46 protein-coding genes, 1 other RNA gene and 1 pseudogene (1 of these 48 running past the window's edge) are annotated in these 57,158 nt (G+C 73.3%); 12 read left to right on the forward strand and 36 right to left on the reverse strand.

The genetic code is table 11. The features are described from left to right. Nucleotides 1–893: the 5' portion of an FAD-binding oxidoreductase gene (locus tag AB0O53_RS27065; RefSeq protein WP_350999229.1), read on the reverse strand. 487 nt of this gene lie to the left of the window's left edge; the window shows 893 of its 1,380 coding nt (coding positions 1–893); the start codon lies at nucleotides 891–893; its stop codon lies off the left edge, out of view. A 117-nt stretch (nucleotides 894–1,010) separates the two neighbouring features. Here AB0O53_RS27065 and AB0O53_RS27070 point away from each other — a divergent pair, with 117 nt between their 5' ends. Further along, nucleotides 1,011–2,534 carry a tetratricopeptide repeat protein gene (locus AB0O53_RS27070; protein ID WP_350999040.1) on the forward strand — a complete coding sequence of 508 codons (1,524 nt, stop codon included), beginning with the start codon at nucleotides 1,011–1,013 and terminating at the stop codon, nucleotides 2,532–2,534. Nucleotides 2,535–2,717: 183 nt separating this feature from the next. On the opposite strand, the gene hppD is transcribed toward AB0O53_RS27070, so the two are convergent. After that, nucleotides 2,718–3,872 (reverse strand): 4-hydroxyphenylpyruvate dioxygenase, encoded by a 1,155-nt coding sequence (gene hppD, locus AB0O53_RS27075; RefSeq protein WP_350999043.1) that lies wholly within the window; start codon nucleotides 3,870–3,872, stop codon nucleotides 2,718–2,720. Nucleotides 3,873–4,013: 141 nt separating this feature from the next. Here hppD and AB0O53_RS27080 point away from each other — a divergent pair, with 141 nt between their 5' ends. The 3 genes from AB0O53_RS27080 (at nucleotide 4,014) to AB0O53_RS27090 (ending at nucleotide 6,637) form a co-directional block, all read left to right on the forward strand. Further along, on the forward strand, nucleotides 4,014–4,496 hold the full coding sequence (locus AB0O53_RS27080; RefSeq protein WP_350999046.1) for an Lrp/AsnC family transcriptional regulator: 483 nt from the start codon (nucleotides 4,014–4,016) through the stop codon (nucleotides 4,494–4,496). Nucleotides 4,497–4,588: 92 nt separating this feature from the next. Beyond that, nucleotides 4,589–5,233 carry an ArsR/SmtB family transcription factor gene (locus AB0O53_RS27085; protein WP_350999049.1) on the forward strand — a complete coding sequence of 215 codons (645 nt, stop codon included), beginning with the start codon at nucleotides 4,589–4,591 and terminating at the stop codon, nucleotides 5,231–5,233. Between the two features lie 66 nt (nucleotides 5,234–5,299). Then, nucleotides 5,300–6,637, forward strand: a complete 1,338-nt coding sequence (locus AB0O53_RS27090; protein ID WP_350999052.1) for an MFS transporter — start codon at nucleotides 5,300–5,302, stop codon at nucleotides 6,635–6,637. On the opposite strand, the gene AB0O53_RS27095 is transcribed toward AB0O53_RS27090, so the two are convergent. From AB0O53_RS27095 to AB0O53_RS27180, 18 genes and pseudogenes are all read right to left on the reverse strand, one after another. Continuing rightward, nucleotides 6,567–7,364, reverse strand: coding sequence for a S16 family serine protease (locus tag AB0O53_RS27095; protein ID WP_350999054.1), 798 nt, complete (start codon nucleotides 7,362–7,364; stop codon nucleotides 6,567–6,569). The genes AB0O53_RS27090 and AB0O53_RS27095 overlap by 71 nt on opposite strands. A 136-nt stretch (nucleotides 7,365–7,500) precedes the next feature. Next, nucleotides 7,501–8,142: an IclR family transcriptional regulator gene (locus tag AB0O53_RS27100; RefSeq protein WP_030662724.1), complete on the reverse strand. Its 642-nt coding sequence runs from the start codon at nucleotides 8,140–8,142 to the stop codon at nucleotides 7,501–7,503. A gap of 385 nt (nucleotides 8,143–8,527) precedes the next feature. After that, nucleotides 8,528–10,312: a DEAD/DEAH box helicase gene (locus AB0O53_RS27105; protein ID WP_350999057.1), complete on the reverse strand. Its 1,785-nt coding sequence runs from the start codon at nucleotides 10,310–10,312 to the stop codon at nucleotides 8,528–8,530. Between the two features lie 117 nt (nucleotides 10,313–10,429). Further along, a pseudogene (locus AB0O53_RS27110) lies at nucleotides 10,430–10,875 on the reverse strand (type II toxin-antitoxin system death-on-curing family toxin). Between the two features lie 32 nt (nucleotides 10,876–10,907). Then, entirely contained in the window at nucleotides 10,908–11,108 is a 201-nt protein-coding gene (locus tag AB0O53_RS27115) for a hypothetical protein (RefSeq protein ID WP_350999063.1), read from the reverse strand. Nucleotides 11,109–11,161: 53 nt separating this feature from the next. Continuing rightward, nucleotides 11,162–12,610 carry an MFS transporter gene (locus AB0O53_RS27120; protein ID WP_350999066.1) on the reverse strand — a complete coding sequence of 483 codons (1,449 nt, stop codon included), beginning with the start codon at nucleotides 12,608–12,610 and terminating at the stop codon, nucleotides 11,162–11,164. A 311-nt stretch (nucleotides 12,611–12,921) separates the two neighbouring features. Then, nucleotides 12,922–13,479, reverse strand: a complete 558-nt coding sequence (locus AB0O53_RS27125) for a hypothetical protein (RefSeq protein WP_350999069.1) — start codon at nucleotides 13,477–13,479, stop codon at nucleotides 12,922–12,924. Continuing rightward, nucleotides 13,479–15,764 carry a hypothetical protein gene (locus tag AB0O53_RS27130; RefSeq protein WP_365198915.1) on the reverse strand — a complete coding sequence of 762 codons (2,286 nt, stop codon included), beginning with the start codon at nucleotides 15,762–15,764 and terminating at the stop codon, nucleotides 13,479–13,481. Before AB0O53_RS27130 ends, AB0O53_RS27125 begins: the two co-directional genes overlap by 1 nt. A 14-nt stretch (nucleotides 15,765–15,778) precedes the next feature. After that, entirely contained in the window at nucleotides 15,779–16,216 is a 438-nt protein-coding gene (locus AB0O53_RS27135) for a hypothetical protein (RefSeq protein ID WP_365198917.1), read from the reverse strand. Between the two features lie 36 nt (nucleotides 16,217–16,252). After that, nucleotides 16,253–17,428: a type VII secretion-associated serine protease mycosin gene (gene mycP / locus AB0O53_RS27140; RefSeq protein ID WP_365198920.1), complete on the reverse strand. Its 1,176-nt coding sequence runs from the start codon at nucleotides 17,426–17,428 to the stop codon at nucleotides 16,253–16,255. 21 nt (nucleotides 17,429–17,449) lie between these two features. Beyond that, the gene (locus AB0O53_RS27145) at nucleotides 17,450–18,889 is read right to left on the reverse strand and encodes a WXG100 family type VII secretion target (protein ID WP_365198922.1); all 1,440 of its coding nucleotides are present in this window, start codon (nucleotides 18,887–18,889) and stop codon (nucleotides 17,450–17,452) included. Then, on the reverse strand, nucleotides 18,886–19,392 hold the full coding sequence (locus AB0O53_RS27150) for a DUF2563 family protein (RefSeq protein WP_365198924.1): 507 nt from the start codon (nucleotides 19,390–19,392) through the stop codon (nucleotides 18,886–18,888). Before AB0O53_RS27150 ends, AB0O53_RS27145 begins: the two co-directional genes overlap by 4 nt. A 128-nt stretch (nucleotides 19,393–19,520) precedes the next feature. Further along, nucleotides 19,521–21,809 carry a xanthine dehydrogenase family protein molybdopterin-binding subunit gene (locus AB0O53_RS27155; RefSeq protein WP_365198995.1) on the reverse strand — a complete coding sequence of 763 codons (2,289 nt, stop codon included), beginning with the start codon at nucleotides 21,807–21,809 and terminating at the stop codon, nucleotides 19,521–19,523. A gap of 59 nt (nucleotides 21,810–21,868) precedes the next feature. Continuing rightward, entirely contained in the window at nucleotides 21,869–24,133 is a 2,265-nt protein-coding gene (locus AB0O53_RS27160; protein ID WP_365198927.1) for a 2Fe-2S iron-sulfur cluster-binding protein, read from the reverse strand. Next, nucleotides 24,130–25,047: an FAD binding domain-containing protein gene (locus tag AB0O53_RS27165; RefSeq protein WP_403139007.1), complete on the reverse strand. Its 918-nt coding sequence runs from the start codon at nucleotides 25,045–25,047 to the stop codon at nucleotides 24,130–24,132. Before AB0O53_RS27165 ends, AB0O53_RS27160 begins: the two co-directional genes overlap by 4 nt. Nucleotides 25,048–25,339: 292 nt before the next feature. After that, nucleotides 25,340–27,031: a beta-N-acetylhexosaminidase gene (locus AB0O53_RS27170; RefSeq protein ID WP_350999091.1), complete on the reverse strand. Its 1,692-nt coding sequence runs from the start codon at nucleotides 27,029–27,031 to the stop codon at nucleotides 25,340–25,342. A 168-nt stretch (nucleotides 27,032–27,199) separates the two neighbouring features. Continuing rightward, a complete protein-coding gene (locus AB0O53_RS27175; RefSeq protein ID WP_030010729.1) occupies nucleotides 27,200–27,484 on the reverse strand; it encodes a DUF3039 domain-containing protein in 285 nt (94 codons plus the stop codon). Nucleotides 27,485–27,513: 29 nt separating this feature from the next. Then, nucleotides 27,514–28,074, reverse strand: a complete 561-nt coding sequence (locus tag AB0O53_RS27180; protein WP_031152413.1) for a YqgE/AlgH family protein — start codon at nucleotides 28,072–28,074, stop codon at nucleotides 27,514–27,516. Between the two features lie 262 nt (nucleotides 28,075–28,336). Here AB0O53_RS27180 and murA point away from each other — a divergent pair, with 262 nt between their 5' ends. Further along, complete coding sequence (gene murA, locus AB0O53_RS27185; RefSeq protein ID WP_030771691.1) at nucleotides 28,337–29,680, forward strand: UDP-N-acetylglucosamine 1-carboxyvinyltransferase; 1,344 nt, start codon at nucleotides 28,337–28,339, stop codon at nucleotides 29,678–29,680. 378 nt (nucleotides 29,681–30,058) lie between these two features. On the opposite strand, the gene AB0O53_RS27190 is transcribed toward murA, so the two are convergent. From AB0O53_RS27190 to AB0O53_RS27225, 8 genes are all read right to left on the reverse strand, one after another. Further along, on the reverse strand, nucleotides 30,059–30,340 hold the full coding sequence (locus AB0O53_RS27190) for an HU family DNA-binding protein (RefSeq protein ID WP_007264399.1): 282 nt from the start codon (nucleotides 30,338–30,340) through the stop codon (nucleotides 30,059–30,061). Nucleotides 30,341–30,639: 299 nt separating this feature from the next. Then, nucleotides 30,640–32,076, reverse strand: a complete 1,437-nt coding sequence (locus AB0O53_RS27195; RefSeq protein WP_350999099.1) for an NAD-dependent malic enzyme — start codon at nucleotides 32,074–32,076, stop codon at nucleotides 30,640–30,642. A gap of 484 nt (nucleotides 32,077–32,560) precedes the next feature. Beyond that, nucleotides 32,561–34,879: a HelD family protein gene (locus tag AB0O53_RS27200; protein WP_350999102.1), complete on the reverse strand. Its 2,319-nt coding sequence runs from the start codon at nucleotides 34,877–34,879 to the stop codon at nucleotides 32,561–32,563. Nucleotides 34,880–34,982: 103 nt separating this feature from the next. Continuing rightward, on the reverse strand, nucleotides 34,983–35,543 hold the full coding sequence (locus AB0O53_RS27205; RefSeq protein WP_350999105.1) for a CGNR zinc finger domain-containing protein: 561 nt from the start codon (nucleotides 35,541–35,543) through the stop codon (nucleotides 34,983–34,985). Between the two features lie 124 nt (nucleotides 35,544–35,667). Next, nucleotides 35,668–36,216, reverse strand: a complete 549-nt coding sequence (locus AB0O53_RS27210; protein ID WP_365198932.1) for a GNAT family N-acetyltransferase — start codon at nucleotides 36,214–36,216, stop codon at nucleotides 35,668–35,670. 9 nt (nucleotides 36,217–36,225) lie between these two features. Beyond that, nucleotides 36,226–37,404 (reverse strand): uroporphyrinogen-III synthase, encoded by a 1,179-nt coding sequence (locus AB0O53_RS27215; protein WP_365198934.1) that lies wholly within the window; start codon nucleotides 37,402–37,404, stop codon nucleotides 36,226–36,228. A gap of 96 nt (nucleotides 37,405–37,500) precedes the next feature. After that, entirely contained in the window at nucleotides 37,501–38,868 is a 1,368-nt protein-coding gene (locus AB0O53_RS27220; protein ID WP_365198935.1) for a nitrate/nitrite transporter, read from the reverse strand. Between the two features lie 97 nt (nucleotides 38,869–38,965). After that, on the reverse strand, nucleotides 38,966–39,952 hold the full coding sequence (locus tag AB0O53_RS27225) for a LysR family transcriptional regulator (RefSeq protein WP_365198937.1): 987 nt from the start codon (nucleotides 39,950–39,952) through the stop codon (nucleotides 38,966–38,968). A 93-nt stretch (nucleotides 39,953–40,045) separates the two neighbouring features. On the opposite strand from AB0O53_RS27225, the gene AB0O53_RS27230 reads away from it, so the two are divergent. The 4 genes from AB0O53_RS27230 to AB0O53_RS27245 all read left to right on the forward strand — a co-directional run bounded on the left by AB0O53_RS27230 (nucleotide 40,046) and on the right by AB0O53_RS27245 (nucleotide 43,263). Beyond that, on the forward strand, nucleotides 40,046–41,362 hold the full coding sequence (locus tag AB0O53_RS27230) for an MFS transporter (RefSeq protein WP_435886678.1): 1,317 nt from the start codon (nucleotides 40,046–40,048) through the stop codon (nucleotides 41,360–41,362). A 47-nt stretch (nucleotides 41,363–41,409) separates the two neighbouring features. Beyond that, nucleotides 41,410–42,585: an SH3 domain-containing protein gene (locus tag AB0O53_RS27235; RefSeq protein WP_365198942.1), complete on the forward strand. Its 1,176-nt coding sequence runs from the start codon at nucleotides 41,410–41,412 to the stop codon at nucleotides 42,583–42,585. A 145-nt stretch (nucleotides 42,586–42,730) separates the two neighbouring features. Beyond that, the gene (locus AB0O53_RS27240; RefSeq protein WP_350999122.1) at nucleotides 42,731–43,003 is read left to right on the forward strand and encodes a type II toxin-antitoxin system Phd/YefM family antitoxin; all 273 of its coding nucleotides are present in this window, start codon (nucleotides 42,731–42,733) and stop codon (nucleotides 43,001–43,003) included. Then, complete coding sequence (locus tag AB0O53_RS27245) at nucleotides 43,000–43,263, forward strand: Txe/YoeB family addiction module toxin (RefSeq protein ID WP_350999125.1); 264 nt, start codon at nucleotides 43,000–43,002, stop codon at nucleotides 43,261–43,263. The genes AB0O53_RS27240 and AB0O53_RS27245 overlap by 4 nt, the downstream gene beginning before the upstream one ends. Before the next feature lie 95 nt (nucleotides 43,264–43,358). Here AB0O53_RS27245 and ssrA read toward each other — a convergent pair. The 5 genes from ssrA to ftsE form a co-directional block, all read right to left on the reverse strand. Next, nucleotides 43,359–43,747, reverse strand: a transfer-messenger RNA (tmRNA) gene (gene ssrA / locus AB0O53_RS27250). A gap of 100 nt (nucleotides 43,748–43,847) precedes the next feature. After that, complete coding sequence (gene smpB / locus AB0O53_RS27255; RefSeq protein WP_350999128.1) at nucleotides 43,848–44,333, reverse strand: SsrA-binding protein SmpB; 486 nt, start codon at nucleotides 44,331–44,333, stop codon at nucleotides 43,848–43,850. An 18-nt stretch (nucleotides 44,334–44,351) separates the two neighbouring features. Then, entirely contained in the window at nucleotides 44,352–45,539 is a 1,188-nt protein-coding gene (locus tag AB0O53_RS27260) for a S41 family peptidase (RefSeq protein ID WP_350999131.1), read from the reverse strand. 67 nt (nucleotides 45,540–45,606) lie between these two features. After that, complete coding sequence (ftsX, locus tag AB0O53_RS27265; RefSeq protein ID WP_350999134.1) at nucleotides 45,607–46,569, reverse strand: permease-like cell division protein FtsX; 963 nt, start codon at nucleotides 46,567–46,569, stop codon at nucleotides 45,607–45,609. 16 nt (nucleotides 46,570–46,585) lie between these two features. Continuing rightward, nucleotides 46,586–47,275 (reverse strand): cell division ATP-binding protein FtsE, encoded by a 690-nt coding sequence (ftsE, locus tag AB0O53_RS27270; protein WP_030011324.1) that lies wholly within the window; start codon nucleotides 47,273–47,275, stop codon nucleotides 46,586–46,588. 236 nt (nucleotides 47,276–47,511) lie between these two features. On the opposite strand from ftsE, the gene AB0O53_RS27275 reads away from it, so the two are divergent. Beyond that, nucleotides 47,512–47,703, forward strand: coding sequence for a hypothetical protein (locus AB0O53_RS27275; protein ID WP_365198949.1), 192 nt, complete (start codon nucleotides 47,512–47,514; stop codon nucleotides 47,701–47,703). Between the two features lie 157 nt (nucleotides 47,704–47,860). Here the strand turns inward: AB0O53_RS27275 and prfB are convergent, their stop codons facing one another. After that, a complete protein-coding gene (gene prfB / locus AB0O53_RS27280; RefSeq protein ID WP_350999137.1) occupies nucleotides 47,861–48,970 on the reverse strand; it encodes a peptide chain release factor 2 in 1,110 nt (369 codons plus the stop codon). Between the two features lie 315 nt (nucleotides 48,971–49,285). Here prfB and AB0O53_RS27285 point away from each other — a divergent pair, with 315 nt between their 5' ends. Next, nucleotides 49,286–50,287 (forward strand): isopenicillin N synthase family dioxygenase, encoded by a 1,002-nt coding sequence (locus AB0O53_RS27285; RefSeq protein ID WP_350999139.1) that lies wholly within the window; start codon nucleotides 49,286–49,288, stop codon nucleotides 50,285–50,287. Between the two features lie 85 nt (nucleotides 50,288–50,372). Here AB0O53_RS27285 and AB0O53_RS27290 read toward each other — a convergent pair whose 3' ends face one another. Further along, nucleotides 50,373–51,626 carry a serine/threonine-protein kinase gene (locus AB0O53_RS27290; RefSeq protein WP_350999142.1) on the reverse strand — a complete coding sequence of 418 codons (1,254 nt, stop codon included), beginning with the start codon at nucleotides 51,624–51,626 and terminating at the stop codon, nucleotides 50,373–50,375. Between the two features lie 159 nt (nucleotides 51,627–51,785). Then, nucleotides 51,786–53,567, reverse strand: a complete 1,782-nt coding sequence (locus AB0O53_RS27295) for a serine/threonine-protein kinase (RefSeq protein WP_365198953.1) — start codon at nucleotides 53,565–53,567, stop codon at nucleotides 51,786–51,788. A gap of 434 nt (nucleotides 53,568–54,001) precedes the next feature. Between AB0O53_RS27295 and AB0O53_RS27300 the strand changes: the two genes are divergently transcribed. Further along, nucleotides 54,002–57,100, forward strand: coding sequence for an FHA domain-containing protein (locus AB0O53_RS27300; RefSeq protein ID WP_365198956.1), 3,099 nt, complete (start codon nucleotides 54,002–54,004; stop codon nucleotides 57,098–57,100). Nucleotides 57,101–57,158: the final 58 nt, after the last annotated feature.

A 57,158-nucleotide genomic window follows, 5' to 3' on the forward strand; every position in this document is an offset into this window, starting at 1 on the left:
TCCCCGACGGCGGCGAGGTCCTCGGGGGCGTGCGGGGTGTCGAAGGCGGCGAGCAGCAGCGCCTCGGTGGATTCGGGCAGTCCCATCTTCCCGAGGGCGTTGACGGCGCGGACGGTCGTACGGTCCATCAGTTCCAGCAGGGAGGGGGTCAGTCCGGCTTCCATGACGGCGCAGACGGCCTCGCAGGCGGCGGCCACGGAGGGGAACTCGGCGGCCAGGGCGAGTTGCCGGGGCGGCGCCGGCTTGAGGGCGAGGACGGCCCGGACGACGATCCCGAGGCTGCCTTCGGAGCCGACGAAGAGCCGGGTGAGGTCGTATCCGGCGACGCCCTTGGCGGTGCGCCGGCCGGTACGCAGCAGCCGCCCGTCGGCGAGGACGACGTCGAGGCCGAGCACGTACTCGGCGGTGACCCCGTACTTGACGCAGCACAGGCCGCCCGAGGCGGTACCGATGTTGCCGCCGATGGTGCACTGCTCCCAGCTGGAGGGATCGGGCGGGTAGGAGAGCCCCTGTTCGGCGACGGCCCGTGAGAGGACGGCGTTGACGACGCCCGGCTCGACGACGGCGATCCGGTCGACGGCGCTGATCTCCAGGATCCGGTCCATCTTCACCAGGGACAGCACGATGCAGCCGTCGGAGGCGTTGGCTCCGCCCGACAGGCCCGTCCGGGCGCCCTGCGGGACCACGGGGATCCGCAGGGCGGTGGCGGTGCGCATGACGTGCTGCACCTGTTCGACGGTCCGGGGCAGGACGACGGCCGCCGGGGTGCCGGCGGCGCAGAAGCTTGCCATGTCGGTGGCGTAGGAGGCGGTCACCTGGGGGTCGGTGAGCAGGGCCTCGGCGGGGAGCCCTTCGAGGAGCCCCGCTCGCAGACGTGCGGAGAGGTCGGCCAGGTCGGAGAGGTCATCGTCCATGGGGCCAGCGTGGCAGCCGGGGCCATCGGTGTGAACACGCCCGCGCACGTCTTCGGACACCTCGGCGCGCTCTTCATATTGACGCACAGTGACCCCATGGACCGTTTCGACGAGGATTCGCAGACGCCGGCGCCGCCCGTGACCTTCACCGGCCGCAAGACGCTCGTGGCCGCCGGAGTGGCGGTGGTCCTGATCGCCGGGGCCCTGTTGATCCGGCCCGCCCGGACCGGTGACGACGCGCGCCCGCCGGGGCCGAGCGAACGCGCCGCCACGGCGGTGGGCATGGGTGCGCCCGCCTCGGCGGCGGACGTGGTGGCGCTGGTGGCCGACCGGGAGAAGTGGGTGGCCTCGCACGCCGACGACGACGCCTCGTGGGCGGTCCTCGGCTCCGCCTACCTCGAACAGGCGCGGCGGACCGCGGACTCGGCCTGGTACCCGAAGGCGGAGAAGGCGCTGAAGCGGTCGCTGGAGGTGCGCCCCGCGGAGAAGGGAAACTTCGACGCGATGACGGCGATGGGCTCGCTGGCCAATGCCCGGCGCGATTTCGCGACCGGCAGGAAGTGGGGCGAGCTGGTACGGGCGCAGGCGCCGCGGCGGTGGACGGCGTACCCGGTGCTGGTGGACGCGTACACGGGGCTCGGCGACTACAAGGGCGCCCAGAAGGCGATGGAGCTGCTGCTGGAGCTGCGGCCGGGGCTGGCCGCGCACGTCAGGGCCGCGCAGGTGTACCGGGACCGCGGCTGGCGCGAGGACGCGGTGGTGTCGATGGAGTCGGCGGCGGCCGCGGCGAAGGCCCCGGCGGAGAAGGCGTACGCGCTGTTCCGGCTCGGGGAGCTGTCCTGGGAGCGGGGCGATCCGGCGGAGGCGCTGCGCCAGTACGAGGGGGCGCTGCGGACGGATCCGGCGCAGGCGGAGGCCCTGGCGGGCCGGGCGCGGGCGCTGGCGGCGCTGGGGCGCGGCGGGGAGGCGGTGCGGGACTACCGGATGGCGCTGGGGCGGACCCCGGTGCCGCAGCTGGCCCGGGAACTGGGCGAGCTGCTGGAGTCGCTGGGCCGGCAGCAGGAGGCGCGCGAGCAGTACGGGGCGCTGACGACGATGGCGGTCCGGGACGGCGCGAACGGGGTCGACGACGACGTGGTCCTGGGCCTGTACGAGGCGGACCACGGCGATCCGGCGGCCGCGGTGCGGCGCCTGTCGCAGGAGTGGGAGCGGCACAAGAGCATGCAGGCCGCGGACGCGCTGGGGTGGGCGCTGCACCGGGCGGGTGATCACACGGCGGCGCTGGAGTACGCGAAGAAGGCGACGGAACCGGGGCTGCGCAGCGCCGACTTCGCCTACCACCGGGCGATGATCGAGCGGGCGCTGGGCGACGAGGCGGGGGCGCGGCGGCACCTGCAGGAGGCGCTGCGGACGAACCCGTACTTCTCACCGGTGCGCGGCCCGCTCGCGAAGGAGGCCCTGGCGGCGATCGGCCAGCCGCCGCCGGGCGGCCCGGAGCACCTGCAGCCGGTCACGCCGTGGGTCGAGCCGGAGCTGCCGAAGCCCAACCCGCCGAAGCCGAAGCCCGCGGCGGCGAAGCCGCGGCCGAAGCCGTCCCCGTCCCCGTCCGCCGGCCGCTGACGGGACCCCGGCCGCGGGGAGTGGCGACCGTACGGCCCGGTGCGCGGGGTGGCGGTGCGCCGCGTTCCGGCCCACTCCCCTCCGGAGGGCACCACGCGGCGGCCCGCCCGGCCCCGCGCACCGGGGCCGACGGCAGCCCGAGGCCCCCGGCGGCTGCCGGGGGCCTGAAGGCACGGGCGCGACTCAGAGGTTGCCGCGCTTGTCCTGCTCGCGCTCGATGGCCTCGAACAGCGCCTTGAAGTTGCCCTTGCCGAAGCCCATGGAGCCGTGGCGCTCGATGATCTCGAAGAAGACCGTCGGCTTGTCCTGGACCGGCTTGGTGAAGATCTGCAGCAGGTAGCCGTCCTCGTCGCGGTCGGCGAGGATCTTCAGCTCGCGCAGCTCGTCGATCGGCACCCGGGTGTCGCCGACCCACTCGCCGAGGGTGTCGTAGTAGGTGTCCGGGACGGAGAGGAACTGGACGCCCGCGGCGCGCATCGAGCGGACCGTGGAGACGATGTCGTTCGAGGCCAGGGCGATGTGCTGGACGCCGGGGCCGTTGTAGAACTCCAGGTACTCGTCGATCTGCGACTTCTTCTTCGCGATCGCCGGCTCGTTGATCGGGAACTTGACCTTCTTGGTGCCGTCCGCGACCACCTTGGACATCAGCGCCGAGTACTCGGTCGCGATGTCGTCGCCCACGAACTCCTTCATGTTCGTGAAGCCCATGACCTTGTTGTAGAAGGCGACCCACTCGTTCATGCGGCCGAGTTCCACGTTGCCGACGCAGTGGTCGATGGCCTGGAAGGTGCGCTTGGCCGGGCCCTCGACCATCGGCTCGACGGCGACGTAGCCCGGCAGGTAGGGGCCGGTGTAGTCGCCGCGCTCCACCAGGGTGTGGCGGGTCTGGCCGTAGGTCGCGATCGCGGCCAGCACGACCGTGCCGTGCTCGTCCTTGACCTCGTACGGCTCGTCCAGGCCGCGGGCGCCCTGCTCGACGGCGTAGGCGTAGGCGGCGCGGACGTCGGGGACCTCGATGGCGAGGTCGATGACGCCGTCGCCGTGCTCGGCGACGTGCTCGGCGAGGAAGCGGCCGTGGTCGGTCGTCGCCTTGATGACCGAGGTCAGCACGAAGCGGGCGGAGCCGTTGGTCAGGACGTAGCTGGCCGTCTCGCGGCTGCCGTTCTCCGGGCCGGAGTAGGCGACGAGCTTCATGCCGAAGGCCGTCGAGTAGTAGTGCGCGGCCTGCTTGGCGTTGCCGACGGCGAAGACGACCGCGTCCATCCCCTTCACCGGGAAGGGGTCCGCCTCACGCGCGGTGTGCGGGGTGGTTTCGAGGTTCGCCAGAGACTCAGTCATGAGCGCAGAGTCCCGCCGATCCACAAGCTGCGCAATAGTTTCCTCATTGACTGTACAAACTGCACAGCACGGCCGGAGGATGACTGAAACATCTGTGCACTATGACCACCCACGAGCACGCGTGGGCACCCGGAGGCATCCATGGGCATCGACGAACTCGACGGCCGGCTCATCGTCCTACTGGCCCGCGAGCCCCGGATCGGGGTGCTGGAGGCCTCGCGCCGGCTGGGCGTGGCCCGCGGGACGGTGCAGGCGCGCCTGGACCGGCTGCAGTCCAGCGGGGTCATCCGCGGGTTCGGGCCGCAGGTCGACCCGACGGCCCTCGGGTATCCGGTGACCGCCTTCGCGACGCTGGAGATCAAGCAGGGGCAGGGGGCCGACGTACGGGCGCACCTGGACGGGGTCCCGGAGGTGCTGGAGCTGCACACCACCACCGGGCACGGGGACATGCTGTGCCGGCTGGTGGCCCGCTCCAACGCCGATCTCCAGCGGGTGATCGACCGCGTCGTCGGCTTCGAGGGGATCGTCAGGGCCTCGACGGCGATCGTGATGGAGAACCCGGTGCCGTTCCGGATCATCCCGCTGGTGGAGCAGGCCGCGGAGGACGACACCCGCACCCCGTGAACCCGTGAGCCCGTGAACCCGGCAGGGACTTGCAAAGAGTTCTATGCAAAGAAACCCTTGCATAGAACTCTTTGCATCCCTAGAGTCGGGGCATGCCCGAGAGCCGCCCCGAGAGCCACCCCACGAGCCGTCCCACGAAGACGCCCACGCCCGCCGGAGAGCGGGAGCCCGTGGAGCCCACCCTCCGCATGCTCGACGCCCGCGCCCTGCGCGGCCTCGCCCACCCCCTGCGGATGCAGCTGCTGGCCGACCTGCGCCGCAAGGGCCCGGCCACCGCCTCCCAACTCGCCGAACGCTTCGGGGAGTCCAGCGGATCCACCAGCTACCACCTGCGCCAGCTCGCCGCGCACGGCTTCGTCGAGGACGCGGTCGGGCACGGCAAGGGCCGGGAGCGCTGGTGGCAGGCCGCGCACGAGGGCACCGGCTTCGACGGCTCGCTGATCCACGACGCCGACCCGGCGACGAGCAGCGCGGCCGCGGTCTTCCTGCAGGCGGTCGCCTCGAACCACACCCAGGAGGTCTCCGCCTGGATCTCCGAGGCACAGACCCGGCTCGGCCGCTGGGAACCCGGCGCCGACCTCAGCGACTTCACCCTGCGGCTGACGCCCGCGCAGAGCGAGGAAATGGTCGGCCGGCTGCACGACGTGATCAACACCTACCGGGACCTGCCCGAGGCGCAGGACACCCGGACCGTACGCATCCACACGCACGTCCTCCCGCGCTCCGCGCCCGAGTAGCAGCCGCGCGCGGCCTCCCGCCGCGCCGCGCGACCACCACCGCCACCGCACCCGAAGGAGTTCGCCGTGCCCTCCGTCGACCATGCCCGCAGCCAGGCCTTAGGCCGCACGAGCCGGCGTCCGCTGGTCGCCGTACTGGCCGCCAACACCGTTTCCATAGCCGGCAGTTCCCTCACCCTCATCGGCGTCCCGTGGTTCGTGCTGCAGACCACGGGCAGCGCCGGCCGGGCCGGTGTCGTCGCCTTCTGCGCCACCCTGCCCGTCATCGTGGCCGCGCTGGTCGGCGGACCGGTCATCGACCGGCTCGGCCGCCGCCGGGTCTCCGCCGCCTCCGACCTGATCTGCGGCCTGTCGGTCGGCGCGATCCCGCTGCTGCACCACCTGGGCGTGCTGGAGTTCTGGATGCTGTGCGCGCTGATGGCCGTCGGCGGCCTCGTGCACACCCCCGGGCTGACCGCCCGGGGCGTGCTCCTGCCGAACCTCGCCGAACACGCCGGCACCACCCTGGCCCGGGCCGCCAGCCTCTACGACGCGGTCTCGCGCGGGGCGCGGATGATCGGGGCCGCCGTGGCCGGCGTACTGATCGCGGCGTTCGGCGCCGAGACCGTACTGCTGCTGGACGCGGCCACCTTCGGGGTGTCGGCGCTGCTCGTCTCCGCCTTCCTGCGCGGGGTCCCGGCCGCCGAGCCGCAACGGACCGCGGGCAAGGTCTCGTTCGCCGCCTACCGAGCCGAACTCGCCGAGGGCTGGGCCTTCCTGACCCGCTCCCGGCTGCTCATGGGCATCACGGTGATGGTCATGATGACCAACGGCCTGGACCAGGGCTGGTCCTCGGTCCTGCTGCCCGTGCACGGCCGGGACGTCCTCGGCGGAGCGACGACCATCGGCCTGATGATCTCCCTCTTCGGCGGCTTCGCCCTGCTGGGCGCCCTGCTCTACGGGATGTGGGGCGAGCGCTTCCCGCGCCGGGCGGTGTTCGCGGCGGCCTTCCTGGTGTCCGGTGCGACCCGCTACGTGGTCGCCGCGCTCACCGACACGACGCTGCCGCTCGCGGTGACGATGGCCCTGGCCGGCCTGGGCGTGGGCATGCTGAACCCGATCCTGTCCACGGTCATCTACGAGCGGGTCCCGGAGGAGCTGCGCAGCCGGGTCGCGGGGGTGACCACGGCGGGCTGCGAGCTGACCATGCCGATGGGCGGACTCGCGGCGGGCCTGCTCGTCGACGGCTTCGGGGTGGGCACCGCGCTCCTGCTCTTCGGCGGCACGTACCTGCTCACGACGCTCGCCCCGCTGGTCTTCCCGGCCTGGCGGGCGATGGAGCGCGAGCCGGAGGTCAGCAGGACGGGGCCGGCTCTCCCCGGTTCAGTGCGCGAAGAGCGTTCACCGCATCCGTCAGCGAAGTGACGGGCACCAGCTGCAGCCCCTCGGGGAGCTCCGACTGCGCGTCCGCGCACTCGTCCTTCGGTACGAGGAACACGCTGGCCCCGTCGCGCCGGGCGGCCTGGGTCTTCAGGGCCACGCCGCCGACGGCGCCGACCGTGCCGTCGGCGGTGATGGTGCCCGTGCCGGCGATGTTGCGGCCGCCGGTGAGGTCGCCGCCGCTGCCGTCGCCGTCGAGCTTGTCGATGATGCCGAGGGAGAACAGGAGCCCGGCGCTCGGGCCGCCGACGTCGGCGAGGTTGAGCTCGACCTTCACGTCCTTGGGGTCCTTGTGGAGGAAGCCGAGGGCGGCGTCGGCGGCGGCCGACTGCGACTTGGCCATTTCCTCCAGGTTGTGCTTCTCGATCTCCTCGTCGCTTCCGCCGGTGGAGTAGACGGCCTCCCGGGGCAGGACCGCCTCGTCGGTCTTGAACCAGTGGCCGACGAGCTCGGGCAGCGTCATCGTCGAGGACGGCCCGGTGGCCCGGATGGTGGTCATCCGCAGCTGGCCCTTGGTGTCCCGGACGGGCGCCCCGGAGACGGTGATGACGGGCTTGCCCTGGTCGGACCCCAGCACGTCGGCCGTCAGCCCGGGCACGGCGACCACGAAGGGCAGCGGCGCGAACGCCGCTGCGGCGAACAGCCCGAGCACGGGCACGGCGCAGACGGCCAGGGCGGCGGGACGCGGCAGACGTGTGAGGCGAGAGAGCACCCGCCCAATCTATCCGCCCCACCGCTCTTTCAGCCTCGTCGGCGGTTGAGGCGCGGGGGCCCGGGGGCAGCGCCCCCGCAACGGCGCCGCACCCGGCACCGCACCGGAACCCGAGGGGGTCCGCCGGGCCCGCGGCCTAGCGAAGGGCGTCGGCGACCTCGCGCGCCGCGTCGACCACCCGCGGCCCGACCCGCTCCGGCACCGCGTCGGCCAGCATGACGACGCCGACGCTGCCCTCCAGCCCGCTGATGCCCACGAGCGGCGCCGCGGCCCCGCTGGCGCCCGCTTCGAGCTCGCCGTGGGTCAGCGTGTACCCCGGCTCGATGAGGGAGCCCTGACGGGCGGCCAGGATGGCCCGCCCGGCGGCGCCCCGGTCCAGCGGGTGGCGGAACCCGGCCCGGTAGGCCACGTGGTAGTCCGTCCAGGTCGGCTCCACGACGGCGACGGCGAGCGCCTCGGTGCCGTCGACGAGCGTCAGGTGCGCGGTGGCGCCTATGTCCTCGGCGAGGGACCGCAGCGCGGGCAGGGCCGCCTCGCGTACGAGGGGGTGCACCTGCCGGCCCAGTCGCAGGACGCCGAGCCCGACCCTGGCCCGGCCGCCGAGGTCACGGCGGACCAGGGCGTGCTGTTCGAGGGTGGCCAGGAGCCGGTAGACGACCGTGCGGTTGACGCCGAGGCGGTTGGACAGCTCGGTGACGGTCAGACCGTGGTCGGTGTCGGCGAGCAGCTTGAGGACTCTGAGCCCTCTGTCGAGAGTCTGGGAGGTTTCCGCGGTCACGACGCCTCGCCCTCTTTCGGTGAGCGGCGGTGACTCTCGGGGCGGCACGCCGCCGGTCCCGCGGCGGCGCACAGGAGAGGCCGCCGGTAGCGGCCATTGCACCGGCTGCGCTCCCGCGGCGGCGCTGCCACGGTGCGTTCGATGCGGGGAATGTAGCGAGCAGGTCCGCTCAGCGGAAGGGCTCGTCCAGAATCCGGGCGCGAGCTACCCGTTTGTGCCGTTTCCTGATCGCCTCAAGTGTCGTTTTGTGACAACGATTCGCACGGACGCGGAGATGACGGAACGGGCACGGGGTCCGTGCGAACCTCCGCACGGACCCCGTCACACGTTCTGGGCGAACCCACCGCAGTCGCCGCACTCACGGCACTCGCGGCACACACGGCACTCACCGCATACGGGTCGCCCACTCCTGGACCTTCTTGATGCGCTCGCGGATCTGCCCCGCCGTCGCCTCCGCGCTCGGCGGCCCGCCGCAGACGCGCCGCAGTTCGGTGTGGACCACCCCGTGCGGCTTGCCGCTCTGGTGGACGTACGCGCCCACCATCGTGTTGAGCGACTTCCTCAGCTCCAGCAGTTCCTTGTGGGAAACCACGGGCCGCCGCTCCGCCGGCAGCTCCAGCAGGTCCGCCTCGGTGTCGGGCTTGCGCCGGCTGTGCGCGATCTGCCGGGACTGCCGCTTCTGCAGCAGCATCTGGACCTGGTCCGGCTCCAGCAGCCCCGGGATGCCGAGGTAGTCCTGCTCCTCCTCGCTGCCCGGGTGCGCCTGCATGCCGAACTCGGCCCCGTCGTAGAGGACCCGGTCGAAGACGGCGTCGGACTCCAGGGCCTCGAAGGACATCTGCTCGTCCTCGCCGGTGTCCTCGTCCTCCTGCCGGTTCGCCTCGTCCATCTCCTTCTCGGACTCGGCGTACGGGTCCTCCTCGCCCTGCTTCTTCGGCTTGTCGAGCACGTGGTCGCGCTCGACCTCCATCTCGTTGGCGAAGCCGAGGAGGTAGGGGATGGTCGGAAGGAACACGGACGCCGTCTCGCCGCGCCTGCGCGAGCGCACGAAGCGTCCGACGGCCTGGGCGAAGAACAGCGGGGTGGAGATCGTGGTCGCGTACACGCCGACCGCGAGGCGCGGTACGTCGACGCCCTCGGACACCATGCGGACCGCGACCATCCAGCGGTCGTCGTTCCCGCTGAAGGTGTCGATGTTCTTCGACGCCCCGGTGTCGTCGGAGAGCACCAGGGTCGCCTTCGTCCCGGTGATCTCCCGGATGAGCTTGGCGTACGCGCGCGCCGAGTCCTGGTCGGAGGCGATGACGAGGCCGCCCGCGTCCGGGATGCCCTTGCGGACCTCGGTGAGCCGCTGGTCGGCGGCGCGCAGCACGTTGGGCATCCAGTCGCCGCGCGGGTCCAGGGCCGTGCGCCAGGCCTGCGAGATGGCGTCCTTGGTCATCGGCTCGCCGAGCCGGGCGGCGATCTCGTCGCCGGCCTTGGTCCGCCAGCGCATGTTGCCGCTGTAGGAGAGGAAGATGACCGGCCGGACGACGCCGTCGCCGAGCGCGTTGCCGTAGCCGTAGGTGTAGTCGGCGGAGGACCGCCGGATCCCGTCGTTGCCCTCTTCGTAGGTCACGAACGGGATGGGGTTGGTGTCGGAGCGGAAGGGCGTGCCGGTCAGCGCGAGCCGACGGGTCGCCGGGTCGAAGGCCTCCAGGCAGGCCTCGCCCCAGGACTTCGAGTCGCCGGCGTGGTGGATCTCGTCGAGGATCACCAGGGTCTTGCGCTGCTCGCAGCGGTTGCGGTGGAGCATGGGCCGCACGCCGACACCGGCGTAGGTGACGGCGACGCCGTGGTAGTCCTTGCTGAGCGGCCCCGCCGAGTACTCGGGGTCCAGGCGGATGCCTATCCGGGCGGCGGCCTCCGCCCACTGCTTCTTCAGGTGCTCGGTGGGCGCGACGACGGTCACCTGCTGCACCACGTGGTGGTGCAGCAGCCAGGAGGCGAGGGTCAGGGCGAAGGTGGTCTTGCCTGCACCGGGGGTCGCGACGGCGAGGAAGTCCCGGGGCTGGTTCTGGATGTAGCGGTCCAGCGCTCCCTGCTGCCAGGCACGCAGCTTGCTGGCGGTGCCCCACGGGGCACGGCCGGGGAAGGCGGGTGAGAGATGGTGGGAGGCGGTAGTAGTCACGGTCTCCGGTTCGTGCTCTCGGCGGCGGTCGTACGTAGGACAACCGGGCCACCTTACCGGGGCGGGCCCGCCCCTCGCGGAGGGACAGGCCCGTGACCTCGGGCGGTGCGGCGAGCGTCACACGGAACGCAGCCGGTCGGCGATCCGGGCGATCTCCGTCTCGTGCCCGGCCGCCACGTCGATGACCAGGTCGTAGGCGCGTTCCTGGTCCGCGCCCGCGAGATCGATCCCGTTGACCGCCAGGAAGGTCGCGGCCGCCAGCCATGCGGTGCGCTTGTTCCCGTCGACGAGCGGGTGGTTGGTGGCGATGCCGTGGAGCAGCGCGGCGGCCTGCTCGTAGGGGTCCTCGTAGGCCGGGGTCCCGAACTCCCCCAGCTACCGCTGGGAGGGGCCCCCTGGGCCCGCGGCCGGTGCACGGCGGACTCCAGCAGGCCGGGGGCGCGCAGCTCGACGGGCTGGTCCTGGGCCAGGCAGGCGTGCCGGGCGAGGTCCAGGACCTCGGCGAGCGTGAGGTGCCGGCGGGGCTCGGTGGTGTCCGCGGGGGTGTCCGCAGGGGTGTCCACGCGGGTGTTCACTCGGGTGTTCACTCGGGTGTTCACTCGCCGAGCCTCCTCAGGAGGGGGGCGTGCCGCTCGGCGAGCCGTCCGGCCGCCACCGCGACCTTCTCCCGCTCGGCCCGCAGGTGGGCCCGTACGGCCTGGAGCACGACGTCCTCGGGCGTGCGCCCGGTGGCATCGGCCAGATCGCCCAGCTCCGCCCACTCGGCTCCGGGGAACCCGATGGTGATCTCGTTCATGGCCAGAACGTAGCCGCCCGCCCGGGGCCTCGGCACCGGGGTTTCCGGCGGGCTCAGGCCTTCGCGGGCTCCAGCCGGGTCGCGACCCACGCCCCCACCAGGGCCACGCACGCCATCGGCAGGAACACCACCGCGAAGGCGGCGGGGTGCGAGGCGCCCGCCCCGCCGTCGGTCACCGCGTGCGCGGCCCCGACCGCTCCGCCGCCGAGCGCGGCGAAGGCGGCGCCCCCGGCGGCGAGCAGGACGACGTTCGCGAGTGCGTCGGAGATCTGCAGGGCGGCGGAGTTGGCGCCGACCTCCTGCGGTGCGGACAGCTTCAGCAGGAGCACGCTCGTGGAGCCGATCACCAGGCCCATCCCGAGGCAGCCCACGGCCCAGGCCAGCGCCAGCGTCCAGACCGGGACGGACTCGATGAGCACGGCGGGCGCGGCGGCGATGGCCAGCGCCACCAGCACCATGCCGATCACCATCAGCCGCTGCCGGTAGGGGGCCGTCCGTCCCTGCGACTGCACCCAGGAGCCGCCCGCCCAGGTCACCCCGCCCAGCGCGAGGGAGAAGCCGGCCATCGTCGGGCTGAGTCCCCGCTGGGTGACCAGCATCAGCGGCACGAAGCTCTCGGCGGCGATGAACGCCCCCGCGGCGACCCCGCGCAGCAGCACCACGGACGGCAGCCCGCGCCGGGCCAGGTACGTCCCGCGCGGCAGCAGCCCGAGCACGGCCGGGACCAGCAGGGCCGCACCGGCGATGCCGGGTACGAGCGAGAGCCACCGCAGGTCCTGGGCGGCGTACTGGAGCAGGCCCGCGCCGACGGAGATCCCGAGCGCCAGCCGGATCCGCCGCCGGTCGAAGGCCGGGGGCTCGCCGCCCACGGGGCCGGAGGCGGTGCGGCGTATCGCGGGCAGCGCGACGACGAGGGGCACGACCACGAGGGCCGGGATGCCGAGGAACACCCACCGCCAGCCGAGGTGCTCGGTGACCGTGCCGGAGGCGAGCGGCCCGACGATGGAGGGGACGACCCAGCTGGCGGCGAAGGCGGCCATGATCGCGGGCCGCAGCCGCTCCTCGTAGGCCCGGCTGACGACGACGTACAGCGCGACGATCACCAGCCCGCCACCGAGGCCCTGCACGGCCCGGCCGAGGACGAAGAGCCACATGGCGCCGGCGGTCCCCGAGACCACGAGGCCCGAGGCGAAGGCGGCGATCCCGACGGTCAGCGGCTTGAGCGGCCCCTGCCGGTCGGCCCACTGCCCGGACAGGACCATGCCGAAGAGGCTGGTGGTGAAGTAGGCGGAGAAGGCGAAGGCGTACAGCCCGATCCCGTCGAGCTCGCGGGCGGCGACGGGCATGGCCGTGCCGACGGCGGTCGCCTCGAAGGCGATGAGGAAGACGACGGAGATGATCCCGATGCTGAGCGTCCGGTACGCGGGCCCCATGACGCCGCCCTGCGGCGGGGTCGGGAGGGGTTCGGTTCGCTGGGGCACGCGGGGTTCGAGGGCGCTCATCGCCCCAGCGTAAGGTGCGCAGCCCCGTTTCGACCCTGTCCGTTCGACCGATCCCGGCCTCGGCCCCGGGTCCTAGGACCCGGCCACCCGGCCCCGGTCCCAGGCCCCGTCGACCCGGCCCGGTCGTGAACGCGGCATGGCAGCCCTGTTGCATCCCGGGCCGGCTCCTTCCCCGCCAGGCGACGGCCCGCGTACGGTCGGGGACATCACCACAGCCGCGTGCCGGGCCTCCCCGGCCACGGCACCGGGGCGGAGGCCGCCCGGGGGCAGGCGCACCCCCGGGCGGCCTCGGTCTCCCCCGCGAGGCCGGGCTAGGCGCCGCAGCGGGTCTGCTGCTTGGCGGATTCCAGGTAGGTGGTCATGAGCGAGGTGAACAGGGCGCGGGACGTACCCGGCTTCATGTGCTCCACGGATCCGCTGACGGCCAGTTCCAGCTCGAAGGAGTCCGCGGCCCCCTTGCAGGTGAGGGCGACGCGGGCGCCCGTGTCCCACAGGATCCCCTTGTCGCCGAGGGCGAGCGGCTCGGGCGCGGGCCGGCTCTGGTCCGTCGGGGGCCAGAAGAAGCTCTGCCCCAGAGGCTGGCGGGTGGCTGCGACGAGAACCCGCCCCCTGCCGTCCACGTCGACGTTGCACGTGGCCGCCCGGCGCTGCGCGGTCAGCCGGGCGTCGGCCGGACCGGACACCGTCACCGTCTCCCCGTCGCCCATCAGGGGCTCCAGGTCGGAGCGGGTGAAGACGCCGAAGCAGGTGCGCTCCGGCAGCTGCGGGGCTGCCGCCTTCTTCTCCTCGGCGCATCCCGTCAGCACGGCGGCCGCGACGAGCGTGCCGGCGAGCAGGGCTGCGGTACGGGCTCCGGGGGCGCGGCCCATCAGGAGCCGCCGTTCGACGTGACGACCTGGCCGCGACCGACGGCGTGCGCGTTGGCCGTCTGCGCCGAGGCCGTGCCGGCGAGGGCGTCGATGCTCCGCTGGTTCATGCCCGTCCCCTCCGCGGCCTTGCGGACCGACTGTGCCGCGGACTCGCCGGCCTCCACCTGGGCCTGCGTGTAGTCGAGCACGGCCTTGTGGTCGGCCTCACCCGTCTTGTCCGCCTGGTCCTTCTTCGCCCGTTCCACCACGCTCTCCGCGATGTCCTCCTGGAGCCATTCCACGACGTCACCGGCGAGCGGCACCATCTCCAGGTACTTGCCGCCCGCCGCGCTGATGACGCGGTTGACCCACTTGGCGTTGTCCTCGACGCCCTTGACGTACTCCTCGGCCTTGTGGCCGTTCTCGGCGAACGTCCCCTCGGCCCTGGCCTCGGAGAGGATGCCCGCGATCTGGCCGCCGGGGTGGACGGCGACCGTGATCGCCGCGTCGATCTCCTCGTATTCGCCGCGGTGCGCGACGACGTCGTTGATGAGGGTCGTGGTGAAGGCCCGCTGGGCGTTGGTGATGGCTCCGTACGCGTCCGGGTCCTGCGCCACCGCGCCGACGAACGTCGCCATGTCGGCCTTGTTGAACTCGGCCATCACACCGTTGGCCTTGATCATTCGGCCGGTGTTGTCCGCCGCCGCCTGGATGTCCGGCATGTACTCCGCCGCCATCTGCCCGAAGTGCCCGGACAGCCCGTTCAGCGGACCCTCCGGGTCCCCCGGCTTCGCGTCGACCAGTTCCGGCTTGTCGCCGATCTTCTCGACGATCCGCTCCATGACCGCCGCCATCTCCCTGCTGTGCGCGACCGGCGGCGCGTCCTCGTCGCCGGGGCCGCGGTGGGAGACGGCCGCCACCAGGGCGTCGCCGAGGGCCTGGTGGGCCGGGCGGAGGTCGCCGCGCGGGGTGATGTCGAAGCCGTCCATGTACGGCTTCTTGTCGAGCATGTAGTCGACCATGCCCCGGTCCTTGCCGTGCTGGCCGCCGACGACCTTGTCGTCCTTGGTGACGATGCCGTCCTTGTTGCTGTCCTCGCGGACCGGCTCGTTGAAGAAGGCCGTCGCCGCGTCCGGGTTGTTGCCGAGCGCCTCCATGAGCCCGGTCAGCGGGTAGAAGCCGCGGCCGCCCTCCGGGCTCTGGTTCAGTACGGTCTCCAGGCCGATCGGCGTGTGGAACTCCCAGGCGTCCGGGTCCTTGCGGTCCATGGCGATCATGTCCCGGCCGACCGAGGTCAGGAACTCCGTGTCGTACTTCCCCTCGCGCAGCAGCGCACCGAGGGCCTGGTAGCCGTAGATCTGCCGGACGCCGCCGAAGACGTCGATCTCCTTGCGCCCGGCCTTCATCAGCTGGGTGGTCCAGGCCGCGTCGAGGTGGCCGGGCACGTCCTTGTGGGTGGCGAGGCCGAGCATCGCACCCATGTCGCTCTGGATGTTCGCGACCATCAGCGCCCGGTCCTTGCCGGCGGCGCCCAGGCTCGTCGCGTCCAGGGACATCGCGGAGTACATCTGCAGGGTGCCTTCGGCGCCGATGGTCCGGAACAGCCCCGTCGAGAACTCGGGGTCCTCGCGGTTGTCGTCGAGCAGTTCCTCCAGCTCGCGCAGCGCCTCGACGTTGCGGGCCGTGCCGCCCGGGCCGGTGACCTTCTTCATCAGGTCGGCGGCACGGGCGGCCTGTTCGGCGTCGAGGGTGGTGAACTTCGGTCCGCTGAAGTCGTGTTCGTCGGCCGTGTTCGCCCCGAGCACGCGCACCAGGGAGTCGTCGGCGTCCTGGGCGTTCTCGACGGCCCGGTTGACCTGCGCCTGCCAGGCGTTGCGGTTGGCGTTGAGGGCCTGCTGGTAGTCGGGGTCGTGGCGGGCGGCGTTCCGCTCGGCCTCGGTGGGCAGCGGGACGGCACTGACCCGCCCGGTCGCGTCGATCCGGAAGCCGGCGGCCGGGGCCTCCGCGGCCAGCCGCTTCAGCTCGTCCTGGGCGGCCTTGAAGGTGGCGTGCGCGTCGGCGAGGACCTGGTGCATGCCCTTGGCCGCCGAGGCCGCGTCCGCGAACTCCTTCGCCGTCTTGTCGACGAACCCGCGCGCCACCCCGGCGGTGACCCCGCTCCACTCTGCCTTGTCGGACTTCGCCTTCATGCCGTTGCGGGCGTCCTCGGCCATCTCGTCGAGCTTGCCGGCCATGGCCGTCCAGTCGGTGACCGCGGTCTGGAGCTTGTCCAGGGGTGCGTTCATCACGTTCTCGTACGTCAGCATGCGGAACGCCTCGTCTACTTCAGGTAGGTGTCGATGGCGGACGCCGTGAAGTCCGCGTGGAGCTGCTGCTCGTCCTTGGCGTGGGAGGAGAGCGAGTAGTTCAGGCCGTTGGAGATGTTGGCGCAGGCGGCCACGAGGGTCTTCACCTGGGTCTCCCAGAGGTTGCCGGCCTTGAGCAGGGCGGCCCCGCTCGCGAACCCCTCCCTGGTGAGGGCCGCGGCCGCCTCGGCGGTCGCGGTGGCGGCGTGCTTGCCGTCGGTCTGGAGGCGGGTGTGCAGCTTGTACGCCTCGGAGCCGACGGCTCCGATCTGGTCCTGATCGAGCGCCAGATCGGCACCGCCGGGACCGCCGGAACCGCCGGGGGCGGGGTCGGTGGGCGCCTGGTTGAGCCGCATGGCGACACCGGCGGCGGCCGAGGCGCGAGCCGCCGACCATTCTTCGTCGAACGACATCGCGTGAACCTCCGGGTCGGAACGGATCAGGTCGGATCAGCGGTTACGGCGCACCACGACGGCGGTCACGGCCCCACCGATGAGCACACAGGCCCCGAGCCCCAGCCCGACCCAGAGGACCGAGCTGCCGCTCTTCTTCTCGGCGGCGGCCTGCGGGGCGTCGGACTGGGACGGCGCCGCGACGCCGGGCGAGGCGGGCTTGTCCCCCGTCTGGGATGCGGCGGCCAGGTCGGGCAACGGATAGACGTCGGCCGGACCGGGATCCCCGGGCGTCTGCAACGCGACCCGGGGCCGGACGATGCCGTACCCGACGTAGTCGTTGCGGTTCGACCCGTCGACGGGCTTGCCCGCGGTGTTCAGCAGGACCCGCAGCACCTGGTTGTTGGTCCAGTCGGGGTGGGCGGACCAGAGGAGTGCGGCGGAGGCAGAGGCCAGGGCGGAGGCGTCACTGGTTCCGTGGGTCTTGCAGACCCCAGTCTTGCCTTTGCAGGCAGTGACAACGTCCATGCCGGGTGCAGCAAGGTCCACTTGGGGGCCGTGCTGCGATTCAGCTGTCGGCTCGCCCTTGGAGTCCACTGCTCCGACGCCCACCACGCCGGGGGTCCCTGCGGGGTACTGAACCTCATTCGTCGAGTTCCCGTAGTTACCGACAGCAGCGAAGATGAGCTTGCCCTTCGAGATGGCGTACTTCACAGCAGCAGCGCGCTGCTGATCATCCTCAGCCTTGCCGGCGAGACCCATGGAGATGTTGATCACTCTGGCATCCGAGTCCGCCGCATGTCGGATGGCTTCGACCATGGACGGCGTCGATGCCGCTTCAAGCATGTCGGGAATACGAATGGGGAGGATCTTGACGCCTGGCGCCAGACCGTACGCACCGTCACCAGTCGGGTGCTTGCCCGTAGCGGCGATCATCGCGGCAATGCCGGTGCCATGGCCGAAGTAGTCGTTATCCCGACCCATTTCGGCATCACCTACCGGGAAGGCTTTCCCAGGGAGGACCTGACCCTCGAGTTCTGGGATCTGGTTAACACCGGTGTCAATCACAGCAACGGTGACGCCTTTACCCGTGCTGATCTTCCAGATCTCGTCGGCCTTCATCGCATCGAGATGCCACTGCTGCGATCGAATCGTGTCCGCGTGGGCCGGGGTCGCGGCGACCCCGGCCAGCAGGAGACCCACCAGGGCCGCGGTCGCCTTGCGCATGTGCATCCCGTACAACGTCCGTTCTGCTCAGTCGATCACCGGCGGGACAACACGACGGTTGCCCTGCCAGGTCTCTTCGTCCTCGGCCAGGTAGTCGGGGCGCTCGCCCCCCTGGTTGTCCCGACGCCTGCCCGGAGTCTGCGTGCCCCCGTGGCCCATGGCACCCGCACCGTTGCGCACGAGGCCCGAACCGCCCTGGGTGAACGGCTGGCCCGCCGCGATCGGGCGACCGACCGCACCGGTCTGACGCCCTCCGACCACGCCTCCGGGCTCCGACGCCAGTCGGCGGCCGACCGGGGAGCCTACCTGGCTGCCTCCGTAGGCACCTCCGGCACCGTGGCCCATGCCGCCGCCCATGGGGCGCCCCGCCTGAGAACCCTCACCGATGACCGTGCCACGCGGGATGCCCGAGGTCGGGCCGGTGGAAGTCACCGGGCGTCCACCGGTGATGCCGGCGTCACGCGGGGGCAGGCCGGGTGTGCCGATGACCTTGCCACCCGGAAGGCCGGGACCGCCCATACCTGGGTACGGGCCGATTCCCGGGCCCGTGGCGAACGGCCCAGGTCCGCCCTTGATCCCGCCCACCGGCGGAACGGTCACAGGCGGGACGAACGGGCCAGGGGTGGGTCCCACCGGACTCGTCGTCGGCGGTAGACCGGGTGCGGTCGTCACCGGCGGCGTGGTCGGGGGCGGAAGCGTGGCGACGGTGTCGAGGTCCACGTCCACGTCGCGGTCCGGAGTCGACGGCACGGAGACCGACGGGACAGTGTTGTCCGGCCTCGGCCGGCTCCCAGGCACCGATCCGGGCTCCCCGGACGGCCCGTAGGCGGAACCCCCCGAACCGCCGCCACCGTAGCCCGGGCTGCCTCCACCGTCACGCGCCAGGTCTTGGCTTCCATCGCGGACGGTCGGCACAAGCACCTGCGGCGGCGGCGGGAACGTCGGGATTTCCGCCTTGCCCATCTGCAAGGCGGACTGGTCGTAGGCGCCGGCCAGCTTGTTCATCGCGTCCACGGCGCGGGCGTGGTCCCCGCTCAGCTTGGACCAGGCCTCCTGGCCGAGCTGCACCGCGTCGGGGTCGTTGTGGTACTCGCGGGACGTCGCCAGGTTTTCTCGCAGCTTCGCGTCCGCGGCAGCGTCGTAGGGAGGGAAGTTGCCCGTACCCTCCTTGGACGGCTTGACCTCGCGCATGACCTGCGCGGCTTCGGCCATGTACTTGCCGCCCGCAGTGCTGTACTTGGCGAGTTGGAGCGTGGCACTGCCCGACTGGCTCACCCAGTTCTGGAACGCCGTCGCGCCTTCGCCCTCCCAGCCCTTGACCTTGTGGTCCTTGAGCTTGGTGCCGATCGTCTCGATCGTCTTGGCGGCCTCGGTGAGCTTCGCACCGAGCGCCTCGACCTTCGCCGGATCGAGCGATTCGATCATCGCGTGCAGCTGCGCGTGCGTGTATCCCTCGAAGTCCGTCATCCCAGGACACCGCCCTTCCCGGTCGGCTGCGGAGTGTCGCTCTTCTTCGCGTACGGGTCACGATCCTCGACGTAGTGGTCGTGCGCCTGCTTGGCGATGACGACCATGCGCCGCTTCTGTTCCTCGTCCACTTCCGCGTAACCGCCATTCGCGGACTGGACCGCGATGCCCAGACCCTCGATCTGCTCCGCCAGCCCCTTCGACAGTTTCTGCAGCTCCGAGTGGACGGTCTTGTACGCCTCGTACAGCTTGTCCGCCTCGGGGAAGCCCGTGCCCAGGACCCCCGCCGGGAGGGTGCCGTCAGCCAGCTTGCCGTGGTGCGCCGGTGACTCCTGAAGAGACGTCAGAAGGCCGTCCACCAGGTTCTTGTAGCCCTTCAGGTCGTCGTACTCGACCCGCAGGGCCGCAGCGCGCGCCTGCGCGTCCGCCTGGGCTCTGATCGACGCCGCGATGCTGTCACCGGACAGGCCTACCGCCAGAACCCCGCCGCTGTCCTCTGCCACGCCGACTCCCCGTCCCCGTCCCCGTTCGCACCCGTTCACGCGTGCGTGAGCGCACTCTCGTCGATCACTCTAGCGACCGCCACCGACAGCCCCAAGTCCGGGTTGCACGTGCAATGTGGGTCACACGGTCACGAGTTGGGCGCCGCCACTGCCGCGGAAGGCCTGATCGGGAGCCTGTTGACCGGGCGGCCCGTGGCCGCGCGGACTGCCGAGGCGATCGCCGCCGGGGTCGTCACCACCGGGACCGCGCTCGCCGCCTTCGCGCCGAACGGGGCCACCACGTCGCGCTCCTCCACCAGCTTCACGATCCGGACCGTCGGGGCGTCCAGCGCGGTCGGCAGGGCGTAGCCCGTCAGGTCGGGGTGGCGGACCAGGCCGGCGACCGTGCGGAGGTTCTCCGTCAGGGCCGCGCCGACGCCCTGGGTGACGCCCGCCTCGATACGGGCCTCCAGCTGGCGGGGGTTGAGGATGCGGCCCACGTCCTGGGCCACCGCGAGCTCGACCACCCGTACCGAGCCCAGCTCGATGTCCACGTCCACCACCGCGCGGATCGCGCAGAAGGCGAGGCCCACGAAGGCGTCGCCCTGGCCGTCCGCGTCCAGCGGTTCCGTCGGGTGGGGGCGGCACTGGGCGGTCGCCCAGAGTTCCTTGCCCGCCATGGCCTCCATGACCGACATCGAGAACGCACCGTCGTACGAGGTGATCCGGCCGTCCTGGATCTGCAGGAGCTCCGTCGACATGCCCAGCTTGTGGGCCATCGGCTGCAGGAGCTGGGTGCGGACCATCTTCGCGGCCCGCTCCACCGCGCCGCCCGACACCCACGTGTGGCGGCCGTGCGCCGACGGGCCGGTCGGCGGCTGGTCGGTGTCCACCGGGGCCACCGCGACCTCGTCGACGCCCAGGACCTCCTGGACGATCTGGCGGGCCAGCGTGCCGAAGCCCTGGCCGGTGTCGACCGCGGCGCAGATGACGGTGGCCGCGCCGTCCACCACCTTCACCGTGGCGGTGGAGACCTCGTCGGTGCCCTCCGCGCCGAGCATGTGGACCATGCCGACGCCGTAGCCGACGCCGCGCCGTACCGCGCCCGGCTCGCCCGCGCCCTCCGGGCCGCCGGGCAGCAGCCACTCGTCCTCGGGGGCGTCCTTGGGGAGCGCGGGCAGCTCGTGGTCGCGGACCGAGCGCAGGAGTTCGGCCACCGGGGCCGGGCAGGTGACCGTCTGACCCGTCGGGAGGAGGTCTCCCGTCGCCAGGACGTTGCGCATGCGGAGTTCCGCGCCGTCGATGCCGAGGGCGGCCGCGAGCTTGTCCATCTGGCCCTCGTACGCGGCGCACACCTGCATGGCGCCCTCGCCGCGGACGTGGCCCGACGGGGGGTTGTTGGTGCGCACGACCCAGCCCTCGACGAAGGCGTGCGGGACGACGTACGGGCCGCAGGCGAAGGCCACCGCCGCCGCCAGGGACTCCGCGGAGGCGTCGGCGTACGCGCCCGCGTCCATCAGGATCTGCGCCTCGACCTTGACCAGGCGGCCCTCCGCGTCCGCGTGGTGGCGGTAGCGCAGCAGGGTCGGGTGGCGGTGGGTGTGGCCGAGGAAGGACTCCTCGCGGGTGGCGGCCAGCTTCACCGGGCAGCCCGTGCGCAGGGCGAGCAGGCCGAGCGGGAGCTGGAAGGCGGCGTCCTCGCGGTCGGCCGTCGCGCCCGGCACGCCGGTGACGACGACGCGCACGCGGTCCGGTTCCAGGCCGAAGCAGGCGGCGGCCAGGTCGCGGTCGGTGTGCGGGTCGGTGGAGGCGGTGTAGAGCTCGACGCCGCCGTCGGGGCGGGGTACGGCCAGTCCGGCCTCGGCGCCGATGGGAGCGGGGTCCTGGCGGCCGATCCGGTACAGGCCCTCGACCACGACCTCGCCGATGGCCTCCGGGTCGCCGTAGCGGAGCGGGATGTGCCGGATCAGGTTGCCGTCGGGGTGCAGGGCGGGGGCGCCGAAGGCCTGCTCGGGGTCGGTGACCGGGTCGAGGAGTTCGTACTCGACGGCGATCGCGGCGGCGGCGAGGCGGGCGGTGTCGGGGTGGTCGGCGGCGACGGCGGCGATGGGCTCGCCGTGGTGGCGCACGACGTCGTGGGCGAACACCGGCCGGTCGGCGATCCGGCGGCCGTGGGTGGTGGCGCCGGGCACGTCGGCGTGGGTGACGACGGCGCGCACGCCGGGCATCTCCGCGGCCGCCTTGGTGTCGATGGAGAGGATCCGGGCGTGGGCGTGCGGGGAGCGCAGCACGGCGGCCCACAGCAGGCCCTCGGCCCACAGGTCGGCGGCGTAGGGGAAGGTGCCCTCGGTCTTGGCGCGGGTGTCGTTGGCCTCCACGGAGGCTCCGATGCCGCGCGGCACCTGCGGTTCGGCGGCCTCGGCCCCCGGGGCCGTCATGGCCGTCACCGTGGCGTTCACGGCCGATGTCGCCGTCGCCGTCGCCGCGTCCTGACCGCTCACGCCGTGCCTCCGTGGTGGATGCCGCCCTCGCCGGGCGCTGCCTGGTGCGGGATGCGCGGCTCATGCGCCCCCTCGCCCTGCGCCTGGACGTGCCCCTGCGCCTGCCCCGCCTGCCCCGTCTGCCCCGGTGCATGGGGCTGCCCCTGCGCCGCGTCCGCGGAGGCGGCCGACGCGGCCTCCCGTCCGGCCACGACCTCGCGCACGGCCTCGACGACCCCCGCGTAGCCGGAGCAGCGGCAGAGGTTGCCGCAGAGCGCCTGGCGGGTCTCCAGCTCGCTGGGGGCGTGGTTGCCCTCCAGCAGGTCGTGGATGGTCATGGCCATGCCGGGCACGCAGAATCCGCACTGCACCGCGCCCGACTTGCACAACGCCTGCTGGACGTCGGAGAGTTCCCCGCCCGTCGCGAGGCCCTCGACCGTGCGGACCTCGCTGCCGGCGGCGGTGGCCGCCGGGACCAGGCAGGAGGCCACGAGCCGGCCGTCGACCTGCACGGCGCAGGCGCCGCACTCGCCCTGCGAGCAGCCGTCCTTGGCCCCGGCGAGGCCGAGGCGCTCGCGCAGCACGTAGAGCAGGGACTCGCCGATCCAGGCTCCGGTGACGGGGCGGTCGGCGCCGTTGACGCGCAGCACGTAGGAGGCGTGCGGGTGCTCGTGCTGGACGACGGCGGCGGGCCCGGACTCCTCCTCGTACGCCGGCACCTCGGCCGGGATCCCTTCGCCGGTGTCCTCGGCCGGGAGCTTCGCCGCGCTGTCGGCGGTGTCCGCGTCCGGTGTGGACCCGGCCGGGACCTCCGCGCGGCCCGGGTCGGCTTCGGCGGGCGCGGACTCCTCGGCGTCGGCACGGTCCGGTGCGGGTGTGCGGCCCGGTTCCGCGAAGCCATGGCCGTGGCCGTCCGCCGGGGCGGCCTCCGCCGCGGGTTCCGGCGCGTGTTCCGGTGCCTGGCCGAAGGCCGCGAAGCCGTGCCCGTCGGTGTCCTCAGGAGGCACGGAGTGCTCGGAGTGACCGGAGTGCCCTGAGTGCCCGGACTCGGCGGAATGCCCGCCGTGTTCGACATGTGCGGTGTGACCGATGTGACCGGTGTGACCGGTGTGACCGGTGTGACCGAACAGGTCGGACGGCTCGCCGTGTTCGGCGTATCCGGGCCGGGAGGATTGGTCAGCCTCAGCGGTCTCGGCGGGCCGCGCGGCGTCCTCGGCCGGCGCCTCGGTCCGCGTTCCGCCGAAGAGGTCCACGCCGCCGACCGCGGCAGCGGCCGGCTCCTGCGCCGTGGCTCCCGGGTGCGGCCGCTCCCCCGCGTGCGCCGTCGCCGCCGGGCCGTGCGCGGCCTCGATGTCGTGGGGCACCTCGTGCGGCGCCCCGTGCGCGGGTTCGGCCTCCTGCAGCGCGGTACCCACGCCGGGGCCGCCCAGCACCCGCGGCCCGCGGCCCGCGGCGCCCACGCCGGGCCCGCCGAGCAGGCGTCCGGCGGCGTGCGCCGTGGCGGCGGCAGCGGCCGAGGCGGCGGCCGCCTCGTCCGTGCCCGGCAGGACTCCGGCGTCCTGGCCGTACGCCCGGCCGGGGCCGGGGTCCGGTTCGGCCGCCGGCTCCTGCGTCAGGTACGCCCACGGGGCCGGGGCGCCGCCCGGCAGGGTCGCCGGGGCCTGGCTCCAGTCCGCGTCCAGGCCACCGCCCGTGCGGTAGTCGCCCTGCGGCTGCGCGAAGTCCTGGTGCTGCGTGAAGTCCTGCTGCTGCGCGAAGTCCGGTACGGCCCACTGGCCGGTCGTCGAGGGCGCTTCCTCCGCCTCATGCACCCCTTCGGGGAACCGCCACTCCGCCGTCGCACCGGGATCGTGCTCCGGCTCGGCCTCCGGGCCGGACTCGGCGAACGCGGCCGCCACCGACGCCGGGAGGGGGATCGAAGCGGGGATCGGGCCGCCCACGGACCCGGAGGCCGCGCCCGGGGACGCACCGGAGCCGGCACCCGTGCCGGACGCCGACGCGTCGCCGCCCGCCTCCGGCCACTGCGCGGGGAGGGTCCACGTGCCCGTGGCCGCCGGGTCCGTACTGGCCGAGCCCAGCGGCACGATCATCGGCGGCGGCACGTAGCCGTGCCCGGGCGCCGCGAGCGGCTCACCAGTGCCGAGCGCGTCCAGCATGTCCTGCGGCAGTTTCACGAAGGCCGTGGCGTCCGAGTCGTACTCGCCGCCCTGCGGGACCGGTTCCCAGCCCCAGCCCGCCGTGCCGTTCCCCTGGGTCACGTTCTCGTTCTCGTTCTCGCTCATGAGGTCAGCGCCCTTCCGAGGGCCCTCCGTGCCAGTACGGCCACCGTCCGCCGCAGGTGCAGTACGCCGGGAGCCACCGGTTCCCCCTGGTCGGGGACGCAGGCGGCCGCGACGTACTCGCCGAAGGCCTCCAGCGCCTCGGGGGCCAGGGTCCGCCCGCCGTCCCAGTCGATCAGCGAGGCCACCCACTGCTCGGCCTCCAGCGGCCGCAGCGGCATCGGGGCCACCGCACCGATCGCGCAGCGCACGCCGCGTCGCGCCGGGTCCAGGACGAGGCCCACGGACGCCACCGCGCGCCCGGGCCCGGTGCGCCCGGTGGCCTTGAGGAAGACCTGCGGGGCGTGCAGCAGCGGCACCCGCACGAAGCCGATGAGCTCACCGGGCCGCAGCATCTCCCGCCCGGCCAGCAGGTGCGAGACGGGGATCTCGCGCCGCCCGTCCGGGCCGACGATGACCAGTACGGCCTCCAGCGCGGCCAGCACGGGCAGCGCGTCACCGGTCGGCGCGGCGGTGGCGATGTTCCCGCCGAGGGTGCCGGCGTTGCGGATCTGCGGGGGGCCGGCGGCGCGCGCGGCGGCCGCGAGCGCGGGGATCAGGGCGGCGAAGTCCGGCCGCCCCATCCGGGCGTGGGTGAGGCCCGCGCCGAGCAGCGCGTGGCCGTCCTGGTACTGCCAGCCGCGGATCTCGTTGATCCGGCCCAGGCCGACCAGCGCGGCGGGCCGCAGCAGCCCGGCGTTGACCGCGGCCATGAGGTCGGTGCCGCCCGCGACGGGAACGGCGGCGGGCATGGCGGTGAGCGCCGCGACGGCCTCGTCGAGCGAGGCCGGCAGCGTCACGGACTGCGCCGCCTGCTGCCCCTGAGCCCCCTGAGGTGAATCAGGTGCGTGCGGTGCGTGCGGTGCGTGCGTGGTCAACCCAGCTGCCCCTTCCCGATGTCCCGGTCCTGGCGCTCACGCCTGTCCGCCGTACGGTACGTGCTCACCGCCGGGACGTGGCAACTCTGGCACATCTTCCGGGCCGCCCGGCGCGAGGGTCCTCCCGGTGCCCCGCGGCCGCGCACGGTGTCCCGTACGGGGCGGAGGGCCCCGTCGCACGGCCTTCGACGGCACCCCTCCCCTATTGCCCGATTTTCCCCGTATAGCGGGAATTCCAGCGAGAGTTCCGGAGGCGTTCCCTTTTCGTTCAGGCCGGCCCTCCGCGGCCGTGTCACACGTTCGGGGGCGCGCCCTCGATCGGGCGCCCGAGCACTCCCGGCCGCCGCTGCCAGGGCAACGGGCCGCCCGGCGGCCGGTAGCCGACGCCCAGGGCGTCCAACCGCGGGTAGTGCGCGGCCATCCGCTCCTCGAACCACCCGAAGTCGCGCTCCCCGGGCGCGGGCTGCCACGACCACACCACCTCGGCGAAGGCCGCCAGCCGCGGGAACACCTGGTAGTCGACCCGGCCCTGGTCCTGCGTCACCTCGGTCCACATGTTGGCCTGGGCGCCCAGCACATGGGCGGCGGCCTCCGGCGACAGCCCGGGCGGCACCGGCTCGAACCGGTAGACGTCCTCCAGTGAGCGCACGTACCCGATGGGCATCGGCTCGTCGGCGCCGGCCGCCTGACGGTGGTCCAGGTACACCTGCTGCTCGGGGCACATCACCACGTCGTGACCGGCCCCGGCGGCGGCGATCCCGCCCGCGTAGCCGCGCCACGAGGAGACGGCCGCGCCGGGCGCGAGCCCGCCCTCCAGGATCTCGTCCCAGCCGATGAGGCGCCGCCCGCGCTCGGCGAGCCAGCGGTCGAAGTGCCGGACGAACCAGGACTGCAGTCCGTCCTCCCCGTCCACGCCCAGCTCGCGGATCCGTTCCTGCGCGGCCGCGGAGGCCTTCCACTGCGCCTTGGGGCACTCGTCGCCGCCGATGTGCACGAAGGGCGAGACGTCCGCCGGGAACAGCTCCAGCAGCTCCTCGAAGACCCCCTCGTAGAAGCGCAGCACGGCCTCGGTCGGCGCGAGGACGTTCTCGCAGACCCCCCAGTCGTCCCAGACGCCGAGGGCCGCGGTGTCGACCACGTCGGTGTTGCCCAGCTCCGGGTACGCGGCGATCGCGGCCTGCGAGTGCCCCGGCAGGTCGATCTCCGGGACCACCCGGACGTGCCGCTCGGCGGCGTACGCGACGATCTCGCGGATGTCGTCCTGGGTGTAGAAGCCGCCGTGCGGGGTGTCGTCCCACAGCGGCGAGGCGCGGTGGCCCCGGCGGCTGCGGGGCCGCCAGGCCCCGACCCCGGTCAGCCGCGGGTACCGCCCGATCTCGATCCGCCAGCCCTGGTCGTCCGTCAGGTGCAGGTGGAGCACGTTGAGCTTGTGGGCGGCGAGCAGGTCGATGTGGCGCAGCACGCCGTCCTTGGGCGTGAAGTGCCGGGCGACGTCGAGCATCATGCCGCGCCAGCCGAAGCGGGGGCCGTCGGCGATGTCCGCGTACGGCAGGCTCCACGTGCGGCCGGGCAGCGGCGCCTTGCGGTAGGCGTCGGGGCCGAGCAGCTGGCGCAGGGTCTGGGCGGCCCAGAACAGGCCGGCGGCCGTGGCGCCCGCCAGCTCCGCCCCGCCCTCCGTGACGGCGATGCGGTACGACTCCGGCCCGCGGTTCCCGGCGAGGTCCGGCTCGATGCGCAGGCGCAGCTCCGCGACCGCACCCCCTTCGGCGCCGGCCGCCGTCCCTGTCCCGGCGGCGGGGAGGGCCCAGCCGGTGGCCGCCCCCAGCTCCCGTCGCATCCAGCGGGCGACGGATCCGGTGCCGGGCCCGGCGTCGAGGAGCGGCTCCGGGCCGAACGCGAAGCGGCGCCCGTCCTCGTCGAGGAGTACGACCTGGGGTGCGGGGATCAGGCCCGTGCGGATCAGGCCCGTGCGGATCGGGTCCATGCGTCAGCCCTTCGCGGCAGGTTGTTGCGCCCTGCGCAACGCACGTTCCGCCGGGTGCTCGTCGCGCCGACCCTAACGCCCCCCGCGGGCACGGCAAAGGCCCCCGGACGCACCGTGGTGCGCCGAGGGCCCCGGTCCCGCGAAAGGGCAGGGAGAGCGGTGTCGGACCTACTTGTCCTTGCCGCCCTTGTCCTTGTCCCCGCCGGGACCCATGGACTCGTAGATCTCCTTGCACATGGGGCAGACCGGGTACTTCTTCGGGTCCCGGCCCGGTACCCAGACCTTGCCGCAGAGCGCGACGACGGGGGTCCCGTCGAGCGCGCTCGCCATGATCTTGTCCTTCTGGACGTAGTGGGCGAAGCGCTCGTGGTCGCCGTCACCGTGCGACACCTGCGGCGTCGGCTCTACGAGGGTCCCCGTGCCAGTCCCGCGCTCGGGCTCAAGAGTGCTCATGGAACCCAGGGTACTTAACCCCGCGCCAGTCAGTTGAGCGACGGGTCGTCCGGATAGGTGGCGACCATCGCGAGTTCGCCGCGCTGGCGGCGCAGCACCGACCGCCACAGCCGCTCCGGGTCGGGTGAGGACACGTCTCCGGGCTCCGACTCGACCACGTACCAGGCGCCCTCGCCGAGCTCCTCCTCCAGCTGGCCGGGCCCCCAGCCGGAGTAACCGGCGAAGATGCGCAGGCCCCCGAGGGCCGGGGCCAGCAGCTCCGGCGGCGCCTCCAGGTCGACCAGCCCGATCGCCCCGTGCACCCGGCGCCAGCCGAGCGGCCCCTCCTCGCCCGGGATGACGGCGAGCCCCAGGGCCGAGTCCAGCGCCACCGGCCCGCCCTGGAAGACCACGCCCGGCGCTCCGGCCAACGGCGCCCAGGGCAGCAGGACGTCGCCGACGCCCACCGGGGTCGGCCGGTTGAGGACCACGCCGAGCGAGCCCTGCTCGTCGTGGTCGAGCAGCAGCACCACCGCGCGGTCGAAGTTCGGGTCCGCGAGGGCGGGGGTGGCCACGAGCAGCCGCCCTGTGAGGGAGGACACCTCGGTCATGCCGCCATGATCCCGCACATCGGCCCTTCGCGGGGAGCGGGCGGGCAGATCGGACCGCTCGCAGCTCAGGGCGCACGGCAGCAGCGAGGAGCGCGCACGGACGGAGCAGCCGGAACGCGACGCTCCGCCATGTGGTGGATACGGAGGGTGTTGTACCGAATTCATGACAGTCCTACGGCCACGTCACCCTTACGAACAAGGGGGTGATGGCCCTTACCCTTTTCCCTGGTCCCCTGCCCACCCTCTCCGGAACGCGAGATTCATGACCGGCATCAGTGACGATGTACTGCTTGTCCACGGCGGTACCCCGCTCGAGGGCGAGATCCGTGTCCGCGGTGCGAAGAACCTCGTGCCCAAGGCCATGGTCGCCGCTCTGCTCGGCAGCGAACCCAGTCGGCTGCGCAACGTTCCCGACATCCGTGACGTGCGTGTTGTGCGCGGTCTGCTCCAGCTGCACGGGGTGACGGTCCGTCCCGGCGAGGAGCCGGGCGAGCTCGTGCTCGACCCCACCCACGTCGAGAGCGCGAACGTCGCGGACATCGACGCCCACGCGGGCTCTTCGCGCATCCCGATCCTCTTCTGCGGGCCCCTGCTGCACCGTCTCGGCCACGCCTTCATCCCGGGCCTCGGCGGCTGCGACATCGGCGGCCGGCCGATCGACTTCCACTTCGACGTGCTGCGCCAGTTCGGCGCGACCATCGAGAAGCGCGAGGGCGGCCAGTACCTGGAGGCACCGCAGCGGCTGCGCGGCTGCAAGATCCGCCTGCCCTACCCCTCGGTCGGCTCGACCGAGCAGGTGCTGCTGACGGCCGTCCTGGCCGAGGGCGTCACCGAGCTCAGCAACGCCGCCGTGGAGCCGGAGATCGAGGACCTCATCTGCGTGCTGCAGAAGATGGGCGCCATCATCTCCATGGACACCGACCGCACCATCCGGATCACCGGTGTGGAGCGGCTCGGCGGCTACAACCACAAGGCGCTCCCGGACCGTCTGGAGGCCGCTTCCTGGGCTTCCGCGGCCCTCGCCACCGGCGGCAACATCTACGTGCGCGGCGCCCAGCAGCGTTCGATGATGACCTTCCTGAACACGTACCGGAAGGTCGGCGGCGCCTTCGAGATCGACGACGACGGCATCCGCTTCTGGCACCCGGGCGGCCCGCTCAACGCCATCGCGCTGGAGACGGACGTGCACCCCGGCTTCCAGACCGACTGGCAGCAGCCGCTCGTCGTGGCCCTGACGCAGGCCTCCGGCCTCTCGATCGTCCACGAGACGGTCTACGAGTCCCGGCTCGGCTTCACTTCGGCGCTCAACCAGATGGGTGCTCACATCCAGCTGTACCGCGAGTGCCTGGGCGGCAGCGCCTGCCGCTTCGGCCAGCGCAACTTCCTGCACTCGGCGGTCGTCTCCGGCCCGACCAAGCTGCAGGGCGCCGACCTGGTCATCCCCGACCTGCGCGGCGGGTTCTCGTACCTGATCGCGGCGCTGGCCGCCGAGGGCACCTCGCGGGTCCACGGCATCGACCTGATCAACCGCGGCTACGAGAACTTCATGGAGAAGCTCGTGGAGCTCGGTGCGAAGGTCGAGCTGCCGGGCGGCGACCTCGTCTAGCCCGCTGCGCCGTACACCCGTACGGACGCCGGAAGCCCCCCGGGCCCGCAAGGGCCCGGGGGGCTTCCGCATGCCGGGCCGCGCCGGCCCCGTCCACGCCCCGCCCAGGCCCGCCCCGGCCCGCCGCACGCCGTCGGCGGCGCCGGGCGCCCCGGAGGGCTCTGACGGGCACTGACGGCCTCTGACGGGGCCTCACGGGGCCGCCGAGGCCCCGTACGGCCTTCGGGGCGGGCGCGGCGGGGCCCGCGGGGCCGCGGGCAGGCAGAAGGGCGGCCGCCCCGCCCGGGGTGGCCGCCCTTCACCGTTCTACGTACTGCTGCGTCTCTGCTGTGCTCGACGTTCCAGAGGCCTGTGCGGCCCCCGGCGCCGGGGCAGGACTTACTTGCCCTTGGCGGCTTCCTTGAGCTTGGAGCCCGCGGAGACCTTCACGCTGTAGCCGGCCGGGATCTGGATGGGGTCGCCGGTCTGCGGGTTGCGCGCGGTGCGAGCGGCACGGTGGGTGCGCTCGAAGGTCAGGAAGCCGGGGATGGTGACCTTCTCGTCGCCCTTGGCGACAATCTCGCCGACGGTCTCGGCGAGCGCGGCCAGAACGGCGTCGGCGTCCTTGCGGGTCACCTCGGCGCGCTCGGACAGAGCGGCCACCAGCTCACTGCGGTTCATGTTGTACTCCCGTGTTCAACTTGCCTTAGAGGCGTGAGATCGAAGCCGATGCTGCCAGGGCCCTAGGACAGTCCCCGGACCCGGGTCTGAACGTCAGACCCTCTCGCCCGGTTACGCATCCTGCCCCCACCAGCGGCGGGAAAGCCAATCCGGCACCCGCCGGGGTCACACGAAAAGCGCCACAGTCACGCCCCGGTGACGCTCCGTCCGCACCCGGGGATGCGGACGGCGGAGTTCATTGGCATCCCCGCAACCCTAGAGGCGGCCCGGCGGGCCCGCATCTCGCGACGCGCCGGGGATCAGGGAGCCGTGAGGCCCGTCACAGACGCGTCCTGGGCGGCCGAGGCGGCCTTGCGGACGGCTCCGGCCACCGCGCCGGCGACCTTGTCGTTGAACACCGACGGGATGATGTAGTTCGCGTTCAGCTCGTCCTCGCCGACGACGTCCGCCAGCGCGGTCGCGGCGGCGAGCATCATGCTGGTGTTCACGGTGCGGGACTGGGCGTCCAGCAGACCGCGGAAGACACCCGGGAAGACGAGCACGTTGTTGATCTGGTTCGGGAAGTCGGAGCGGCCGGTGGCGACCACGGCGGCCGTCTGGCGGGCCACGGCCGGGTCCACCTCGGGGTCCGGGTTCGCGAGCGCGAACACGATGGCGCCTTCCGCCATGGCGGCGACGTCCTCGCCGGACAGCACGTTCGGGGCCGAGACGCCGATGAAGACGTCGGCGCCGACCACGGCCTCCTTCAGAGTGCCGGTGTAGCCCTCGGGGTTGGTGTTGTCGGCGATCCAGCGCAGCGGGGAGTCCGCCGCCGCGTCGACGAGGTCGGGGCGGCCCGCGTGCACGACACCGTGGATGTCGGCGCTGACGGCGTTCTTCACGCCCGCCGCGAGGAGCAGCTTGAGGATGGCGGTACCGGCCGCGCCGGCGCCCGACATGACGACCTTGACGTCCTCAACTGCCTTGCCCACCACGCGCAGTGCGTTGGTGAGGGCCGCGAGCACGACGATCGCGGTGCCGTGCTGGTCGTCGTGGAAGACGGGGATGTCGAGGGCCTCGCGCAGCCGGGCCTCGATCTCGAAGCAGCGCGGCGCGGAGATGTCCTCCAGGTTGATGCCGGCGAAGCCCGGGGCGATGGCCTTGACGATGGCGACGATCTCGTCGGAATCCTGGGTGTCGAGGCAGATCGGCCAGGCGTCGATGCCGGCGAAGCGCTTGAAGAGGGCCGCCTTGCCCTCCATGACGGGCAGCGCGGCCATCGGGCCGATGTTGCCCAGGCCCAGCACGGCGGAGCCGTCCGTCACGACTGCGACGGAGTTGCGCTTGATGGTGAGGCGGCGCGCGTCCTCGGGGTTCTCGGCGATGGCGGTGCACACGCGGGCGACGCCCGGGGTGTAGATCATCGAGAGGTCGTCACGGTTGCGGATGGGGTGCTTCGACGACATCTCGATCTTGCCGCCGAGGTGCATCAGGAACGTACGGTCGGAGACCTTGCCGAGGCTGACGCCCTCGATGCCGCGCAGCTTCTCCACGATCTCGTCCGCGTGCGCGGTGGAGGTCGCGGCGATCGTGACGTCGATCCGCAGCTTCTCGTGGCCCGACGCGGTCACGTCGAGGCCGGTGACCGAGCCGCCGGAGGACTCCACGGCGGTGGTGAGCTGGGAGACCGCGGTTCCGCTCGCGGGCACTTCCAGGCGGACCGTCATCGAATACGAGACGCTGGGCGCCGTTGCCATGGCCGTGTTTCCTCTTCTGTCCCTGGTTCGCTTAACACACAGGGCCCCCACTCCGCAGCAGGTGCGGCAGGACCTGTTGTCCGATCGTCCCACCTACCAGCCGGTACAAGGTAACCAGCTACAAATTTCGGAAAGACTCTTCCACCATACGAGATTCCAGGGGGCTCCGGAATGGTGGGGTCATACGAAACAGGTCCGCGCCCCCCACAGGTGGGGAGCGCGGACCTGGTTTTTTCTACGTTGATGACACCGACCCGCCATGCTCGCCTCGCGGCAAGTGGTCGCTCTGAGCGACGAAGGTTGGGCCCGGGGGCTTGGATCGAGTCGGTGCCGTACCCAGGCTAACAAAGGATCGCCGAATGTGATCCCCCTGCTCGGGGACGGGTTGCGGGGACCACGCGCCTGGCCGCGGCCCATACGGCCGTACGCGGCCCCGAGCGGCCCGCGGGGCCCGTACGGGACCGCGGGGCCACCCGGGCGCCGGCTACGGCAGCAGCAGCTCGGGGACGCCGTCCGCGTCCGGCTTGTCCGCTTCGGCGCAGACCACCGTCAGCTGCTGCGTGGCGCGCGTCAGCGCCACGTACAGCACCCGCAGGCCCGCCGGGGACTCCTCCGCGATCTCCGCCGGGGAGACGACCACCGTGGCGTCGTACTCCAGGCCCTTGGCCTCCAGGCTGCCCAGCGCCACGGCCCGTTCGCCCAGGTCGGCGAGCCAGCCCGCGGCCTCCGCACGCCGGTCCATGGCCACGACCACGCCCACGGTGCCGTCCACCTGCTCCAGCAGCCGCCGGGTCTCCTCCCGCACGGTGGCGCCCAGGTCGCCCTCGGCGGCCGTGAACCGCGGCCGGAGCCCCGTGGAACGCACCGCCGTCGGCGGCTCCATGCCGGGCATCGCCAGGCGCAGCACCCGCGAGGCGACCTCGGCGACCTCGGCCGGGTTGCGGTAGTTGACCGTGAGGGTGAAGCGCCGGCGCGGCCGGGACCCCAGGGCCTCGTCGCGGGCGGCGGCCGCCTCCTCCGGATCCGTCCACGAGGACTGCGCCGGGTCGCCGACGACCGTCCAGGTGCCGTGCCGGCCCCGGCGGCCCACCATCCGCCACTGCATCGGCGTCAGGTCCTGGGCCTCGTCCACGATGACGTGCGCGTACTCGGTGCGCTCCGCCGCGAGCCGCTCGGCCCGCTCCCACTGGGTCTCCTCGCGGGTCGGCATCAGCTCCTCCAGCCCGCTGAGCTGGTCGAGGGGGTCCATCTCCCGCTTCCGCTTCGGCCGGGCGGGGGCGCCGAGGAGCTGCTGGAGCTCGTCGAGCAGCGCCACGTCGTGCACCGACAGGGGACCCCTGCCGTCCGCGCCGACCCGGCGCAGCGAGCGGGCCAGCTGGCGGGTCTCGCGGGAGTTCAGGTCGCGGCGCGACCAGCGGCCGAGCCTGCGCTCGTCGGCCATCGCCGCGAGCACCCGCCGCGGGGTCAGCTCGGGCCACCAGGCGTTCAGGAAGCCGATGAAGGCGTCCTCGGTGGAGATGTCCTCGTCGAAGGCGGAGCGCAGCTCGGCCGCGAGTTCCGGGTCGCTGTGCCGGCCGGAGGCGCCGGTCTTCGCGTACAGGGCGTCGAGCAGCAGCTTGCGGGCGCGCGGGCGCAGCAGGTTCACGGGCGCGGTGCCGCCGAGCACGTTCTGCCGGATCCGGTTGAGTTCGTCGGCCTCCAGCTCCTGGCGGCGGCCGAAGGCCACCACGCGCAGCCGGTCGGGCGCCGGGCCCCGCTCGTCGCCGAGCTCCAGGGTGCCGCGCACGGCCTTGCGCAGGACCGACCGCATCCGGGAGGAGCCCTTGATCCGGGCCACGGCCGGGTCGTCGTACGTGGTCGCCTCGGCGCCGTCGACCAGCGAGCCGAGCGCCCGGATGGCGACCTGGCCCTCCTCGCCGAGGGAGGGCAGCACGCCCTCGGTGTACGCGACGAGCAGCGGGGTCGGGGAGACGATGAGGATGCCGCCGGAGTAGCGGCGCCGGTCCTGGTAGAGCAGGTAGGCGGCGCGGTGCAGGGCGACGGCGGTCTTGCCGGTGCCGGGGCCGCCCGCGACCTCGGCGACGGAGGCGGCGGGGGCCCGGATGACGAGGTCCTGCTCGGCCTGGATGGAGGAGACGATGTCGCGCATGGAGTGCGTACGGGCCCGCCCGAGCGCGGCCATGAGCGCGCCGTCGCCGATGGCGGGCAGCTCGCGGCCGTCGAGGAAGGCGGTGACCTCGGGGCGCATCAGGTCGTCCTCGACGCCGAGCACCCTGCGGCCCTTGGAGCGGATGACGCGGCGGCGCACGACGCGGCCCGGGTCCTTGGGCGTGGAGCGGTAGAAGGGCGCGGCGGCCGGCGCGCGCCAGTCGATGACCAGCGGCGCGTAGTCGGAGTCGAGGACTCCTATGCGGCCGATGTGCAGCGTCTCGGCGATGTCGGCGGTGAGGTCCTCGCGGATCGCCTCGTCGGCGGGCTCGACGGAGGTGTACGCGCCGTCCGGGCCGCGCTCCCCGTCCTTGCCGAGGACCAGGTCGATGCGGCCGAAGAGGAAGTCCTCGAACTCGTTGTTCAGCCGGTTCAGGTGGATGCCCGCCCGGAAGACCTGCGCGTCGCGCTCGGCCAGGGCTCCGGGCGTGCCGACCTGGCCGCGCTGGGCGGCGTCGTTCATGAGGAACTCGGCCTCGTGGATCTTCTCCTCGAGGCGTCGGTACACCTGGTCGAGATGCGTCTGCTCGACCGCGATCTCCCGATCGCGGACGGAGTCCGCCGTGCTGTCGACAGCGGCATCCTGCGCGGCCACCAAGGCCCCCTTCTGACGTGCATGGGCGACCGTCAACCGTACGCGAACCGGCCCCCTGTGCGCACGCCCGTTCCGGAACGGGTCTCGCTCAGTGATACGCGGACTACCGGGATCCGGACGCCAGGAGCCGTCGGCGGTGGCGGGCGACGCGTTCGCGGTTGCCGCACAGCTCGCTGGAACACCACCGGCGGCGGTGGCCGCGCGAGGTGTCCAGGTAGACGCGGGTGCAGCCGTCGCCGGCGCAGGCCCGCAGCAGGGCGCGGTCGCCGGGGTCGGTCAGCAGCTCGACGGCGTCCCGGGCGACGGCGGCGAGCAGCGCTCCGCATTCCACTCCGCCGCACAACTCCCGCACGAGGTGGCCTTCCTGGTCCCGTACGGCGCACAGCCCCGGGGGTGGTCCGGCGGCCAGCGCGTTGACCCGGGCCAGGGCGCCCTCGTCGGGGTCGGTCCCGGACAGCTCCGCCCGTACGAGGCTCTCCACGTCGGCGCGCAGTGCGCGGAAGGCCGCGGCCCAGTCGGGGCCGACCCGGGCCAGCGGGGTCCGGTCGGGCACGAGCCCGGCCCCGGCGAGCCACAGCCGCAGCTCGTCGCCGTCCGGGATCCCCTCGTGCGGGGCGAAGGTGGCCACCAGGTCCAGGCAGACCCGCCCGGAGTCGAACCGCATGTCCGTCACCGCCTCGCGTCGTCGGGCGCCTCCCCAGAGTGCCCGTCCGCCGCCCGCGGGGGAAGCCCCCGAACCGGTGCCTCCGGCGGCAGGGGCCGCCTGTTCCGGGCAGGAGCCGAATCGGCTAGGCGGCCGGAGGGTCGTCGTGCAGGATCCGCTGGAAGAGGCAGTGGTCGCGCCAGGCGCCGTCGATGTGCAGGTAGCGCGGCGCCAAGCCGTACTGCTCGAAGCCCGCCTTCGCCAGCACCCGCTGCGAGGCCAGGTTGTCGACCAGGGTCCCGGCCTCGACCCGGTGCAGCCCCAGCTCCTCGCGGGCGATCCGGCAGACCTCCTCGGCGCCGGCCGTGGCCAGCCCCTTGCCGCTGCAGGCCTCGTCGACCCAGTAGCCGAGCCCGCCGCTGCTCAGCGGCCCGCGCTGGATGTTGCCCAGGTTGATGGTCCCCAGCGCCGCGCCGCTCGCCAGGTCCACGAACACGTACGGCAGCAGCCGCCCGGCGTCCCGGGACTCCAGCTGCTGCCCGATCCGCTCCCGCTGCCCCGCCTCGGTGTAGAAGGCGTCGGACCGGGCCGGCTCGGTCGGCGCCATGTTCACCCGGTTCCGCGCGAACGCCTCGGCCAGTCCCGCGGCGTCGTCCAGTGCGACGCCCCTCATCTCCACGCCGTCAATGATCATCCGGGCACGCTAGCCCAGGACGCCCCTGACCGTCACCGCCACGTCCTGCGGGAGCTCCCCGTACGCATCGGCGCCGCCCGCGTCCAGCGACAGCCGGTAGCCGCGCTTGACCACCGTCTGGATGAGGTTCGGCGCCCCCAGCGCCGCCCTCAGCCGGGCCATCGCCGTCTCCACGGCGTGCTCGTCGCGGCCCGCGCCCGGCAGCGCCCGCAGCAGTTCAGCGCGGGCCACCACCCAGCCCGGCCGTCGGGCGAGGGACCGCAGCAGGGCCATCCCGGCGGGCGGCACCGGCCGCAGTTCCGCGTCGAGGAGGACCGCGTGCCCGCGGATCTCCATCCGGTGCCCGGCCACCGGCAGTACGCGCGCCCGGCCGGGCAGCTCCTGGCAGAGCAGCTGCACCAGCGGGCCGAGCCGGAACCGTTCCGGCTGGACCGTGTCCACGCCGAGCGCCTGCAGCGGCAGCGCCGTCACCGGCCCGACGCACGCGGACAGCGGCCCGCCGCGCAGCGCGTCCAGCACGGCCTCCCGCATGCCCCGCTCGCCGGCCCGGGACAGCAGCGAGGCCGCCGCCGGGGCCGAGGTGAAGCTGACGGCGTCCACCGCGCCGGCGACGACCGCGTCCAGCAGCCGGTCCAGCGGTGCGAGGTCCTCCGGGGGCATCCACCGGTACACCGGGACCACCACCACCTCGGCCCCGCCGGCCCGCAGCGCCTCGACGAAGCCGGGCAGCGGCTCCCCGTGCAGCTGGAGCGCGATCCGCCGGCCGTCGACCCCGTCGGACAGCAGCCGGTCCAGTACCTCGGCGAGCGATTCCGACTGCGGGGACCACTCCTCCACGAGCCCGGCGGCCCGGATGGCGCCCTTCACCTTCGGGCCGCGCGCCAGCAGTTCGGTGGAGCGCAGCGTCTCCAGGAGTTCCTCGCCGACCCCCCACCCGTCGGCGGCCTCGACCCAGCCGCGGAAGCCGATGGCGGTGGTGGCGACGACCACGTCCGGCGGGCAGCCGATCAGTTCCTTGGTGGCGGCGAGCAGTTCGCTGTCGTCGGCGAGCGGGACGATCCGCAGGGCCGGCGCGTGCAGCACCGACGCCCCGCGCCGGCGCAGCAGCGCGATGAGCTCGTCCGCGCGCCGGGCGGCGGTGACCCCGACGGTGAAGCCTGCGAGTGGGCGGGAGTTCCTGTCGTCCATCGTGACCTGCCTACTGACGCATGGGGGGGGCGGTACGGCCGGACCGAGCCTGCCAACTCGGCGTGTCGGACTCGGTTCACCCGTATTTCGCTCCGGTTACACCGACGTGAGCTGGGGTTTCACCGGGGCCTCGGCCGTGTGGAGCACCGGGGCCGCCGGGCGGCGAAGGTATACCGCCCACGTGACCGCGCAGCACAGGGCGTAGAAGCCGAGGAAGGTGGCGAAGGCCGTCGTACCGGATCCGGAGGTGCGGAACGCCTCGCGGAAGACCAGGTTGATGCCCAGGCCGCCGAGCGCGCCGACCGCGCCGATCAGTCCCATGGAGGCGCCGGAGAGCCGCCGCCCGTACGCCGCCGCGTCCTCGCCGCTCATCCCGCGCGCCAGGGCCTTGGCCTGGAAGATGCCCGGGATCATCTTGTACGTCGAGCCGTTGCCGAGCCCGCTCAGGACGAACAGGGCGACGAACCCGACGAGGAAGACCGGGAGCGAGGACCGCTGCGAGGCGAACACGACCACCCCGGTCGCCGCGGCCATCGCCACGAAGGTGCCCAGGGTGATGCGGGCCCCTCCGAACCGGTCCGCGAGCGCCCCGCCCACCGGCCGGATCAGCGAGCCGAGCAGCGGTCCGACGAAGGTCAGGGAGGCGGCCTGGAGCGGGGTGCGCCCGAACTGGGTCTGCAGGACCAGTCCGAAGGCGAAGCTGTAGCCGATGAAGGACCCGAACGTCCCGATGTAGAGGAAGGCCATGATCCAGGTGTGCGCGTCCTTCAGGGCATCGCGGACCGCGCCGGTGTCGTTGCGGACGGGCGCGAGGTTGTCCATCCGTACGGCGGCCAGCACCGCGGCGATCACGATCAGCGGGATGTAGGCGCCCAGCAGCAGCCGCGGGTGGCCGGCCCCGGCGGTGGCGATGACGAGCAGGCCCGCCAGCTGGACGACGGGCACGCCGATGTTGCCGCCGCCGGCGTTCAGGCCGAGCGCCCAGCCCTTCTTCCGCAGCGGGAAGAAGGCGTTGATGTTGGTCATGGAGGAGGCGAAGTTGCCGCCGCCGACGCCGGTGAGGGCGGCGACGAGCAGGAAGGTCCCGTAGGAGGTCCCCGGCTCCATCACGACGATCGCGGCGACCGTCGGGGCGAGCAGCAGCAGCGCGCTGAAGACCGTCCAGTTCCGGCCGCCGAAGCGGGCGACGGCGAAGGTGTACGGCACGCGCACGAGGGCGCCCACGAAGGTGGCCGTCGCGATCAGGAAGAACTTCCCGGCCGGGTCGATGCCGTACTGCGGGCCCATGAAGAGCACCATCACGGACCAGAGGGACCAGATGGAGAATCCGATGTGCTCGGAGAGCACGGAGTACAGCAGGTTGCGGCGGGCGACCCGCTCCCCGGTCTCCTTCCAGAAGGTCTCGTCCTCGGGATCCCACTGCTCGATCCAGCGGCCCCGCTTGCGCGGTGCGGTACCGGTCATCACACGCCTCCACAGCTGTCGCGTCCGTGGGAACGACGGTAGGAAGGGCGCGTTTCGGCCCCGGTCCCCGCCGGATGACCGCCGGGAAACCTTGCTCTCACCCGCCGCCGGGACCGTGTGTGAGCGGGGCGGGCAGCCAGCTCCCGGCCGGCGGCACGAGCCAGCCCCGCTCGGCGGCCAGCCCGGCGGCCGCGGCCTGCAGGGCATCGAGCCCGGGGTGGCCGAATCCCTTGCGCCACACCATCGACAGCGGCGACAGCGGCACCGGATCGGTCAGCGGCAGCTTCACGCACCCCGGCATCTGGAGGAAGCCCACGGTCGCCAGCACCGGATTGCCGGTCTTGACCATGACCCGGCGGAATTCGTCCATGCCCATGGCGACCGGCGCGGGCGGCGCCATCAGGATGCCCCGCCCGGCGAACAGCTCGCGCGCCAGACCCGTCCACTCCAGCGTGCGCGGGTTCCCGGCGCCCGCGTACACGGTCTCCCCGGCCAGCGCGTCCAGCGGTACGGACTCCCCCGCGGCCAGCGGGTGCCCCTCGGGCAGCAGCACGGCGAGCGGCTCGTACCGTACGGGGCGCTGCGCGAGCGGCGCCCGCAGTACGGGGTCGAGCCCGTCGGCGTACCCGAAGGCGACGTCGAGCCGGCCGGCCGCGACCTCGGCGGCGGCGTGGGTGAGCCCGCTCTCGAAGCGGGCCATCAGCTCGCAGTCGGGGGCGAGTTCGCGGGCGCGTTCCAGTACGGTGCGCGCGGTGCCGGGGCCGTCGGTGTTCAGGTCGACCAGCAGCGGGCGGGGTGCCGCGCCGGCCGCGGCCCCGGCTGTGAAGGCAGCGGCGAGCTCCTCGTGGGCGCGCAGGACGCGCCGGGCCAGGGGCAGCAGGCGGTGCCCGTCGGCGGTGAGCTCGACGGCGCGGGTGGTGCGGAGGAACAGGGTGGCCGCCAGGGTCTGTTCGAGGCGCCGGACGTCCCTGCTCAGCGCCTGCTGGGCGACGTACAGGCGGGTGGCGGCACGGGTGAAGTGCAGCTCCTCGGCCACGGCGACGAACCCGCGCAGGAGCCGGGGTTCCACATCACGGGGATTCACCCCCGGAGACTAACAACGGGAACGGGTGAATGGCCCCGGAACAGGTGTTGGACGCCGCACACCGCCCCGGCCGAGGGTGGACCCATGCCCCTCATGACCGTCACCGGCAGCACTCTCGTGATCACCGGCACTTCCCCCTCCGCCTCCCCGTCCTCCTCGCCGTCCGCCTCCCCCGCGGCCGCTCGCCGTGCCGCCGGGCGGGCACCCGGCCCCTACCGCCGGCTGTTCGCCCTGCCCGGCACCCGGGGGTTCACCGCCGGCAACCTCGTCGCACGCCTGCCGATGGGCATGTTCGGGGTCAGCGCGGTCATGATGATCGCCGGCCAGCGGGGCTCGTACGCGCTCGCCGGCGCGGTCACGGCGACCGGCCTGGCGGCCACGGCGGTGGTGGCTCCCCTGACCGCCCGGCTGATCGACCGGCACGGCCAGGCCCGGATCGCCGTCCCGGCGACCCTGATCGCGGTCCTCGGCTCGCTGTCCCTGGTCGCCTGCGTCCGCAGCGGCGCGCCCGCCTGGACGCTCTTCGCCTCGTACGCCGCGACCGCCACCACCCCCAACATCGGCGGCATGTCCCGCGCCCGCTGGACGCACCTGCTGCGCGACTCCCCCGCCGCCCACCACACGGCGATGTCCTTCGAACAGGCGGCGGACGAGCTGTGCTTCATGCTCGGGCCGGTCCTGGCGGCCTTCCTGTGCGGCGTGCTCTTCCCGGAGGCCGGCACCCTGGCCGGGGCCGTCCTGCTGCTCACGGGCATGCTGGTCTTCACCTCCTGCCGCGCCACCCAGCCCCCCGTGTCGGCGGCGCCGCGGCGCGGGTCCCCGCTGCGCGCGCTGGGGCCGCTGCTGCCGCTCTTCCTCGTCACGGGCGTGGTCTTCGGCTCGATGGAGGTCGCCTCGATCGCCCACCTCGACGCCCAGGGCCTGGGCGCCGCGTCCGGCCTGGTGCTGGCCGTGCAGGCGGCGGGCTCCTGCGCGGCCGGCCTGCTCTACGGCACCGTGCGCGCCCGGTCGTTGAGGGCCTGCGTGTGCGCCCTGGCCCTCGCGATGACCCTCCCGTGGGCCGCGGCGGCCACCGGCTCCGTGACCGTCCTAGCGGGCGCCCTGCTGCTGGCCGGCATGGCCACGGCCCCGGCGATGGTCACGGCGATGGCGCAGGTCCAGGCCCGCACCCCCGAGGGGCGGCTGAACGAGGGCATGACCCTGGCGGTCACCGCCGTCTTCGCGGGCATCGCGGTCGGCGCCGCGAGCGCCGGCCGGGTGGTGGAGGACGCGGGTCCGGTCGCCGCGTACGCGGTACCGGCGACGGCCGCGCTGATCGCGCTGGCGATCGCCCTGACAGGCCGATCGATCCGGCGGCCGAGTGATCATTCCCGCGTGGTACGCACGACCGCCGGTCACGATCCGCAATAACTGGGGGTGCTTTCCCCAGCGCCCTTCCCTGTGCGGAGGAACTACCCGTGCCTGCTTCCCGTTCCGTGCCCGCGGCCCTGTTCGTCGCAGCCGTCACCGCCGCCTGCCTGGCACCGGCCGTGGCGGCCGCCGCCGACTCCTCGAACATCCGGTTCTTCCAGCCGTACGTCCCCTCGATCGCCCCCGGCGGGACGGGCCGCGTCGTCATCGCGGCCGCCAACGGGTCCGACCAGGCCGTGAGCAGCACCTTCCGGATCACCGCGCCGGACCGTACGACCTTCCCCGAGGCCCGCTTCTACTGGGACGGGCAGCGCTCCTCGCTCCCGTGCACGCGCTCGGCCGACGCGCGCCGGCTGACGTGCGACGCCGGGGACCGCGCCGGCTTCGTCTTCCCCTCGAACGAGCAGACCCGGCTGGGCGTCGCCCTGCGGGTGGACGCGGACGCGCCGCAGGGCACCACGCTGCACGGCGGCGAGTGGTCGACGGACGAGGCGGCGCCCGCGCTGTTCGCGGTCGCCACCCCGGTGACCGGCCCCAAGGGCGACAAGGGCGACGACGGCAAGCCGGGCCACCACGGCAAGCCCGGGCGCCCCGGCCCCAAGGGAGAGAAGGGCGACAAGGGGGACAAGGGAGACACCGGCAAGCGGGGCCCGAAGGGCCCCGAAGGCAAGCCGGGCCCCGCCGGGCCCCAGGGCCCGAAGGGCGAGCCCGGACCGGCGAACGGCCCGAAGGGCGACACCGGCCCCGCGGGTCCGCGCGGCCCGCAGGGCCCCAAGGGCCTCAAGGGCGACACCGGCAAGCCCGGCCCACAGGGCCCGAAGGGCCACACGGGCAAGCCCGGCCCCGCAGGCCCCCAGGGCCCCAAGGGCCACCCCGGCAAGCCGGGCCCGGCCGGCCCGCAGGGCCCCAAGGGCCCGAAGGGCGACACGGGCAGGCCCGGGAAGCCCGGCGACTGCAAGTGCGGCGGCGGCCACCACGAGAAGCCCGAGGCGAAGCCGAAGGCCAAGATCGTCAGCCCCGGCAAGGGCCTCGGAGTCCGCTCCGGCCCCGGCACCCACTACAAGCAGCAGGGCAAGATCCCGACCGGCACGGTCGTCAAGCTCCAGTGCAAGGTCAACGGCGAGAAGGTCGACGGCAATTCGATCTGGTACAAGCTCGCCGACGGCTCCGGCTGGATCGCCGCCCGCTACGCCCTGAACCTCAACAAGGTCCCCTTCTGCTGACCCCCACCCCCGCCTGACCCGGGCCCCCCGGCCCACGGCCGGGGGGCCCGTCGCCGTGCGCCCACGCCCAGGTCAGCCTTCCGGTACCACATTCCGGTACGCCAGCGGTACCATAACCCCGTACCATTCCGAATGGAGGCGGCAGATGCCCATAAGCGCCAGCGAGGCCCGCAAGACGCTGTTCCCCCTTATCGAACGCGTCAACGATGACCACGTCCCCGTACGCATCAGCTCCAAGAGCGGTGACGCGGTGCTCATGTCGGCCGCCGACTACGACTCCTGGCAGGAGACGGTCTACCTGCTGCGCTCCCCCGCGAACGCCCGCCGGCTGATGGAAGCCGTCGCACGCGACAAGGAAGGTGCCGCGAGCGTAGTAAAGAGCATGGAGGAGCTCCAGAACCTGGCCGGTGACGAGTGAGGAGTGTCCATTTCGACCCGGGCGCCTGGGAGGACTTCCTCTTCTGGCTCGGGGCGGACCGCAAGATGGCCAAGCGGATCACCCGCCTGATCCAGGAGATCCAGCGGTCCCCGTTCGCCGGCATCGGCAAGCCCGAACCGCTCAAGGGCGACTTGACGGGCTACTGGTCCCGCCGGATCGACGACGAACACCGACTGGTCTACCGAGCCGACGACAAAGAAGTGAAGATCCTCAAGGCCCGCTACCACTACTCGGACTGACGTATCGCCATCTCGTCGACCCGAGCAGCGCGGGAAAGCCGAAGGCCCCCGGCCGCGACTGACGTCGCGGCCGGGGGCCTTCGCCCACATGGGATGAGTGGAGATGGCGGGAATCGAACCCGCGTCCAACGGTGCAGAAGCAGGGCTTCTCCGAGCGCAGTCCGCTGCGCTTTTCTCGGCCCCGGAGATCACACGGACAAGTCTCCGACGGGCTCAGTCACTGTTTGATTTCCCTCCGGCCCCCGTGACCGGGGCTAGAGGTTTAGATCCCTAGTTGACGCCAGGATCCGGACCGGGACCACTTCCGGGCTGACGCTCCTCACAGAGGCTTCAGCTCACTGTTATTAGGCAGCGAGGGTGAAGCGGGAGTTATCGCTCTTGGAGTTGGCGATTATTTTTTGCGACATGTGGTTAGCGAGATCATTGCCGCTTCCTCGGCTCGCTTCCCCTGCATCGACATCCGCTGTCGAAACCGATCATCCCCATGTTTCACGCTGTTCAGTTAGGTACTGCACAATGTGCTCCACCCCGGGGGGCGGTGCTGACGCCATGGTACGCGAAGTGGACCACCGCGTGCCAGGCGATTAAACCGTGCCGCGCTGCTTGCGACGGATGGCCGAGATCACCCGGTTCGTCTCGCGGGTGTCCTGCTTCTCGCGCATCGTCTGCCGCTTGTCGTACTCCTTCTTGCCCTTCGCCAGGGCGATCTCGACCTTCGCGCGGCCGTCCTTGAAGTACAGGGCGAGGGGCACGATCGTGTGACCCGACTCCTCCGCCTTGCGCTCCAGCTTGTCGATCTCCTCCCGGTGCATGAGGAGCTTGCGCTTGCGCCGGGCGCTGTGGTTCGTCCAGGTGCCCTGGCTGTACTCCGGCACGTGCACGTTGTAGAGCCAGGCCTCCCGGCTCTCCACCGACACGAAGCCGTCCACCAGCGAGGCCCGGCCCTGGCGCAGGGACTTGACCTCGGTACCGGTGAGCACGAGACCGCACTCGTAGGTGTCGAGGATCGTGTAGTCGTGCCGCGCCTTCTTGTTCTGGGCGATCAGCTTGCGCCCTTTTTCCTTAGCCATAGTGCGGTCATTTTCGCACTACGGACCCACCCCGAGGCCACCCAATACCGTGACGGCCCGCTCCTCGGCCCACTCGCCCCCCGGTACGTCGGGGGTGATGCCGGCGCCGTCGAGGCTGCGGCCCGCCGGTGTGCGGTACGTGCCCACGGTCAGCTCGGCCACCGAGCCGTCCGGGAGCTCGGTCGGCATCTGCACCGAGCCCTTGCCGAAGGTCCTGCTGCCCACCGCCACCGCCCGGCCGCGGTCCTGGAGGGCGCCCGTGACCAGTTCGGCGGCGCTCATCGTGCCGCCGTCGACGAGGGTCACCAGCGGTCGGGTCGTGTCCCCGCCCGGGGCAGCGTTCAGGACGCGCTGCTCGCCCCGTACGTCGTACGTCGCCACGAGCCCGCCGTCCAGGAAGGCCGAGGCGGCCGTGACGGCCTCGTCCACGAGCCCGCCGCGGTTGCCGCGCAGGTCGAGCACGACCCCGCCGCCGGCCGGGGCCGCGCGGACGGCCGCCCTGACCCGCTCGCCGGAACCGCGGGTGAAGGAGGTGACCTTGACGACGGTGACGTCGCCGGCGAGCTGCCGTACGGTCACCGGCTCGGCGCTCAGCCGCTCGCGCAGGACGGTCTCGGTGAGGTCGGAGCCGTCCCGGCTCAGGTTCAGCACGACGGGGGTCCCGGCGGTGCCGCGCAGCAGCGCGACCACGTCGGCCACGGCCAGTCCGGTCACGGCGTGCCCGTCGACGCTCAGCAGCCGGTCCCCGGCGCGCAGGCCGGCCCGGGCGGCCGGGCTGCCGGGCTGCACCCCGTCGACGTTGATCATGCCGTCCCGGGCGCGCACGGCCCAGACCCCGACACCGGTCCAGTGCCCGTCGAGGCCCTCGGCGAAGGCGGCGTACTCGCCCCGGTCGTAGACCGTGCCCCAGCGGTCGCCGCTGCGGCTGACGACCTCCTGCGCGGCCTTCTTGCCGGACTTGCCCTCGGCGACGGCCTCGGCGGCGGCGCGGGCGACCGCCTCGCGGTCGGCGGTGCCCGGCGCGCGCGGGGCGCCGGGCGCGGAGGCGTCCGCGGGTGCGGCGGCCGCGGCGCCCTCCTCGCGGTCCCAGCAGCCGGTGAACGCGCCGACGGCGACGACGGCGACGAACGTTAACGTCAAAACGGCCCCGCGACGTGGGTCACGGGGCCGGAGACAGAAGGCGGGGACACTCGGCAAGCCCAGCATGGCGCCGAGTCTAGGACAAGCCCCGCGCCGGTACGGATGGTTGGCCGTACCGCTCGCGGGGCGCTTGTCACACCTTCAGGTACTTGCGCAGGGCGATGAAGGCGGCCATGGAGGGCATCAGGAGGCCGATGAAGAGCACGTACGGGAGCTTGGCCAGCACCGATCCCCAGCCCATGAAGTCGATGAGCTGGATCTTGTCGCGCAGGCCGACGCCGTGGTCGATCACGAAGTACTGGCCGGAGACGAGCATGGCGCAGGCGAAGAGCGCGCCGATGAGCCCGGCGACGGCGGCCTCCATGATGAAGGGGACCTGGATGTAGAAGCTGGACGCGCCCACGAGCCGCATGATCCCGGTCTCCCGCCTGCGGCTGAACGCCGAGACGCGCACGGTGTTGACGATCAGCAGCAGCGCCACGATCAGCATGATCGCCATGATGCCCACGGCGGCCATGTTGAGGTAGTTGAGGATCCGGAAGAGGTCGTCGATCGCCTGGCGCTGGTCGTCGACGGTGTGGATGCCGTCGCGGCCCGCGAAGGCGGAGGTGACCACCTTGTACTTCTCCGGGTTCTTGAGCTTGACCCGGAAGGACTCCTGCATCTGGTCGGGGGTGATGGAGGAGGCCAGGGCGGTGTGCCCGTACTGCTCCTGGTAGTGCTTGTACGCCTCGTCGGCCGACTCGTAGGTGACCGACTTGACCAGGGACATCGCCTTGAGCTCGGTCTCGATCTGCTTCTTCTGCTCTTCGGTCACGGCGCCCTTGCGGCAGGTGGCCACGCCGCCCGCGCCGCCGCCCGCGGTGTTGGCGGCGGCCTCGCCGGCCTCCTGGGCGTCCTGCTTGTTGCAGAGGTAGATCGAGACGTTGGCCTTGTCGTACCAGTAGCCCTTCATCCTGCCCACCTGCTCGCTCATGAGCAGGGAGCCGCCGAACAGGGCCAGTGACAGGGCCACCGAGATGATGACCGCGAAGGTCATGGTGAGATTGCGGCGGAGGCCGACGCCGATCTCGGACATGACGAACTGGGCGCGCATGACTCTGGGGGGCCTTTCAGTGCTGGTAGCCGTAGACGCCGCGCGACTGGTCGCGCACGAGTCGGCCCTGTTCGAGTTCGATGACGCGCTTGCGCATCTGGTCGACGATCTGCTGGTCGTGCGTCGCCATGATCACGGTGGTGCCGGTCCGGTTGATCCGGTCCAGCAGCTTCATGATCCCGACGGAGGTCTGGGGGTCGAGGTTGCCGGTGGGCTCGTCCGCGATCAGCAGCGCCGGGCGGTTGACGAAGGCGCGGGCGATGGCCACGCGCTGCTGCTCACCGCCGGAGAGCTCGCCGGGCATGCGCTCTTCCTTGCCGCCCAGGCCGACCAGTTCGAGGACCTGCGGGACGGCCTTGCGGATCTCGCCCCGGGGCTTGCCGATGACCTCCTGGGCGAAGGCCACGTTCTCGGCCACCGTCTTGTTGGGCAGCAGGCGGAAGTCCTGGAAGACGGTCCCCAGCTGGCGCCGCATCTGCGGGACCTTCCAGTTGGAGAGCTTGGCGAGGTCCTTGCCCAGGACGTGCACCTGGCCGTGGCTCGCCCGCTCCTCGCGCAGGATCAGGCGCAGGAACGTGGACTTGCCGGAGCCGGACGAGCCGACCAGGAAGACGAACTCGCCCTTCGCGATGTCGAGGGAGACTTCTCTGAGTGCGGGACGGCTCTGCTTCGGGTAGGACTTGGAGACGCTGTCGAATCGGATCACGGGTGCACCACGGTCGCCGGGAGTAGGTGTGCGTGACCATACGCGAACGGGCGCGAGGTGGGGACCCGGCATCCGGAGTTGTCCGCTTTATCCCCTGGTCCGGGAGGGTCCGGACCGCGATTGCCCGGACGGGCCGCGCCGAATGTCGGCGAAGCTGGCACAGTGGTAGGGGGAACGCTCCGGTTCCCCGTGCCGTTAGGCAAGAAGGAAGACCGAGGGGACGAGAGGAGGAGCGCATGACATATGACCGGCTCGTGTGCGCGAACTGCGCCGCACCCGTCAGCCAGGGCCGCTGCCCGGTGTGCCGGGCGAACCGGGAGCGCCTCCAGCAGGAGGGCCCCTTCTCCGGCCTGAACCCCGTGACGCTCATCGTGCTCATGGTGGTCCTCGTGGCAGCTCTGGTGCTGGTGGCCCAGCAGACCGCCTAGGAGGCGCTGTCCGGGCGGGACCCGGCGCCGGTACTCGTCGGTGCCCGCGCCGCGTACCGATCACAGTCGAGCGGAAGGGCCCGGACACCTCGTGGTGTCCGGGCCCTTCCCGTGTTCCGTGCGGGCGCCGCACTGCGTGCGTGCGCCGCGGAGCGCCTTACGCGGTCTGCTCCTGCTGCTTGCGCCAGCGGATTCCGGCCTCCAGGAAGCCGTCGATCTCGCCGTCGAGGACCGCCTGCGGGTTGCCGACCTCGAACTCCGTCCGCAGGTCCTTGACCATCTGGTACGGGTGCAGGACGTAGGAGCGCATCTGGTTGCCCCAGGAGCTTCCGCCGTCCTTGAGGGCGTCCATCCTGGCCTGCTCCTCCTGGCGGCGCCGCTCCAGCAGCTTGGCCTGGAGGACGTTCATGGCGCTGGCCTTGTTCTGGATCTGCGAGCGCTCGTTCTGGCAGGAGACGACGATGCCGGTCGGGATGTGCGTGATGCGCACGGCCGAGTCGGTGGTGTTGACGCCCTGGCCGCCGGGGCCGGAGGCGCGGTAGACGTCGACGCGCAGCTCGGACTCGTCGATCTCGACGTGGTCGCTGGTCTCGACGACCGGGAGCACCTCGACGCCCGCGAAGGAGGTCTGGCGGCGGCCCTGGTTGTCGAAGGGCGAGATGCGCACGAGGCGGTGGGTGCCCTGCTCGACGGAGAGGGTGCCGTAGGCGTACGGGGCCTTGACGACGAAGGTGGTCGACTTGATGCCGGCCTCTTCCGCGTACGAGGTCTCGTAGATCTCGGTGGAGTAGCCGTGGCGCTCGGCCCAGCGCAGGTACATGCGCTGGAGGCGCTCGGCGAAGTCGGAGGCGTCGACGCCGCCGGCCTCGGCACGGATGTTGACCAGGGCCTCGCGCTCGGCGTACTCGCCGGAGAGCAGGGTCCGGACCTCCATCTCGTCCAGTGCCTTGCGCACGGACGCGAGCTCGGTCTCGGCCTCGGCGAGGGTGTCGGCGTCGTCCATCTCCTGGGCGAGCTCGAAGAGCACCCCGAGGTCGTCGATGCGCCCGCGCAGGGTCTCGGCCTTGCGGACCTCCGCCTGGAGGTGCGAAAGCTTGCTCGTGATCTTCTGGGCGGCGTCCGGGTCGTCCCACAGGGACGGCGCGGCGGCCTGCTCCTCGAGCACGGCGATATCTGCCCTCAGCTTGTCGAGGTCCAGGACGGCCTCGATCGACCCCATGGTCGAGGAGAGGGACTTCAGCTCTTCGGAAACATCGACGACTGCCACGGGTCCAGCGTAGCCGGTCCGGGGCCGGGCCCGTCCGGGCAGGCCGGATCACCCGTTCTGATGATGGCTCGCACGGGCGTACGCTCACCGTATGACCGTTCTCCTCGTCAAGCGCCGCCATGTGGACTACATGCGCGTCACGACGACGAGCTGTCAGCCGCCGGACCGAACCCAAGCCTGATCCACACCGATCCGACTTGGTCCTGTACGCGGCCCGAGCGGCCGCCGGCACCATCCCTGCCGGCGGCCCCGCCCCACCCGCTGCCCCGCCACCTCTGGGGAACAGGACCCCGTGACATCCGAAACGGAGCCGTCATGCCGTCCGCGCACTCTCTCCCCGTCCTGGACCTCTCCCAGGCCGACGACCCGGCCCAGCGGGCCGATTTCCTGAAGAAGCTGCACGCAGCAGCCAGGGACACCGGTTTCCTGCACCTGACCGGGCACGGCGTGACCGCCGCCGAGAGCGCCCGCATCCTGGAGGTCACCCGGACCTTCTTCGCCCTCCCGGAGGCCGACCGGCTCGCCGTGAGCAACCTGAACTCCCCGCACTTCCGCGGCTACACCCGGATCGGGCACGAGCTGACCGGCGGGGCCTCGGACTGGCGCGACCAGCTGGACGTGGGCGCGGAGCGGCCCGCGCCGGCCGTGGGCCCGGACGACCCGGCGTACCTGTGGCTGGAGGGCCCGAACCAGTGGCCGGCCGCCCTCCCCGAGCTGCGCACGGTGGTCCTGGACTGGCAGACCCGGCTGGCGGCGGTCGCGCACCGCCTGCTCCAGGAGCTCCTGGTCTCCATCGGCGCCCCGGCCGACTTCTTCGACGAGGCCTTCGCCGACCGCCCCCACCTGCACACCAAGCTGATCCGCTATCCCGGATCGGCCCCGTCCGGCGCCGACCAGGGCGTCGGGGCGCACAAGGACTACGGCTTCCTCACGCTCCTGCTGCAGGACTCGGTGGGGGGCCTGCAGGTGGTCCGGGACGGCGGCTACGTGGACGTGCCGCCGATGCCGGGGGCCTTCGTGGTGAACCTGGGCGAGCTGCTGGAGATCGCGACCGAGGGGTACCTGACGGCGACCGACCACCGGGTGGTCAGCCCGCCCGGGGCGGTGGAGCGCTTCTCGGTGCCGTTCTTCTACAACCCGCGGCTGGACGCCGTGGTGGAGACCGTGCCGGGCGACTACCTGCGCGCGGCGCCCGGCGTCGCGCACGACGCGTCGAACCCGCTGCACGCCGAATACGGCCGCAACGAGCTGAAGGGATGGGTCCGCGCCCACCCGGCCGTCGCACGCCGCTGGCACCCGGAACTCGTCCCGGCCTAGCCCCTCCCGGGCGGGGCACGTCCGCCGATCGGAGGTTCGGGGGCAGGGCCCCCGAACCGCGGCGCGGCACCCGCCGAGGCACCCGCTACGGCACCCGGGGGACGGACTGCTGCTTGTTGTCCTGGGGCCGGGGCTCCGGGTCGTCGCCCGAGAACGCCAGCCAGCCGCCCAGTCCGACGGCGGCGGCCAGGGCCACGGCGACCGCGGAGAGGGTCAGGCGCCGCTTGCGCGCGGCCTCGGCGCGGTGCCGGGCCGAGCCGGGCCGGTGCCCGCCGGCCGGACGCGGCACACGGGCCGTACCCAGCGCCCCGCCCGCCAGCTCGTCCGGCCCGGGCACCCGCATCGAGGTGTGGGTGTCCCGGTTGGAGTCGGTCGCCGACCCGGGCACCAGCGGGACCACGCTGCGCCGCCGCACCGGGGCGGCGGAGGGCTCCTCGGAGACCGCGGGCTCCGGTTCCGCGTCGTCCGGCTCGTCCACGTCCAGCGGCGGCATCCCGGCCAGCATCGGCAGCAGGTCCCGCAGGCGGACCGAGAGCTCCGAGGCCCGCAGCCGCGAGGCCGGGGCCTTGGCCAGGCACTGCACCATCAGCTGCCACAGTTCGTCGGGGATGCCCGGCAGCGGGACGACCGTCTCCGTCACGTGCCGCCGCAGGACCGCGCCCGGGTGGCCGCCGCCGAAGGGCGTGAATCCGGCCAGCAGCTCGTACAGGACGGTGGCCAGGGCGTATATGTCCACGGCCGCGCGCGGGGGCAGGCCCTCCACGATCTCCGGCGCCAGGTAGTCCGGGGTGCCGATGATCCGGGTCGTCGGGGCGGTGGCCCTCCCCGCGGGGGCCCGCCGCGGGGAGTCGATCAGCTTGGCGACGCCGAAGTCGGTCAGCAGGGCCGGGTGCGAGCCGCCGGGGCCGAGCGGACCCTGCATGTCCAGCAGGACGTTCTCCGGCTTGACGTCCCGGTGCACGACACCCGCCGCATGCGCCGCGGCCAGCGCGTCGGCCACGTCCGCGACGATCGCCACGGCCGCCTCGGGGGCCAGCCGGCGCTCGCGGTCGAGCCGCGTGCGCAGGTCCGTACCGCGGACGAGGTCCATGACGAGGGCGAGGTCGTTGCCGTCCACGACGAGGTCGCGGACGGAGACGACGTGCGGATGCTCCAGGCCGAGCAGGGCGCTGCGCTCCTGGACGAAGCGTCCGACCAGTTCCTGGTCCGACGCGAGGTCCTCGCGCAGGAGTTTGACGGCGACGGGCCCGTCAGGCCCCTCGCCCAGCCACACCGTGCCCGCGCTGCCGCGCCCGAGGATCTGGTGCGCGGTGTACCGGCTGCCGATTTTCCGTGCCACGACTGCTCCCTCAGTGGCTGGCGTACGCCCCAAAGCTACGCGGCCCGATGGGCTTCGGAGGCCAGCAGGGGGCCCGATTCGCGACGACCTTCACTTCTGCGGGCGAAATCACGCCCCGGATGTCGACAAATCCACGAAGTCGGCGCTACCGGCCCCGGTTCAGGGGGTGCCGGAGCCGGAACCCGAGGAGCCCGAACCCGCCGAGTCGCCGATCGCGGTGACCCAGTCGACGACGCCGCTGCCCCAGCTCCACACCTGGTCCCACCATCCCTTGCCGGTGCCGACCCACTCCTGGAGCGGGGTCAGCTCCCAGATCAGCCAGCCCGCCACGAAGAAGACCAGGATCAGCACGAGGCAGCCCTTGAGGCAGCCGAGGCCGGGGATCCGGACCGGGTTGGCGCTGCGGCGGCGCGGCTCGCGCGGCTCCCGGGGGGCCGGGGGCTGCGGCGGTGCCTGCTGGGGCTGCTGCGGCTGGCGGTACTGCGGCTGCTGCGGGGCCTGCTGCGGCTGCTGGTACTGCTGGGGCTGACGCTGCTGCGGCTGGTAGTGCTGCGGCGGCGGGGGCGGCGGCGCGTACTGCTGCTGCGGAGGCTGCTGGGGCTGGCGGTACTGGGGCTGCTGCGGCTGCTGGTACTGCTGCTGCGGCGGCGGGGACTGCCGGTACTGCTGCGGCTGCTGGGGCCGGTGCTGCGGCGGCGGGGGCGCCTGGCGCTGCGGGCGGCGGCGCAGCGGGTCGTCCTCGGGGGCGAGGTACTGGATCTGCGTCTGCTCGTTGCGGTCGCGGGCGGCCGCCATCTGCGTCTGCCACGGGTGGGGGGCGTCCGGCTGCTGCACGGGCGGCATGACCGAGGTCGGGTCGGCCCCGGGGCCCGCGGTGGAGGGCAGCACCGAGGTGGCGTCGGCGGCGCCGACCGGCGGCATGACGCTGGTCATGGCGTTCGGGTCGTAGGCGCCCGCCGGGGACCCCGCCCCGGACGGCAGCACCTGGGTGGGGTCGGCGGCGCCGGGGGTCTCGGGGACCGGGGCCGGCGAGGGGTCCGGCGCGAGGAGGGCGCCCACGCCGAGCGCGGCCTCCACCTCGGCGGCCGTGGAGTGCACGCCGATGCCGGAGGCGACCACGCGCAGGCCGCGGGCCAGGCTCACGGCGCTGGGGCGCTCGCCGGGCTCCTTGCGCAGGCAGCGCTCGATGACCGTCCACAGCGGCTCGGGCACGGTCGAGGGGCGCTGCGGCTCCTCGCTGAGATGGCGGTGGAGCACTTCGAGCGCGGTGCCGCCGGCGAACGGCGGCCGGCCGGTGAGCAGTTCGTAGAGCAGGATGCCAGCGCCGTAGATGTCGACGGCGGAGGTCTGCGGGCGGCCCTCGGCCGACTCGGGGGCGACGTAGGCCGGGGTGCCGACGAACTCGTGCGTGCGGGTCAGTCCCGGGGAGTCCGCGAGGCGGGCGATGCCGAAGTCGGTGAGCATCGGCTTCATCTGCCCGCCGCGCTCGTCGAGCAGCACGTTGGCCGGCTTGAGGTCGCGGTGCACCACGCCGTCGGCGTGGCTGGCGGCGAGCGCGTCCGCGATCTGGGCGGTCAGCAGGCTCGCGGCGACGGGGGTGAAGGGGCCGTTCGCGCGCAGGTACCGGTGCAGGTCCGGGCCCTCGATCAGGTCCATGACCAGGGCGAGGAGGTCGCCCTCGACGACGAGGTCGCGGGTGCGCACGATGTTGGGGTGGGTCAGGCGCAACAGGACCGAGCGCTCCCGCAGGAAGCGCATGACGATGTCGGCGTCCTGGGCCAGCTCCTCCTTGAGGACCTTGATGGCCACGGTCTCGCCGGGCTGTCCCGCGACGGCCGCCTCGGCGCCGGCGGTCTCCCTCTGGCGGGCACGCCAGACGGTGCCCGTGGCGCCGCGCCCGAGCGGCTCCTCGAGCAGGTATTTACTGCCGACTGGCCGCACGTCTCGCGCTCCCCTGCTGTCGTCTGCTGTGGTCGATCCGTCGAGTGGTTTTTCCGGCCCACTCTAGGGGGTGTCCCCCCGGAAGACGCCGGTCCGCCGAGGTTGGTTGCCGCACATATGTACGGAGGGTGACGTTTTCGGGGTATGCCGGGGGCGATTTTCCCCTTCTTTCCCCCGCTCGCGGTCCGGATTCGATCGGGCCCTTGCCCGGCCCGCGACAGATCAAGATCATTTATTGCCGGGTGCCGGGCGTGTTGTCCGCGACAGGTGCGAGGATGCACCCGTACGGACGGCACGGGACGGGAGCCCGCCTTCCGGGCAGACCTGACCGGACGACGCGTCCGTGCCGGGTGGGGGCGATCGGGCACGCGTGTCACGGGACCCCCTGCCGGGCGCACACACCGCGCACCGCGCAGAAGGGACCGCTGACGGCGATGCAGATCCGGCTGACCGTCCTCGGGTCGCGCAGCGGCCACCAGACCGCGACCGCCCCCGCGAGCTGTGACGTGCTCGTCACCGCGCCCGCCGGCACCGCGCTGGCCGCGGTCGCCTCCGGGCTCGCGGCCACCGTCGGCGGCCCCGACACCGGCGGCACGGTCGTGCTGTACGCGGGCTCCGAGCGCCTCGACCTCCAGCGCCGGGTGCTGGGCGAGCCCCCGCTGGTGGACGGCGCGGTGCTGGCGCTCAACGCGCCGATGCCGGACGTGCTCCCCGAGGACGGCCTCGGCGCACCCCAGCTGCACGTCGTGGCCGGACCCGACGCGGGCGGGGTGCACCTGCTGCACGGCGGGCAGATCCGGGTCGGCCGGTCCTCCGACGCCGACGTCCCGCTGGACGACCCCGACGTGTCCCGGATGCACTGCGCGGTGACGGTGATCGACGACGGCCGGGTGGCCGTGGCCGACCTGGACTCGACGAACGGCACCACCCTCGACGGCTCCCCGGTCGGGAGCCGGCCGGTCCCCCTGCCCCCGGGGGCCCTGCTGCAGGTCGGCGAGTCCACCCTGCGCCTGGCGCCCGCGGGCGCGCCCGCGCTGCCCGTGACCCCGGACCAGGAGGGCCACCTGGCCCTCTCCGCACCCGCCGGACCCGGCGGCCCGGCAGGCCCCGCCGGCCCCGCGGGGGCCTTCCCCGACGTTCCCGGGACCGCCGCGGGCGCCCGCGGCCCGGCCGGCCCCGGCGCCGGCGCGTACGCCCCGCACGCGTCGGCCGCGGCCCCCGGCCCGGTACCGGGTGCCTCCGGCACCGGCGCGGGCACCGCCGGGCCGTACGGACCGGCCGGCGCGGTCGGCGCGGCCCACCCCGGCAGGCCCGGCTCCGCCGACGGCCCCGGCGCGGCCGGGCCGGACGGGTCCCGGCCCGGATCCGGCCGCCGCAAGGGCATCGGCGCGTGGGCCCGCAAATGGGTGCGCGGGGAGGACGTCGCCGAGGCCGCCGCGGAGGCCGTCGTGGCCGCCACCCCGCCGCACCCCGACGACCCGGCCGCGCTGCTGCTGGCCGCGATGGGGCCCACCGGACTCCTGTGGTCCCGTACGTCCGGGCGGAACGCCGGTTCCGCGCTGCTGGAGGTCGGGCTCGGCACCGGGAGCCGGGTGTCGCTGCCCGCCGTCGGCGCCCTCGGCCTGGCCGGCCCTCGGGCCCGGCTGTCCGGGGCCGCCCGCTGGGTGGTCGCGCAGCTCGCGGGACTGCACGCACCGGGGCAGCTGGAGATCGTGCTCGTCTGCGCGGACCGGGCCCGTCCGCTCGCCGACCGGCGGCGCGACTGGGGCTGGCTGGGCTGGCTGCCCCATGTACGGCCCGCGCACGGCCAGGACTGCCGCCTGCTGCTCGCCTTCGACCGCGACCAGGCCGCCGCCCGCACGGCCGAGCTGACCCGGCGCCTGGACGACGGGCCGCTGGGCGCGCACTGGGCGAGCGCCCCTGCCGACCGGGTCCGCGAGACGGCCGACGGCTACGCGGGCCCGTACACCCTCCTCGTCCTCGACGGCGACCCCGGCACCGGCGCGCTGCGCGACATCACCGGCCGGCTCGCCTCGCACGGCCCGGCCGCCGGGATCCACGTCCTGGCGCTCGCCGAGGCCCCGGCCGCCACCCCCGCGTCCCCGGTCGCCGACACCTACGAGTCCGCCTGCGCGGGCAACCCCGCCTTCCGGGACTGCGGTGCGGTCGCCCTGCTCAGCGGGGACGTGGCCACGGCCGTACGGACCTTCGAGATCCGGGGCGGCCGGCCGGTCCCGACCGGGGGAACCGCCGTCTCCGACGCCGTCTCCACCGCCTGGGCCGAGCGGTTCGCCCGGGCCCTGGCACCCCTGCGGCCCACCGACGGAGGGGCCGGCGGCGGGAGCGGCGGGCCGAGCCGGCCCACGGCCGCCACCCTGCCCGCCACGGCCCGCCTGCTGGACGAGCTGGGGCTGGCCCGGGCCACCCCGGCCTCCCTGATGGCCCGCTGGGCGGCCGCCACCGACCGGGGACAGGGCCAGGGCGGCCTGGCCGAGATCGTGCTGGGCAGCGGGCGCCGCGGCCCCGTCGGCACCGAACTGGTCCACGACGGCCCGCACCTGATCGTGGAGGGGCCGGCCGGCAGCGGCCGGACCGAGCTGCTGCGCTCGGTGGCGGCTTCGCTGGCCTCGGGCGCCCGCCCGGACCGGCTCGGCCTGGTCCTCCTCGACGGGGCCGGCGGCGAGCGCGGCGACGGACTGCTCCCCTGCACCGAACTCCCGCACGTCTCGGCCCACCTGGTCGCCTCCGATCCGCTGCGCATGCGGGAGTTCGCGCAGGCGCTGGGCGCGGAGCTCAAGCGCCGCTCCGAGCTGCTGGACGGCGTCCACTACGCGGAGTGGCACGCGCAGCGCGAGGTGTCCGGCCGGATGGTCGCGCCCCGCCGGCCCGCCCCGGGCGAGGTCCGCGGCGACGGCGGCCCGTCCGCCGGCCCGCCGGGCGCCGGCGAGCCCGTACGGACGGGAACGCTGCGGCTGCGCGCCTCGGCCACCCGTACGGATCCGGTCGGGCCGAGCCCGCTGCCCCGTCTGGTGGTGCTGGTGGACGACCTCGACGCGCTGGTCGCGCCCGGGCTGGGCAGTGCGGGCCGGCCCGCCGCCGGCTCGGTGGTGCGGGCGCTGGAGGCGGTGGCCCGCGACGGCGCCCGGCTCGGCGTGCACCTGGTGGCGAGCACCTCCCGCCCGGACCGTACGGCCGACTCCGGCCCGGCCCGGATGGCCGCCCTGCGGGTGGAGCTCGAAGCGCCGGACCAGCCGGGGCCCGGCCGCGGCGTGCTCCGCTTCGCGGACGGCCGTACGGTCCCCTTCCAGGCGGGCCGGGTCACCGGGCGGATCCCCCGGACGGCGACCCTGCGGCCGACGGTGGTCCCGGTGGAGTGGGAGCGGATGGGTGATCCGCCGGCCCGCCGTCCGGTGCGCGAGCTGGGCAACGGCCCGACCGACCTCGCCCTGCTGGCCAGCGCCCTGGACCGGGCCGCGCACCTGGTCTCGGCGATACCCGTGCTGTTCCCGCCGGCGCCCCAGGACGCTTCCTAGAACGGGCCCGGGGCCGCCCCGGTACGGCCCGCGGGAGGGCTGCGGGGCCGCCCCCGGG

Source organism: Streptomyces erythrochromogenes, from assembly GCF_040684695.1.
In the GTDB taxonomy this organism is placed as follows: domain Bacteria; phylum Actinomycetota; class Actinomycetes; order Streptomycetales; family Streptomycetaceae; genus Streptomyces; species Streptomyces erythrochromogenes_C.

What these genes read in the sequence shown, in the direction of transcription:
- AB0O53_RS27070 (WP_350999040.1), top strand. Translation starts at nt 1,011, where the DNA reads ATGGACCGTTTCGACGAGGATTCGCAGACGCCGGCGCCGCCCGTGACC.
- hppD (WP_350999043.1), bottom strand. Translation starts at nt 3,872, where the DNA reads ATGACTGAGTCTCTGGCGAACCTCGAAACCACCCCGCACACCGCGCGT.
- AB0O53_RS27080 (WP_350999046.1), top strand. Translation starts at nt 4,014, where the DNA reads ATGGGCATCGACGAACTCGACGGCCGGCTCATCGTCCTACTGGCCCGC.
- AB0O53_RS27085 (WP_350999049.1), top strand. Translation starts at nt 4,589, where the DNA reads ATGCCCGAGAGCCGCCCCGAGAGCCACCCCACGAGCCGTCCCACGAAG.
- AB0O53_RS27115 (WP_350999063.1), bottom strand. Translation starts at nt 11,108, where the DNA reads ATGAACGAGATCACCATCGGGTTCCCCGGAGCCGAGTGGGCGGAGCTG.
- AB0O53_RS27120 (WP_350999066.1), bottom strand. Translation starts at nt 12,610, where the DNA reads ATGAGCGCCCTCGAACCCCGCGTGCCCCAGCGAACCGAACCCCTCCCG.
- AB0O53_RS27125 (WP_350999069.1), bottom strand. Translation starts at nt 13,479, where the DNA reads ATGGGCCGCGCCCCCGGAGCCCGTACCGCAGCCCTGCTCGCCGGCACG.
- AB0O53_RS27130 (WP_365198915.1), bottom strand. Translation starts at nt 15,764, where the DNA reads ATGCTGACGTACGAGAACGTGATGAACGCACCCCTGGACAAGCTCCAG.
- AB0O53_RS27135 (WP_365198917.1), bottom strand. Translation starts at nt 16,216, where the DNA reads ATGTCGTTCGACGAAGAATGGTCGGCGGCTCGCGCCTCGGCCGCCGCC.
- mycP (WP_365198920.1), bottom strand. Translation starts at nt 17,428, where the DNA reads ATGCACATGCGCAAGGCGACCGCGGCCCTGGTGGGTCTCCTGCTGGCC.
- AB0O53_RS27145 (WP_365198922.1), bottom strand. Translation starts at nt 18,889, where the DNA reads ATGACGGACTTCGAGGGATACACGCACGCGCAGCTGCACGCGATGATC.
- AB0O53_RS27155 (WP_365198995.1), bottom strand. Translation starts at nt 21,809, where the DNA reads ATGACGGCCCCGGGGGCCGAGGCCGCCGAACCGCAGGTGCCGCGCGGC.
- AB0O53_RS27160 (WP_365198927.1), bottom strand. Translation starts at nt 24,133, where the DNA reads ATGAGCGAGAACGAGAACGAGAACGTGACCCAGGGGAACGGCACGGCG.
- AB0O53_RS27170 (WP_350999091.1), bottom strand. Translation starts at nt 27,031, where the DNA reads ATGGACCCGATCCGCACGGGCCTGATCCGCACGGGCCTGATCCCCGCA.
- AB0O53_RS27175 (WP_030010729.1), bottom strand. Translation starts at nt 27,484, where the DNA reads ATGAGCACTCTTGAGCCCGAGCGCGGGACTGGCACGGGGACCCTCGTA.
- AB0O53_RS27180 (WP_031152413.1), bottom strand. Translation starts at nt 28,074, where the DNA reads ATGACCGAGGTGTCCTCCCTCACAGGGCGGCTGCTCGTGGCCACCCCC.
- murA (WP_030771691.1), top strand. Translation starts at nt 28,337, where the DNA reads ATGACCGGCATCAGTGACGATGTACTGCTTGTCCACGGCGGTACCCCG.
- AB0O53_RS27190 (WP_007264399.1), bottom strand. Translation starts at nt 30,340, where the DNA reads ATGAACCGCAGTGAGCTGGTGGCCGCTCTGTCCGAGCGCGCCGAGGTG.
- AB0O53_RS27195 (WP_350999099.1), bottom strand. Translation starts at nt 32,076, where the DNA reads ATGGCAACGGCGCCCAGCGTCTCGTATTCGATGACGGTCCGCCTGGAA.
- AB0O53_RS27205 (WP_350999105.1), bottom strand. Translation starts at nt 35,543, where the DNA reads ATGCGGTTCGACTCCGGGCGGGTCTGCCTGGACCTGGTGGCCACCTTC.
- AB0O53_RS27210 (WP_365198932.1), bottom strand. Translation starts at nt 36,216, where the DNA reads ATGATCATTGACGGCGTGGAGATGAGGGGCGTCGCACTGGACGACGCC.
- AB0O53_RS27215 (WP_365198934.1), bottom strand. Translation starts at nt 37,404, where the DNA reads ATGGACGACAGGAACTCCCGCCCACTCGCAGGCTTCACCGTCGGGGTC.
- AB0O53_RS27220 (WP_365198935.1), bottom strand. Translation starts at nt 38,868, where the DNA reads ATGACCGGTACCGCACCGCGCAAGCGGGGCCGCTGGATCGAGCAGTGG.
- AB0O53_RS27230 (WP_435886678.1), top strand. Translation starts at nt 40,046, where the DNA reads ATGACCGTCACCGGCAGCACTCTCGTGATCACCGGCACTTCCCCCTCC.
- AB0O53_RS27240 (WP_350999122.1), top strand. Translation starts at nt 42,731, where the DNA reads ATGCCCATAAGCGCCAGCGAGGCCCGCAAGACGCTGTTCCCCCTTATC.
- smpB (WP_350999128.1), bottom strand. Translation starts at nt 44,333, where the DNA reads ATGGCTAAGGAAAAAGGGCGCAAGCTGATCGCCCAGAACAAGAAGGCG.
- AB0O53_RS27260 (WP_350999131.1), bottom strand. Translation starts at nt 45,539, where the DNA reads ATGCTGGGCTTGCCGAGTGTCCCCGCCTTCTGTCTCCGGCCCCGTGAC.
- ftsX (WP_350999134.1), bottom strand. Translation starts at nt 46,569, where the DNA reads ATGCGCGCCCAGTTCGTCATGTCCGAGATCGGCGTCGGCCTCCGCCGC.
- AB0O53_RS27275 (WP_365198949.1), top strand. Translation starts at nt 47,512, where the DNA reads ATGACATATGACCGGCTCGTGTGCGCGAACTGCGCCGCACCCGTCAGC.
- AB0O53_RS27285 (WP_350999139.1), top strand. Translation starts at nt 49,286, where the DNA reads ATGCCGTCCGCGCACTCTCTCCCCGTCCTGGACCTCTCCCAGGCCGAC.
- AB0O53_RS27300 (WP_365198956.1), top strand. Translation starts at nt 54,002, where the DNA reads ATGCAGATCCGGCTGACCGTCCTCGGGTCGCGCAGCGGCCACCAGACC.